This window comes from Pseudomonas fluorescens (genome assembly GCF_019212185.1).
Taxonomy (GTDB): Bacteria; Pseudomonadota; Gammaproteobacteria; order Pseudomonadales; family Pseudomonadaceae; genus Aquipseudomonas.
On sequence record NZ_CP078138.1, the window covers coordinates 5,665,416 to 5,720,928 of the forward strand.

Annotated in this window: 56 protein-coding genes (2 of these 56 only partly in view); 28 read left to right on the forward strand and 28 right to left on the reverse strand. The window is 61.0% G+C overall.

Features of this window, described 5'->3' with window-relative positions; all coding sequences use genetic code 11:
• A protein-coding gene (locus KW062_RS25475) for a methyltransferase (RefSeq protein WP_105754455.1) crosses the window boundary here: on the forward strand, window positions 1–604 show its 3' portion. It extends 521 nt beyond the left edge of the window; the window shows 604 of its 1,125 coding nt (coding positions 522–1,125); its start codon lies beyond the left edge, outside the window; its stop codon occupies window positions 602–604.
• Window positions 605–671: 67 nt separating this feature from the next.
• On the opposite strand, the gene KW062_RS25480 is transcribed toward KW062_RS25475, so the two are convergent.
• The 3 genes from KW062_RS25480 to KW062_RS25490 are packed head-to-tail and all read right to left on the reverse strand — an operon-like array spanning window position 672 to window position 3,349.
• Window positions 672–839 (reverse strand): DUF2474 domain-containing protein, encoded by a 168-nt coding sequence (locus KW062_RS25480; RefSeq protein ID WP_081786310.1) that lies wholly within the window; start codon window positions 837–839, stop codon window positions 672–674.
• Window positions 840–898: 59 nt separating this feature from the next.
• Window positions 899–1,906 carry a cytochrome d ubiquinol oxidase subunit II gene (cydB, locus tag KW062_RS25485; protein ID WP_027617821.1) on the reverse strand — a complete coding sequence of 336 codons (1,008 nt, stop codon included), beginning with the start codon at window positions 1,904–1,906 and terminating at the stop codon, window positions 899–901.
• A 3-nt stretch (window positions 1,907–1,909) separates the two neighbouring features.
• The gene (locus KW062_RS25490) at window positions 1,910–3,349 is read right to left on the reverse strand and encodes a cytochrome ubiquinol oxidase subunit I (RefSeq protein ID WP_027617820.1); all 1,440 of its coding nucleotides are present in this window, start codon (window positions 3,347–3,349) and stop codon (window positions 1,910–1,912) included.
• Window positions 3,350–3,690: 341 nt separating this feature from the next.
• Between KW062_RS25490 and KW062_RS25495 the strand changes: the two genes are divergently transcribed.
• Complete coding sequence (locus KW062_RS25495; RefSeq protein ID WP_027617819.1) at window positions 3,691–4,974, forward strand: MFS transporter; 1,284 nt, start codon at window positions 3,691–3,693, stop codon at window positions 4,972–4,974.
• Here KW062_RS25495 and KW062_RS25500 read toward each other — a convergent pair.
• Together KW062_RS25500 and KW062_RS25505 are read right to left on the reverse strand one after the other, a co-directional pair.
• A complete protein-coding gene (locus KW062_RS25500) occupies window positions 4,940–5,491 on the reverse strand; it encodes a DJ-1 family glyoxalase III (protein WP_105754454.1) in 552 nt (183 codons plus the stop codon). The genes KW062_RS25495 and KW062_RS25500 overlap by 35 nt on opposite strands.
• 78 nt (window positions 5,492–5,569) lie before the next feature.
• The gene (locus KW062_RS25505; RefSeq protein WP_256351151.1) at window positions 5,570–5,971 is read right to left on the reverse strand and encodes a DUF4879 domain-containing protein; all 402 of its coding nucleotides are present in this window, start codon (window positions 5,969–5,971) and stop codon (window positions 5,570–5,572) included.
• Between the two features lie 301 nt (window positions 5,972–6,272).
• On the opposite strand from KW062_RS25505, the gene KW062_RS25510 reads away from it, so the two are divergent.
• Complete coding sequence (locus KW062_RS25510) at window positions 6,273–7,568, forward strand: NCS2 family permease (RefSeq protein ID WP_027617816.1); 1,296 nt, start codon at window positions 6,273–6,275, stop codon at window positions 7,566–7,568.
• On the forward strand, window positions 7,565–8,644 hold the full coding sequence (gene trmA / locus KW062_RS25515; RefSeq protein WP_027617815.1) for a tRNA (uridine(54)-C5)-methyltransferase TrmA: 1,080 nt from the start codon (window positions 7,565–7,567) through the stop codon (window positions 8,642–8,644). Before KW062_RS25510 ends, trmA begins: the two co-directional genes overlap by 4 nt.
• Before the next feature lie 54 nt (window positions 8,645–8,698).
• On the opposite strand, the gene KW062_RS25520 is transcribed toward trmA, so the two are convergent.
• Together KW062_RS25520 and KW062_RS25525 are read right to left on the reverse strand one after the other, a co-directional pair.
• Window positions 8,699–9,142, reverse strand: a complete 444-nt coding sequence (locus KW062_RS25520) for a DUF2442 domain-containing protein (protein ID WP_027617814.1) — start codon at window positions 9,140–9,142, stop codon at window positions 8,699–8,701.
• Window positions 9,139–9,567: a DUF4160 domain-containing protein gene (locus KW062_RS25525; protein WP_105754452.1), complete on the reverse strand. Its 429-nt coding sequence runs from the start codon at window positions 9,565–9,567 to the stop codon at window positions 9,139–9,141. The genes KW062_RS25520 and KW062_RS25525 overlap by 4 nt, the downstream gene beginning before the upstream one ends.
• Before the next feature lie 295 nt (window positions 9,568–9,862).
• Here KW062_RS25525 and aroQ point away from each other — a divergent pair, with 295 nt between their 5' ends.
• Window positions 9,863–10,303 (forward strand): type II 3-dehydroquinate dehydratase, encoded by a 441-nt coding sequence (gene aroQ / locus KW062_RS25530; protein ID WP_027617812.1) that lies wholly within the window; start codon window positions 9,863–9,865, stop codon window positions 10,301–10,303.
• A gap of 5 nt (window positions 10,304–10,308) precedes the next feature.
• A complete protein-coding gene (locus tag KW062_RS25535; protein WP_027617811.1) occupies window positions 10,309–11,163 on the forward strand; it encodes a shikimate dehydrogenase in 855 nt (284 codons plus the stop codon).
• 35 nt (window positions 11,164–11,198) lie between these two features.
• Here KW062_RS25535 and KW062_RS25540 read toward each other — a convergent pair whose 3' ends face one another.
• Window positions 11,199–11,876 (reverse strand): TetR/AcrR family transcriptional regulator, encoded by a 678-nt coding sequence (locus KW062_RS25540; RefSeq protein ID WP_027617810.1) that lies wholly within the window; start codon window positions 11,874–11,876, stop codon window positions 11,199–11,201.
• 103 nt (window positions 11,877–11,979) lie between these two features.
• The gene (gene quiC, locus KW062_RS25545) at window positions 11,980–13,881 is read right to left on the reverse strand and encodes a 3-dehydroshikimate dehydratase QuiC (RefSeq protein WP_105754451.1); all 1,902 of its coding nucleotides are present in this window, start codon (window positions 13,879–13,881) and stop codon (window positions 11,980–11,982) included.
• A 504-nt stretch (window positions 13,882–14,385) separates the two neighbouring features.
• Between quiC and KW062_RS25550 the strand changes: the two genes are divergently transcribed.
• Window positions 14,386–15,723: an MFS transporter gene (locus KW062_RS25550; protein WP_027617808.1), complete on the forward strand. Its 1,338-nt coding sequence runs from the start codon at window positions 14,386–14,388 to the stop codon at window positions 15,721–15,723.
• Window positions 15,724–15,768: 45 nt separating this feature from the next.
• Here KW062_RS25550 and KW062_RS25555 read toward each other — a convergent pair whose 3' ends face one another.
• The gene (locus KW062_RS25555) at window positions 15,769–16,641 is read right to left on the reverse strand and encodes a DMT family transporter (RefSeq protein ID WP_033866067.1); all 873 of its coding nucleotides are present in this window, start codon (window positions 16,639–16,641) and stop codon (window positions 15,769–15,771) included.
• Window positions 16,642–16,784: 143 nt separating this feature from the next.
• A complete protein-coding gene (locus tag KW062_RS25560) occupies window positions 16,785–17,564 on the reverse strand; it encodes an IclR family transcriptional regulator (protein WP_027617806.1) in 780 nt (259 codons plus the stop codon).
• Between the two features lie 187 nt (window positions 17,565–17,751).
• On the opposite strand from KW062_RS25560, the gene ypfJ (KW062_RS25565) reads away from it, so the two are divergent.
• The 3 genes from ypfJ (KW062_RS25565) (at window position 17,752) to KW062_RS25575 (ending at window position 20,582) form a co-directional block, all read left to right on the forward strand.
• The gene (gene ypfJ, locus KW062_RS25565; protein WP_027617805.1) at window positions 17,752–18,603 is read left to right on the forward strand and encodes a KPN_02809 family neutral zinc metallopeptidase; all 852 of its coding nucleotides are present in this window, start codon (window positions 17,752–17,754) and stop codon (window positions 18,601–18,603) included.
• Between the two features lie 122 nt (window positions 18,604–18,725).
• The gene (ypfJ, locus tag KW062_RS25570; protein WP_105754449.1) at window positions 18,726–19,613 is read left to right on the forward strand and encodes a KPN_02809 family neutral zinc metallopeptidase; all 888 of its coding nucleotides are present in this window, start codon (window positions 18,726–18,728) and stop codon (window positions 19,611–19,613) included.
• Window positions 19,614–20,582 carry a hypothetical protein gene (locus KW062_RS25575; RefSeq protein WP_105754448.1) on the forward strand — a complete coding sequence of 323 codons (969 nt, stop codon included), beginning with the start codon at window positions 19,614–19,616 and terminating at the stop codon, window positions 20,580–20,582.
• Window positions 20,583–20,594: 12 nt separating this feature from the next.
• Here KW062_RS25575 and KW062_RS25580 read toward each other — a convergent pair whose 3' ends face one another.
• The 3 genes from KW062_RS25580 to KW062_RS25590 form a co-directional block, all read right to left on the reverse strand.
• Entirely contained in the window at window positions 20,595–21,188 is a 594-nt protein-coding gene (locus tag KW062_RS25580; protein ID WP_027617802.1) for an HAD family hydrolase, read from the reverse strand.
• Window positions 21,185–22,054: an acyl-CoA thioesterase II gene (gene tesB, locus KW062_RS25585; protein ID WP_027617801.1), complete on the reverse strand. Its 870-nt coding sequence runs from the start codon at window positions 22,052–22,054 to the stop codon at window positions 21,185–21,187. Before tesB ends, KW062_RS25580 begins: the two co-directional genes overlap by 4 nt.
• Window positions 22,055–22,158: 104 nt before the next feature.
• On the reverse strand, window positions 22,159–22,728 hold the full coding sequence (locus KW062_RS25590; RefSeq protein WP_027617800.1) for a GNAT family N-acetyltransferase: 570 nt from the start codon (window positions 22,726–22,728) through the stop codon (window positions 22,159–22,161).
• A 76-nt stretch (window positions 22,729–22,804) separates the two neighbouring features.
• Between KW062_RS25590 and KW062_RS25595 the strand changes: the two genes are divergently transcribed.
• Complete coding sequence (locus KW062_RS25595) at window positions 22,805–23,725, forward strand: histone deacetylase family protein (protein ID WP_105754447.1); 921 nt, start codon at window positions 22,805–22,807, stop codon at window positions 23,723–23,725.
• A 206-nt stretch (window positions 23,726–23,931) separates the two neighbouring features.
• A complete protein-coding gene (locus KW062_RS25600; RefSeq protein WP_105754446.1) occupies window positions 23,932–25,170 on the forward strand; it encodes a TIGR03862 family flavoprotein in 1,239 nt (412 codons plus the stop codon).
• A gap of 69 nt (window positions 25,171–25,239) precedes the next feature.
• Here KW062_RS25600 and KW062_RS25605 read toward each other — a convergent pair whose 3' ends face one another.
• Both KW062_RS25605 and yedA read right to left on the reverse strand, forming a co-directional pair.
• Window positions 25,240–26,568 carry a DEAD/DEAH box helicase gene (locus KW062_RS25605; protein ID WP_027617797.1) on the reverse strand — a complete coding sequence of 443 codons (1,329 nt, stop codon included), beginning with the start codon at window positions 26,566–26,568 and terminating at the stop codon, window positions 25,240–25,242.
• A 58-nt stretch (window positions 26,569–26,626) separates the two neighbouring features.
• Window positions 26,627–27,517, reverse strand: coding sequence for a drug/metabolite exporter YedA (gene yedA / locus KW062_RS25610; protein ID WP_027617796.1), 891 nt, complete (start codon window positions 27,515–27,517; stop codon window positions 26,627–26,629).
• 160 nt (window positions 27,518–27,677) lie between these two features.
• Between yedA and KW062_RS25615 the strand changes: the two genes are divergently transcribed.
• Entirely contained in the window at window positions 27,678–28,130 is a 453-nt protein-coding gene (locus KW062_RS25615) for an Lrp/AsnC family transcriptional regulator (protein ID WP_105754445.1), read from the forward strand.
• A 6-nt stretch (window positions 28,131–28,136) separates the two neighbouring features.
• Here the strand turns inward: KW062_RS25615 and KW062_RS25620 are convergent, their stop codons facing one another.
• The 3 genes from KW062_RS25620 to KW062_RS25630 all read right to left on the reverse strand — a co-directional run bounded on the left by KW062_RS25620 (window position 28,137) and on the right by KW062_RS25630 (window position 30,138).
• Window positions 28,137–28,748, reverse strand: a complete 612-nt coding sequence (locus KW062_RS25620) for a 3'-5' exonuclease (RefSeq protein ID WP_027617794.1) — start codon at window positions 28,746–28,748, stop codon at window positions 28,137–28,139.
• Window positions 28,749–28,770: 22 nt separating this feature from the next.
• Window positions 28,771–29,250, reverse strand: coding sequence for a LabA-like NYN domain-containing protein (locus KW062_RS25625; protein WP_027617793.1), 480 nt, complete (start codon window positions 29,248–29,250; stop codon window positions 28,771–28,773).
• A gap of 132 nt (window positions 29,251–29,382) precedes the next feature.
• Complete coding sequence (locus tag KW062_RS25630) at window positions 29,383–30,138, reverse strand: DUF2076 domain-containing protein (RefSeq protein ID WP_105754444.1); 756 nt, start codon at window positions 30,136–30,138, stop codon at window positions 29,383–29,385.
• A 177-nt stretch (window positions 30,139–30,315) separates the two neighbouring features.
• Here KW062_RS25630 and KW062_RS25635 point away from each other — a divergent pair, with 177 nt between their 5' ends.
• Both KW062_RS25635 and KW062_RS25640 read left to right on the forward strand, forming a co-directional pair.
• Window positions 30,316–30,987 carry a YciC family protein gene (locus tag KW062_RS25635; RefSeq protein ID WP_105754443.1) on the forward strand — a complete coding sequence of 224 codons (672 nt, stop codon included), beginning with the start codon at window positions 30,316–30,318 and terminating at the stop codon, window positions 30,985–30,987.
• Window positions 30,988–31,063: 76 nt separating this feature from the next.
• Window positions 31,064–32,143 (forward strand): endonuclease/exonuclease/phosphatase family protein, encoded by a 1,080-nt coding sequence (locus KW062_RS25640; RefSeq protein ID WP_105754442.1) that lies wholly within the window; start codon window positions 31,064–31,066, stop codon window positions 32,141–32,143.
• Between the two features lie 12 nt (window positions 32,144–32,155).
• Here KW062_RS25640 and hrpB read toward each other — a convergent pair whose 3' ends face one another.
• Window positions 32,156–34,690 carry an ATP-dependent helicase HrpB gene (gene hrpB, locus KW062_RS25645; RefSeq protein ID WP_105754441.1) on the reverse strand — a complete coding sequence of 845 codons (2,535 nt, stop codon included), beginning with the start codon at window positions 34,688–34,690 and terminating at the stop codon, window positions 32,156–32,158.
• Between the two features lie 109 nt (window positions 34,691–34,799).
• On the opposite strand from hrpB, the gene KW062_RS25650 reads away from it, so the two are divergent.
• Together KW062_RS25650 and KW062_RS25655 are read left to right on the forward strand one after the other, a co-directional pair.
• Window positions 34,800–35,219: a hypothetical protein gene (locus KW062_RS25650; RefSeq protein WP_027617788.1), complete on the forward strand. Its 420-nt coding sequence runs from the start codon at window positions 34,800–34,802 to the stop codon at window positions 35,217–35,219.
• 28 nt (window positions 35,220–35,247) lie between these two features.
• The gene (locus KW062_RS25655) at window positions 35,248–36,144 is read left to right on the forward strand and encodes a cation diffusion facilitator family transporter (protein ID WP_105754440.1); all 897 of its coding nucleotides are present in this window, start codon (window positions 35,248–35,250) and stop codon (window positions 36,142–36,144) included.
• On the opposite strand, the gene KW062_RS25660 is transcribed toward KW062_RS25655, so the two are convergent.
• On the reverse strand, window positions 36,138–37,214 hold the full coding sequence (locus KW062_RS25660) for a DUF6515 family protein (protein WP_105754439.1): 1,077 nt from the start codon (window positions 37,212–37,214) through the stop codon (window positions 36,138–36,140). The genes KW062_RS25655 and KW062_RS25660 overlap by 7 nt on opposite strands.
• A 415-nt stretch (window positions 37,215–37,629) precedes the next feature.
• Here KW062_RS25660 and KW062_RS25665 point away from each other — a divergent pair, with 415 nt between their 5' ends.
• Both KW062_RS25665 and KW062_RS25670 read left to right on the forward strand, forming a co-directional pair.
• Window positions 37,630–38,109: an Lrp/AsnC family transcriptional regulator gene (locus KW062_RS25665; protein ID WP_027617785.1), complete on the forward strand. Its 480-nt coding sequence runs from the start codon at window positions 37,630–37,632 to the stop codon at window positions 38,107–38,109.
• A gap of 110 nt (window positions 38,110–38,219) precedes the next feature.
• Window positions 38,220–38,429, forward strand: a complete 210-nt coding sequence (locus KW062_RS25670) for a DUF2788 domain-containing protein (protein ID WP_016773053.1) — start codon at window positions 38,220–38,222, stop codon at window positions 38,427–38,429.
• Here the strand turns inward: KW062_RS25670 and KW062_RS25675 are convergent.
• From KW062_RS25675 to KW062_RS25690, 4 genes are all read right to left on the reverse strand, one after another.
• On the reverse strand, window positions 38,424–39,065 hold the full coding sequence (locus tag KW062_RS25675; protein WP_105754438.1) for a pseudouridine synthase: 642 nt from the start codon (window positions 39,063–39,065) through the stop codon (window positions 38,424–38,426). The genes KW062_RS25670 and KW062_RS25675 overlap by 6 nt on opposite strands.
• A 71-nt stretch (window positions 39,066–39,136) precedes the next feature.
• Window positions 39,137–40,600 (reverse strand): AMP nucleosidase, encoded by a 1,464-nt coding sequence (gene amn / locus KW062_RS25680; protein WP_027617783.1) that lies wholly within the window; start codon window positions 40,598–40,600, stop codon window positions 39,137–39,139.
• A 106-nt stretch (window positions 40,601–40,706) separates the two neighbouring features.
• A complete protein-coding gene (locus KW062_RS25685) occupies window positions 40,707–42,356 on the reverse strand; it encodes an acyl-CoA dehydrogenase family protein (RefSeq protein WP_105754437.1) in 1,650 nt (549 codons plus the stop codon).
• A gap of 73 nt (window positions 42,357–42,429) precedes the next feature.
• Window positions 42,430–44,799 (reverse strand): hybrid sensor histidine kinase/response regulator, encoded by a 2,370-nt coding sequence (locus KW062_RS25690; RefSeq protein WP_105754436.1) that lies wholly within the window; start codon window positions 44,797–44,799, stop codon window positions 42,430–42,432.
• A gap of 323 nt (window positions 44,800–45,122) precedes the next feature.
• On the opposite strand from KW062_RS25690, the gene KW062_RS25695 reads away from it, so the two are divergent.
• From KW062_RS25695 to KW062_RS25710, 4 genes are all read left to right on the forward strand, one after another.
• The gene (locus KW062_RS25695) at window positions 45,123–45,920 is read left to right on the forward strand and encodes a hydroxymethylpyrimidine/phosphomethylpyrimidine kinase (RefSeq protein ID WP_027617780.1); all 798 of its coding nucleotides are present in this window, start codon (window positions 45,123–45,125) and stop codon (window positions 45,918–45,920) included.
• Window positions 45,921–45,938: 18 nt separating this feature from the next.
• The gene (gene thiE, locus KW062_RS25700) at window positions 45,939–46,562 is read left to right on the forward strand and encodes a thiamine phosphate synthase (RefSeq protein ID WP_105754435.1); all 624 of its coding nucleotides are present in this window, start codon (window positions 45,939–45,941) and stop codon (window positions 46,560–46,562) included.
• Window positions 46,563–46,579: 17 nt separating this feature from the next.
• Window positions 46,580–47,863: a glutamate-1-semialdehyde 2,1-aminomutase gene (hemL, locus tag KW062_RS25705; RefSeq protein ID WP_027617778.1), complete on the forward strand. Its 1,284-nt coding sequence runs from the start codon at window positions 46,580–46,582 to the stop codon at window positions 47,861–47,863.
• Between the two features lie 222 nt (window positions 47,864–48,085).
• A complete protein-coding gene (locus tag KW062_RS25710; RefSeq protein ID WP_105754434.1) occupies window positions 48,086–48,640 on the forward strand; it encodes a tetratricopeptide repeat protein in 555 nt (184 codons plus the stop codon).
• 26 nt (window positions 48,641–48,666) lie between these two features.
• On the opposite strand, the gene KW062_RS25715 is transcribed toward KW062_RS25710, so the two are convergent.
• Entirely contained in the window at window positions 48,667–48,996 is a 330-nt protein-coding gene (locus KW062_RS25715; RefSeq protein ID WP_027617776.1) for a DUF1820 family protein, read from the reverse strand.
• Between the two features lie 134 nt (window positions 48,997–49,130).
• On the opposite strand from KW062_RS25715, the gene miaB reads away from it, so the two are divergent.
• The 5 genes from miaB (at window position 49,131) to lnt (ending at window position 54,539) form a co-directional block, all read left to right on the forward strand.
• Window positions 49,131–50,459, forward strand: a complete 1,329-nt coding sequence (gene miaB, locus KW062_RS25720) for a tRNA (N6-isopentenyl adenosine(37)-C2)-methylthiotransferase MiaB (protein WP_177327224.1) — start codon at window positions 49,131–49,133, stop codon at window positions 50,457–50,459.
• A gap of 213 nt (window positions 50,460–50,672) precedes the next feature.
• Window positions 50,673–51,677 (forward strand): PhoH family protein, encoded by a 1,005-nt coding sequence (locus tag KW062_RS25725; protein WP_027617774.1) that lies wholly within the window; start codon window positions 50,673–50,675, stop codon window positions 51,675–51,677.
• Complete coding sequence (ybeY, locus tag KW062_RS25730; RefSeq protein ID WP_105754433.1) at window positions 51,670–52,155, forward strand: rRNA maturation RNase YbeY; 486 nt, start codon at window positions 51,670–51,672, stop codon at window positions 52,153–52,155. The genes KW062_RS25725 and ybeY overlap by 8 nt, the downstream gene beginning before the upstream one ends.
• A 5-nt stretch (window positions 52,156–52,160) precedes the next feature.
• Window positions 52,161–53,000: an HlyC/CorC family transporter gene (locus tag KW062_RS25735; protein WP_027617772.1), complete on the forward strand. Its 840-nt coding sequence runs from the start codon at window positions 52,161–52,163 to the stop codon at window positions 52,998–53,000.
• 15 nt (window positions 53,001–53,015) lie between these two features.
• Window positions 53,016–54,539 carry an apolipoprotein N-acyltransferase gene (gene lnt / locus KW062_RS25740; protein ID WP_105754432.1) on the forward strand — a complete coding sequence of 508 codons (1,524 nt, stop codon included), beginning with the start codon at window positions 53,016–53,018 and terminating at the stop codon, window positions 54,537–54,539.
• A 22-nt stretch (window positions 54,540–54,561) separates the two neighbouring features.
• Here lnt and KW062_RS25745 read toward each other — a convergent pair whose 3' ends face one another.
• A complete protein-coding gene (locus KW062_RS25745) occupies window positions 54,562–55,323 on the reverse strand; it encodes a YdcF family protein (protein WP_105754431.1) in 762 nt (253 codons plus the stop codon).
• 118 nt (window positions 55,324–55,441) lie between these two features.
• Window positions 55,442–55,513 carry the final stretch of a hypothetical protein gene (locus tag KW062_RS25750; protein WP_027617769.1) on the reverse strand. It continues 249 nt past the right edge of the window, so the window shows 72 of its 321 coding nt (coding positions 250–321); its start codon lies off the right edge, out of view; its stop codon occupies window positions 55,442–55,444.

Below are 55,513 nucleotides of genomic sequence, written 5' to 3' on the forward strand. Positions count from 1 at the left end.
GCTGTTGATCGCCTGCGCCGATGACAGGCCCGCCACCGCCTCGCCCTACCCGACCCGCTACCGCCTGGACGAGCCGGCCATTGAGTTGGTCAATCACGCCAACGTGTTCTGCCGTGAAGGCCTGGATATCGGCACCCGGGCGTTTCTTCCGCACCTGCCGAAGAACCTCGGCCAGGCCCGGGTCGCGGACCTGGGTTGCGGAAACGGTGTGCTGGCAATCGCCAGTGCCCTGAGCAACCCCGATGCGCACTACACCCTGGTGGACGAATCGTTCATGGCCGTGCAATCCGCCAGCGAGAACTGGCAAGCGGCACTGGGTGATCGCCCGATGACCGCGCGGGCAGGCGACGGCCTGGCCGGGCAGGAAGCGCAATCGCTGGACGTGGTGCTGTGCAATCCACCGTTCCACCAGCAGCAGGTGGTGGGAGACTTCCTCGCCTGGCGAATGTTCCAGCAGGCCCGCGAAGCCTTGGTGGTGGGTGGATCGCTGTACATCGTCGGTAACCGCCACCTGGGCTACCACAGCAAGCTGGCGCGCTTGTTCCGCGGTGTCGAACAGGTCGCGGCCACACCCAAGTTCGTGATCCTCAAAGCGCGCAAGTAGGGCAAAAAAACCCTCCAGCGGAGGGTTGAAAGCCATGCCGCAAGGCACGGGATGGGATGTTCAGTGCTCAGTGAGTGCTCAGGCCTGCCGCATTCATGAACAGGCGCATCAGGCTGGCGACGACAAACAGCGCCAGCACGCTGCCGATCCAGATCCCGGCCAGCCAGCCAAGTCGCTGCCACAGCGGTTTCTTTTCAGCGTCTTCGATTTCCTGCAGAGAATGTTTATCTGCCATTGCCGGATCCTCGGTGTGCTGGCGGTGCCGTCCCGCAGGACAGCACCGCCTTCAAGCATTTAGTGATAGCCGTCTTCGTGGGTCACCTTGCCGCGGAACACGTAGTAGCTCCAGAAGGTGTAGCCCAGGATGAACGGAATGATGAACAGCGTGCCCACCAGCATGAAGCCCTGGCTTTGCGGCGGCGCTGCGGCATCCCAGATCGAGATCGACGGCGGAATAATGTTCGGCCACAGGCTGATCCCCAGCCCGCTGTAACCCAGGAAGATCAGCACCAGGGTCAACAGAAACGGCGTGTAGTGAGCATTACGTGCCACCGCCCGGAGCAACCCGTAAAGGGTCACCAGCACCAGGATCGGCACCGGCAGGAACCAGAACAGGTTCGGCAGGGTGAACCAGCGCGCGGCAATCTCGGCATGGGCAAGCGGCGTCCACAGACTGACCACTCCTATCACCGCCAACAGGACGAATGCCAAGGGACGAGCCAGGTCGTGCATCTGCTCCTGCAATTTGCCTTCGGTCTTCATGATCAGCCAGGTGCAACCCAATAGCGCATAGGCCACCACCAACGCCACGCCGCAGAACAGGGTGAAGGGCGTCAGCCAGTCCAGCGAACCACCGACAAACTGCCGGTCGACCACCTTGAAGCCATCGATAAACGCCCCGAGCGCCACGCCCTGGAAGAAGGTCGCGGTCACCGAACCACCGATAAACGCCTTGTCCCAGATGTGCACCTTGTCGTCCTTGACCTTGAAGCGGAACTCGAACGCCACGCCGCGAAAAATCAGGCCGATGAGCATCAGGATCAGCGGCAGGTAGAGCGCCGACAACACCACCGAATAGGCCAGCGGGAAGGCGCCGAACAACGCCGCCCCGCCCAGCACCAGCCAGGTTTCATTGCCGTCCCAGACCGGGGCGACGGTGTTCATCATCACGTCACGATCGCCCTTGTCCTTGATGAACGGAAAGAGAATCCCGATCCCCAGGTCGAAGCCGTCCATGACCACGTACATCATGATGCCGAAGATGATGATCACGGCCCAGATCAGCGGAAGATCAATACCCATGACTCAATTCCCCTTGTTCAGGCTGTCGCCGTGATCACTTTCGGTGCCGTCATCGGCAGCGGAAAGCGGACGGGCTGGCGTACGTTGCTGGCCAGGGCCACCGTGGCTCGGCTCGGCACCTTCATTGAGCTTCGGACCTTTGCGCACCAGGCGCATCATGTAGCTCAAGCCCACACCAAACAGCGAGAAATACACCACGACAAACAACGCCAGGGTGATGCTCATCTGCACCACGCTGTGCCCCGAAGAGGCGTCAGCGGTGCGCATCACCCCGTAGATCACCCAGGGCTGTCGACCGATTTCAGTGGTGAACCAGCCGGCGAGAATGGCGATCAGGCCCGATGGCCCCATCCACAACGCCAGGTGCAGGAACGCGCGATTGGAATACAGGCGTTCGCGCTTGCGTAGCCACAGACTCCACAGGCCGGTGAAGATCATCAGCATGCCCAGGCCGACCATGATCCGGAACGACCAGAACACGATGGTGGAATTGGCCCGGTCTTCAGGCGGGAATTCCTTGAGCGCCGGAACCTGCTTGTCCAGCGAGTGCGTCAGGATCAGGCTGCCCAGATACGGAATCTCGACCGCGTACTTGGTCCGTTCTTCCTTCATGTCCGGCCAACCGAACAGGATCAACGGCGTCGGTTCATCACCCACGTTTTCCCAGTGACCTTCGATGGCGGCAATTTTCGCCGGTTGGTGCTTGAGCGTGTTGAGCCCATGGAAGTCACCGATAACCGCCTGGATCGGCGCGACGATCAGTGCCATCCACATGGCCATCGAGAGCATGGTGCGGATGGCCGGGTTGTCACGTCCGCGAAGCAGGTGCCAGGCAGCGGAGGAGCCGACGAAGAACGCGGTGGCGACGAAGGCGGCCGTCGCCATGTGCAGAAGGCGGTACGGGAATGACGGGTTGAAAATGATCGCCAACCAGTCCACCGGAATGACTTGGCCGTTGACGATTTCGTAACCCTGGGGGGTCTGCATCCAGCTATTGGAGGCAAGGATCCAAAAGGTCGAGATCAGCGTGCCAATGGCCACCATGACGGTGGAAAAGAAGTGCAGCTTGCGCCCCACCTTGTTCCAGCCAAACAGCATGACACCAAGAAAGCCGGCCTCGAGAAAGAACGCCGTGAGCACTTCATAGGTGAGCAAGGGCCCAGTGACCGATCCGGCGAAATCCGAGAATCGGCTCCAGTTGGTCCCGAACTGGTAGGCCATGACCAGTCCCGAGACCACGCCCATGCCGAAGTTGACGGCAAAGATCTTCGACCAGAAATGGTAGAGGTCACGGTAGGTGTTGTTGTTGGTTTTCAGCCACAGCCCTTCGAGTACTGCCAAGTAACTCGCCAGGCCGATGGTGATCGCCGGGAACAGGATGTGAAATGAGATGGTGAATGCGAACTGAATTCGGGCGAGATCAAGTGCCTCCAAACCGAACATAAGTCTTCCTCTGTCAGGTAATACGGCTACAGGCTCGTGGCCTGCACCCACCGCCCCCACGGGTATGGAGTGTGGCGAATTGGAATTCGTTCTTTTTTTTCTACCTTCAGCACAACGCAGGGAGTCTGGCCATCTGGCCTTCAGAGCAAATCCTGAAAAGGCTTTGATCTGGATCAAGTAACGATCAAAGAGTAGTCGCATTTTTGCTGACAGACTGTGTGGTCTTTTGCCGCGTGACAGGTTGCCTCAGGAGGTGGACACAAGGTTTCATGAGCCTGACGCAACTTCTGGTTACAACTTGATGATAATCTCGCTGTTTCAGCCGTCAGATTTGCCCGCCGATGCCCACTCCAGAGCCCTTGTTGTTACGTCACCAGCGCCCTTTCCTGGCGTTCTGGCTGGCGCGAATTTTCACCGCCAGCGGTTTTCAGATGCTCACTGTGGCTATTGGCTGGAACCTCTACCAACTCACCGGCAATGTGCTGGATCTGGGCTTGGTGGGGCTGGTGGAGTTCGCGCCACGGGTGCTGTTCATGCTGCATACGGGGCATGTGGCTGACCGCTATGACCGGCGCAAAGTCGCGGCTCTCTGTCAGTCGTTGCAGGCGTTGATCGCCCTCGCCCTGGCGATCGGCAGCGCCACTGATCAGGTGACTCGCGAGATGATTTTCATCCTTGCCTTCCTGCTCGGCGCGGCCCGCTCGTTCGAGATGCCCACCACCCAGGCGTTGCTGCCCAGTATCGTGCCCAGCGCGCTGTTTCCCCGAGCAGTCGCCGCCGCACAATCGGCGCAGCAGTCGGCCACCATCGTCGCCCCGGCACTGGGTGGCCTGCTCTATGCGTTCGGCAGTGTGTGGGTGTATGGCCCGACGGTGGTGCTGTACGTCATCGCCTGCTGCCTGATGCTCAATTTGCCAGCCCGGCAGACCCCACTCAACAAAGGCAAGGCCACGCTCGATTCATTGCTGGCGGGCGTGCGTTTTATCCGCAGCCGCCCGGACATTCTCGGGGCCATCTCGCTGGACCTGTTCGCGGTGTTGCTCGGCGGCGCCACGGCCTTGTTGCCGGTGTTTGCCAAGGACATTCTGCTGACCGGGCCCTGGGGCCTGGGCCTGCTGCGCTCGGCACCGGCGGTCGGCGCCTTACTGATGTCACTCTGGCTGGCGCGATTCGCCGTCGAACGCAAGGTCGGCCGGATAATGTTTACCGCCGTCGGTGTATTCGGCGTGGCAACCATTGCCTTCGGCCTGTCGACTTCATTCTGGTTTTCGCTGGCGGTGCTGGTGGTGCTCGGCGCGGCCGACATGATCAGCATGGTGATCCGCGCCTCGTTCGTGCAACTGGAGACCCCGGATGAAATGCGCGGGCGGGTCAGCGCCGTGAACGGCTTGTTCATCGGCGCCTCGAACCAGTTGGGTGAGTTCGAGTCCGGCCTCACCGCACACTGGTTCGGCACCGTACCAGCGGTGGTCATGGGTGGCGTAGGCACACTGGTGGTCACCGGGGCGTGGATCAAACTCTTCCCGACCCTGGCCCAACGCGATCGCATGCATACGCCGGTGCAGAGCCCGCAAGACACGCCAGCCGCTGTTACGCCAGTAACTCCCGCGCCACCGTCAGCCTGACGGCCTTGCCTTGTAGCTGCTCGACCAGTTGCAAGGCAAACGCCAGCGCCGCCCCCGAGCCCTGTGCCGTGATGCAATTACCGTCAACCACCACAGGCTGGTCGACAAAGGTGCAGCCAAGCAGTTGATGACTGACCGTTGGCAAACAGGTCATGCGCCGCTGGCGCAGTACACCAGAGGCTTGCAGGGCCAATGCGGGAGACTCGCCAATCGCGGCAAACAGGCGGCCAGCAGCGGACTGATCCTTGAGCAATTGCTGTAAGGGTTGATGGTTGGCCAGGTGTTGACTGCCGACGGCACCGCCGGGCAGGACAATCAGGTCGAAAGGCTGCGCCAGCACGTCCACCAGCATGCCATCGGCAGTCAGGCGCGTACCACGGGCACAGGTCAGCATCCGCCTGGCCTCGATGCTGGCAACTACCACTTCGACTTCAGCACGGCGCAAGACATCGATGAGGGTGACGCTTTGCAGGTCGTCGATACCCTCGGCAAGGGTAATCAGAGCTCTAGAGGTCATGGTCGGCTTCCACAGGTGTGTCCTTGAAGCTTAGCCAGATTTGAAAAGAGTGACCCGGCGGCGCGAGAGGGCGCAGCGCTACTTGATATACAGCTGAGTCGACAGGGTATTGCCCGGGCTGTTGATCGAGGTATTGCTGAACGTGAAAGTACCGCGCTGTTTGCCGGCCAAATCAAAGATATAGAGGAAACCGACGATCTTGCTCACGGCGCCCGAACACTCCGTCAGGTTGCCGTTGTCGTAGGCGCACACCCGTTCACGTACACCGTTGACCTCAATCCCGTCCAGAGCAACCTGCGGCGCGCGACCGTAGCCGACTTCCAGCACGTAGACCTTGATGTTCGGCCCCTCGTGGTCGCAAGTGGTTTGCGCCTGCCTGGGGCGGATGTCTTCCAACCCACAGGACGGCGACTGAACCTTGAGCACCTTGATCTCGGTCAGAGGCGGCGCGGAAGCTGCCGAGGCCACTTGTGCGCCCATGATCCATGCCAGCGCCGCCAACACGCCGAAAAATCTGCTTTTACCTCTGATTCCCATATGCCCCCCCACAAAACAAGCGCGCAGTATGCACCAGTGGCAGAACCGGCAAAAACACCGCTTGACCCGCCACTTGGTGAATGACGGCCTATCTCACACAGATGCAGGCAGCCATCACCGTTTTCGGCTGGTATGATGCGCGGCTTTTTCCGACCGACAGAAAAATCCAGGCGCCTGCAGCGGTCTGTGCTTTGCTGTTGAAGTCGATACATTCACGGCGCAAGACGCGCCACGGGGAGCAGACATGCTGGAAAGGCTGTTTCAACTCAAGGCACACAACACCAACGTGCGGACCGAGATTCTTGCGGGCGTCACGACCTTTTTGGCCATGGCCTACATTCTGTTCGTCAACCCGAGCATTCTCGGCGAGACCGGCATGGACAAAGGCGCAGTGTTTGTCGCGACCTGCCTTGCAGCTGCCATCGGCTCCGCAGTGATGGGCCTGATCGCCAACTACCCGATTGCGCTGGCACCGGGCATGGGCCTGAACGCCTTCTTCACCTACACCGTGGTCCTGCACATGGGCCATACCTGGCAAGTGGCGCTGGGTGCGGTGTTCATTTCGGCCGTGTGCTTCTTTCTGCTGTCGATCTTCCGCATTCGTGAATGGATCATCAACAGTATCCCGCTGCCGCTGCGCTCGGCCATCGCCGCCGGTATCGGCCTGTTCCTGGCGCTGATTGCCCTGCACAACGCCGGCATCGTCGTCAGCAACCCGGCGACCATGGTCGGCCTGGGCGACCTGAAACAACCGGCACCAATTCTCGCGACCCTCGGCTTTGCCCTGATCGTTGCCCTGGAAGCCCTTGCCGTGCGCGGTGCTGTTCTGATCGGCATCCTGGTAGTGACCATCGCCTCGATCGCCCTGGGCTTCACGCCATTTGGTGGTGTGGTGTCGATGCCGCCTTCCCTCGCCCCTACGTTCCTGCAACTGGACATCAAGGGCGCGCTGGACATCGGCCTTGTCAGCGTGATCTTCGCCTTCCTGTTCGTCGACCTGTTCGACAACTCCGGCACACTGATCGGCGTGGCCAAACGTGCTGGCTTGATGGGCAAGGACGGTCACATGCCGAAAATGGGCCGGGCGCTGATTGCCGACAGTACCGCCGCCATGGCCGGTTCCCTGCTGGGCACCTCGACCACTACCAGCTACATCGAATCGGCAGCGGGCGTCAGCGCCGGTGGTCGTACCGGCCTGACGGCGATCGTGGTCGCGTTCCTGTTCCTGCTGGCCTTGTTCTTCTCGCCACTGGCCGCCAGCGTCCCGGCGTTCGCCACCGCGCCGGCCCTGCTGTTCGTCGCCGTGCTGATGACTTCCGGCCTGGCGGAAATAGACTGGGATGACATCACCGTCGCCGCTCCTGTGGTCATCACCGCCCTGGCGATGCCGTTCACTTACTCAATCGCCAACGGCATTGCGTTCGGTTTCATCGCCTGGACGGCGATCAAGCTGATGTCCGGTCGTGGTCGTGAACTGAATCCGGCGCTGGTGATTCTTTCCATCCTGTTCGTGATCAAGTTGGGTTGGTTCAACGCATGACATTCGATTCCCAGGCTTACGCCGCTCAGCTCGAAGACAAGGTCGCGCGCCTGCGCGATCTGCTGAAACCGTTCGATGCACCTGAACCGACGGTATTCGACTCGCCGCTGGCCAACTTTCGCCTGCGCGCCGAATTCCGCCTGTGGCGTGAAGCCGGCGAGCGTCACTACGCGATGTTTTCCCAGGAAGACAAGCGCACGCCGATCCTGATCGAAGAGTTCCCGATCGCCAGCCTGCGCATCAATCAATTGATGCCGCAACTCAAGGCGGCCTGGCAGGTCAGCGCGCCCCTGAGCCACAAGCTGTTTCAGGTGGAGTTCCTGACCACCCTCGCCGGCGATGCGATGATTACCCTGTGTTATCACCGTCCACTGGACGAGCATTGGCACGCGGCAGCTACTCAGCTCGCCGCAGACTTGAACGTCAGCGTAATCGGTCGTTCGAAAGGCAAGCGCGAGGTGATCGGCCATGATTATGTGGTCGAGAAGCTCGAAGTCGGCGGTCGTACGTTCAGCTATCGCCAACCCGAAGGCGCGTTCACCCAGCCCAACGGTACGGTGAACCAGAAGATGCTCAACTGGGCATTTGACGCCCTGGGCGAACGCTCCGACGATTTGCTCGAACTGTATTGCGGCAACGGCAACTTCACCCTGCCCCTGGCGACCCGCGTGCGCAAAGTGCTGGCCACCGAGATCAGCAAGACCTCCGTGAATGCAGCCCTGAGCAACCTGAGCGAAAACGCTGTGGATAACGTCACTTTGGTGCGCTTGTCCGCCGAAGAGCTGACCGAAGCGCTTAATGAAGTGCGCCCGTTCCGACGCCTGCACGGCATTGACCTGAAGAGCTACGAGTTCGGCAGCGTGTTCGTCGACCCGCCACGCGCCGGCATGGACCCGGATACCTGCGAACTGACTCGGCGTTTCGACAACATCCTGTATATCTCGTGCAACCCGGAAACGCTGGCAGCCAACATTGCCCAGTTGCATGACACGCACCGCATCACCCGCTGCGCGATGTTCGACCAATTCCCGTGGACACACCACATGGAATCCGGAGTCATGCTGACTCGACGTTGATTGCCTGCTGCGTTAACAGAATAGCCGTCGTCACGACGGCTTTTTTGTCGGTGCTCAAGTGGGATTATCGACCTTGCGCGGCCGCCCACCCTTGCGCCCATTGGCGCGGGCAGCTTGAGCCTTGGCGAGACTGCTTTGCCGGCCATTGCGGCTGGCGATCACCGAGGCCGCCATATCCATCAGCGGTTTACTGGCTTGAATCATCCCGGCGATGGACAGGTGCAAGTCCTTGCCTTCATGACACAGTGCGGTACCGGCAAAACCTACTTGCAACGCCTGTAAGTCCGACTCAGCGAAATCATTAAACTCCGGGTAATGGTCCAGCGGCAGCACGACGGCACTGCCATCCTCGAAACCAATCGCCAGATGCCGCCCTTCGACGCTGACCCGCGTGGCATTCACGCCACTGCGATTCGCCCGACCCCGCTCAATGGCTTCATCCAGCACTGCCGCGGTCAACGGACGATCCACTGGATACTTTGCCTGTATCGTTTTCATAAGATTATCTCCACGCCTTGCGGTGCGCCTTCCAGATCCATCAAGGTTGAATTGCTCGATATCTCATACCGAGCCGAGGCAATCCGGTAGATCGGCCGATTGACCAGATTGAGCAGCACCACCTCATTGATTTTCCCATCCCACAATTGATTGCCCAGACAGGTCGTTTGCAGCTTGGACCACCAGATCCGCCGTGCGCGGCGCAAGTGGACGGACTGCCTGAGGGTTTGGCGCAGCCCTTCCAGAACCGCCAGGGGTGGTCGGCGCGACAGCGGGACGACATCCCAAAGGTCGACAGCGTTGTGCCAAAAGCTGAAAACGAACCGTGCACCCCGTGCGCCCGCATCGACATGCACATGCGGCGGGCAATGCTCGTCACGCAACAGGATCACCAGAGACAGTCCCTTGTAGCTGCATATTTTCATGCTAACCCATCCGTTAGGTTTTTTTACTCGGTTCCGACGACCGGCACCTCGGCGCCAGCCGGCAATGCCTGAATCAGGCTAGTCCCGGCCTGCCAACGGCAACATGCAATCTTCGGAAAAATCGGTAAGCAGTTCTTTCCCAGCGCACCGCCGTCCGATCATCGAACACTCTTTGCAGCCCTGATATGCAACTCGGTTGGCCGCCCATTGTAAAAAGTAACTATTCGGTACATTTTGTTTTCACAGGTTGCTTCTTACTCAACCTGCACCAAAAACAACAATGGAGAATGCCTCGATGGCTCCGATCATCCTGGTGCTGAACGGCCCCAACCTGAACCTGTTGGGCACCCGCGAGCCCGCCACTTATGGCCATGAAACCCTGGCTGACATCTCGGCACTCTGCGGCCAGGCTGGCGAGGAATTAGGACTGAAGGTCGAGTTTCGTCAGACCAACCATGAAGGCGAGTTGCTCGACTGGATTCATGGTGCACGTGGCCGCTGCTCAGGGATCGTCATCAACCCTGCCGCCTGGACCCACACCTCGGTGGCGATCCGCGATGCGTTGGTCGCCAGCGAATTGCCAGTGATTGAAGTTCATTTGTCCAATGTCCATGCCCGCGAACCCTTCCGCCATCACTCTTTCGTCTCAGCGATCGCCAGCGCCGTGCTCTGCGGCTTTGGCAGCCATGGTTATCGCCTGGCGCTCGCACACTTCAGTCAGCGCTTGCAGGGATGAACGACATGTCGCAGACCACAACAGTTCTCGCCGGCCTGATTGGAGCCGGCATCCAGGCCTCGCGCACCCCTGCGCTGCATGAGCATGAAGGGGACGCCCAAGGCATGCGCTATCTCTACCGATTGATCGACCTCGATCAGTTGCAGCTCGACAGTACCGCCCTCGGCGATTTGCTGACGGCGGCCGAGCGCATGAACTTCACCGGACTCAACATCACCTTTCCGTGCAAGCAAGCCATCTTGCCGCTGCTTGATGAACTCTCAGCTGAAGCGCAAGGTATCGGCGCGGTCAATACAGTCGTGCTCAAGGACGGCAAGCGGATCGGCCACAACACCGACTGCCTGGGTTTTGCCGAGGGCTTTCGCCGAGGTTTGAACGGCGTCGCACGCGAACGTGTGGTGCAGATGGGCGCCGGTGGCGCGGGAGCGGCGGTGGCCCACGCACTCCTGGGTGAGGGCGTACAAACGCTGATTATTTTTGATGTGGACAGCAGCCGTGCTCAGAGCCTGGCGGATAACCTCAACCAGCATTTTGGCAGCGGCCGGGCCTGCGCGGGCCATGATCTTCCCGGCGCCCTGGCACTGGCCGACGGACTGGTCAACACCACACCAATGGGCATGGCCAAGCTGCCGGGCACGCCGGTGCCCGCCGAGCTGCTGCGAAGCCAATTATGGGTGGCCGAGATTGTTTACTTTCCGCTGGAAACCGAACTGTTGCGTGTCGCCCGAAGCCTGGGATGTCGCACTCTGGATGGCAGCAGCATGGCGGTGTTCCAGGCCGTCAAAGCCTTCGAATTATTCAGCGGTGTGGCACCGGACGCCCAACGCATGCTTGAACATTTTCACGGCATAAGAAATTGAAATCCCACGCGGGGCGCTCGCCGCCCCGCCTCTGTTCAAGCCTGCAGGTAACGCAGTACCGATTCGCAGATCATCTCGCGATGCCGTCGCTTGATCGCCTCGTTGGGCAGATCGATCTGGAAAATCTCGCCAATGGTGTGACGGTTCGACACCCGATAAAAGCAGAACGAACTGATCAGCAAATGCACATCCAGCGCGATCAGCCCCTGCCGGAAAACACCTTCCTCGGCCCCCCGGCTCAGGATCACCCCGAGTGAATCGAGGATAGTGTTGTTCATCGCCTTGATCGGCTGGGACTGCTTGACGAACTCGGCGTTATGGATGTTTTCGATGCTGACGATCCGCACAAAATCCACATTGCGGTCGTGATGGTCGAAGGTGAACTCGACGAGACGCCGGATCGCCTCCTGCGGCGCCAACTCGGCAAGGTGCAAGCGACTTTCGGTGCTGCGAATATCACCGTAGAGCTTCTCCAGTACCTCGACGTACAGTTGCTCCTTACTGCCGAAGTAGTAATAGATCATACGTTTGGAGGTATGGATTCGCTCAGCAATGGCATCCACCCGCGCACCGGACAAACCCTGTTGAACAAACTCGACGATGGCTTCCTGAAGGATGTTCTCGCGGGTTTTCTCCGGGTTGTTCTTGCGACTCTTGCGCGGCTCGAGCGCGGAGGCGCCGGGCGCTAGGGTGAGGTCTGTGGTCATTCTGATTCCGGGCTCATGGCCATCACTGAACAGCTGGCAATTATGAGCCCGCGAGGGGCAACGAAGGAAGTATCAGCCACCGCTTCGCCCCCCTGAGCTTACCAATTTCCTACAACTTGGCCTGACGCACCCCACCGCTGCGCGACTTGGCCATTGCTGCCAGGCGCACCGCAACGTTCGCGGCACCATAACCGGCATAGCCATTCTTGCGCTGGATGATTTCGAAGAAAAAACGTCCTTCAAACGGCTCGGTATACACGTGGAACAGCTCCCCGCCCTGGGCATCGCGGTCATACAGCACGTTGAAATAGGCCAGTTCGCTGAGGAATTCATCGTCGAAATCAAAGCGCGCGGCGAGATCGTCGTAATAGTTGAGCGGAATATCCAGCAGTGGCACCCCGGCCTCCTTGGCGCGGCTGACCTCGGCAAAAATGTCATCGCAATCGAAGGCGATGTGGTGCACACCGGAGCCACGATAGCTCGACAAGGCATGGGAGATGGCAGTGTTGCGGTTCTCGGAAATGTTCAGCGGCAAGCGAATAGAGCTGCAGCGACTGCGCAGCGCACGGCTCTTCACCAGGCCATAAGGATCGGGGAGGACCACCTCATCATCGGCCTCGAAATCCAGCAGGCTTTTGTAGAACAACACCCAGCTGTCGAGGCTGTCGGCCGGCAGTGCCATGGCCATGTGATCGATACGCTTGAGCCCCCCACCCGCATGGGATACGGGCGGCAGCACGAAGTCGGTACCGTAGACGTCGGCGCGTTCATCCACCAGGTAGATCAGGCTGCCATCCGGAGCCCGCACGGCAGCCAACTCCAGTTCATTCGGGCCGACCAGGCCTCGATAGGGTTGTCCCTTGTAAGCCACCGCACGCGCCAGGGCGCTGACGCTGTCCTTGACCCTGACGGCCGTCGCGCACAACGACGGGCCGTGGGCCTCGAAGAAGTTGTGGGCGAAGGAATAGGGCTCGGAATTGAGGATCAGATTGATATCGCCCTGGCGTAGCAAACTGACGTTCTTCGAGCGATGCTGCCCGGCCTTGACGAACCCCAGGCGCTCCAGCCAAAGCGCGAGCTTCGCGCCCAGACTTTCATCGACGGCAAACTCCAGAAACTCGATGCCGTCGTAGGCACTGACAGCCGGCGTATCGAACAGAATTTCGGGTTGCGGTGCCGGGATGGCTTGCTGCGCCAGACGCTCGCGAGTTTTTTCCTCGAGGTACAACAGCGAACGCAGGCCATCGGCGGCATTGGCCCTGGGCGGCGCCGCACGAAAGCCATCATTGAAAATTTCCAGCGACAGCGGTCCGCTGTAGCCACTCTGGATAATCGGTGCAAGAAATCCCGGCAAATCGAATTCGCCTTGGCCGGGGAAGCAGCGGAAATGCCGGCTCCATTCCAGCACGTCCATGGCCAGGATCGGTGCGTCGGCCATCTGTACGAAGAAAATTTTGTCGCCCGGGATATCGGCAATCGCTCGCGGATCGCCCTTGAGCGACAGCGTATGGAAACTGTCGAGTAACACCCCCAGTGCAGGATGGTCGGCCTGGCGCACGATGTCCCACACCTGTTGGTAAGTATTCACGTGACGCCCCCACGCCAGCGCCTCGTAACCTATGCGCAGCCCCCTCGCGCCGGCGCGCTCGGCAAGCAGGCGCAGGTCATCGACGAGAATCTGCTGCTCGCCGGTGCTGTCGGCCGAAGCGTTGCTGCACACCAACACCAGGTCGGTGCCCAGCTCCTGCATCAGGTCGAACTTGCGTTCCGCGCGCTCCAGATTGCGTGGCAGACGCTCGCGGCGGCAGCCTTCAAAATCACGAAACGGCTGGAACAGGGTGATGGCGATGCCCAAGTCAGCGCACAGCTGCCTGATTTCCCGTGGGCTGCCATCGTAGTACAGCAAGTCATTCTCAAAGATTTCCACCCCGTCGAAACCAGCGGCAGCGATGGCTTCGAGCTTCTCCGGCAGGGTACCGCTCAAGGAAACGGTGGCAATGGAACGCTGCATGTCTGAACTCCCGGCGCTAGGCGGTTGTTATTGGAGGGATCGCGGGCTGGCGCGTTGGCATGGCGTAAATTATTGGCCCGGCGCATCATTACAGCAATTCAAAGTGTACCAACCAGTTAGTTTACTGTGCGATTATCGAACAAAATGGCCGTTAGCGAATTGACGATTTTTTGCTCACTGCGCACCATCGACAGCACATTGAGGCCGCGCCTTAACCATCGACCTCAATGACCAAAGACCCAGAACACACCATAAAAATGTCAAAAATCGGGTACACGCTCATGCTTTCATTCAACGCCTTACCCCGCACCGCCGCCCATCCGTATCAGCGCCCGGACACACCTGGCCGACTCGGCTTCATCGCCTGAATCCGGCCCACCACACCGGCGAATACTCTCGACCGATCCCTCTGGCAGCGTACCAACCTGCGCCTGCAGAAGATCGATCACGCGCCCTTGAAGCCCCGACAAGCCTGGCTTGTCAGTCATTGAACGGATGGCACACATGATTCCTTCACAAAGTTCGCGCATGGCTCCCAGCCTGAACGCCACACACGCCGGCATCGGCGACAAGATCCGCGGTGCCATGGCCGTGGGCAAAACCCGCTGGGGCATGCTCGCCCTGGTGTTTTTCGCCACCACCCTGAACTACATCGACCGTGCCGCACTGGGCGTCATGCAGCCAATCCTGGCCAAGGAGATGAGCTGGACGGCGATGGACTACGCCAACATCAACTTCTGGTTCCAGGTCGGCTATGCGATCGGCTTTGTCCTGCAGGGTCGGTTGATCGACCGGGTGGGCGTCAAACGCGTGTTCTTCTGCGCCGTGCTGCTCTGGAGCCTGGCCACAGGCGCCCATGGCCTGGCCACCTCGGCGGTGGGCTTCATGGTCTGCCGTTTCATTCTCGGCCTGACCGAAGCCGCCAACTACCCGGCCTGCGTGAAAACTACGCGGTTGTGGTTCCCTGCCGGCGAACGGGCCGTGGCCACCGGCATTTTCAACGCTGGGACCAACGTCGGTGCGATGTTCACCCCGATGCTCCTGCCGTTGATCCTGCATGTCTGGGGCTGGCAGGCGGCGTTCCTGTGCATGTCGGCGCTGGGCGGGATCTGGCTGCTGTTCTGGGGCCTGAAGTACTTCAACCCGGAAGACCATCCGCGTGTCAAACAAACGGAACTGGACTACATCCAGGATCAGGTCGAACCCGAACAAACCCGAGTCCCCTTCTCGCGCATCCTGCGCATGCGCGGTACCTGGGCCTTCGCCCTCGCCTACTCGATGACTGCTCCCGTGTTCTGGTTCTACCTGTACTGGCTGCCGCCATTCCTCAACCAGCAATACAACCTGGGCATCAACGTGACCCAGATGGGTATTCCGCTAATCATCATTTACCTGACCGCCGATTTCGGCAGCGTCGGCGGGGGCATCCTCTCGTCCTTCCTGATTGGCCGCGGCATCAACCCGATCAAGGCGCGCCTGATGTCGATGCTGCTGTTTGCCTGCTGCATCATCGGCGTGATCATTGCCGCCGGCTCAAGCAACCTCTGGGTAGCGGTATTCGCCATCTCCCTGGCCATTGGTGCACACCAGGCCTGGACTGCGAATATCTGGAGCCTGGTGATGGATTACACCCCCAAGCACATGATGAGCACGGTGTTCGGCTTCGGCGGCATGTGCGCAGCCATCGGCGGGATGTTCATGACCCAACTGGTCGGACACATCCTCACCGTCACCAACAATAATTACACCGTGCTGTTCACCATGATTCCGGCAATGTATTTCATCGCCCTGACCTGGATGTACTTCATGGCACCGCGCAAGATCCCTGACCTGCAAGACTGATCCGCCCTTCGCGCAGGCCTGTCCGGGCCTGCGCAACACGCTTGCTCATCGCCGGCGCTGCTGCCAGGCCGCTGCCAGACCGCTGAGACAGATGATCACGATGCCCACGATCGTCATCAGGCTCGGCGTATGGGCAAACAGCAACCAGCCCAAGAGTCCGGCAAATACAATCTGACAGTAGCCAAATGGTGCCAGCAATGCCGGTGCCGCGTGGCGAAAGGCCTGGGTCAGAAACAGGTGCGCAGTCATCCCGCAGGTCCCCAGCGCCAACATCATCAGCCCGTGGCCGAAGCTCGGCACTTGCCAGAACATCGGCACCAACGCACTCATGACCAGGGTATTGCACAGACCGGCGAAGAAGTTGCTGGTGGTTGGGCTGTCGATTTCGGCGAGCTTGCGCGTCAGCAGTTGATAAAAGCAAAAGCACAGCGCCGAGCAGAATGGCAACAGCACTGCCGGGGTGAACAGTTCACCGCCGGGATGAACAATGATCAGCACCCCGACAAAACCGCAGATCACTGCCAGCCACTGCCCTCGTGTGACGTGCTCGCCGAGCAGCGGCACCGAAAGCGCGGTGACCAGCACCGGAGCGAGGAAGTTAACCGCCGTCGCTTCCGCCAAGGGGATGTACAGCAAACCGGTGGTGAACAACAAACTGGTCCCCAGCAGACACAACGCCCGCAGTAACTGCAGCAATGGCCGGCGAGTACGCAGAACCCGCAATCCCGACTGCGGCAGAAATATCCCCGCCATCAACAGGGTGTGCACCAGATAGCGCGCCCACACCACCATGATCACCGGGTAAAACCCCGACAAGTACTTGGACAGGGCATCGTGGGTGGAAAACAAAAGGGTCGCGCCAATAACCAGCACAATGCCTTTGAAGGGTTGGTTGATACCGGACAGTGGCGTACTCACCCTGCACTCCTTTTGTAGGACTTTGATCGCGATCGAACAATCTAGAACTGAATTCCATTTTTTAACACAAGTGCATTGTAAAAACGTTCGATCAACGTACGAATCTTTCGTGCAAGTCTTCCACCCTCTTGATGGCCAGTGCACTAATGGCTGAACAACTCAGAGGCTTGAGTGGCAGCCGACAGCTCCTGAGTGAACTGCAGCAAAAGGCCAGCCAACTCATGCAAACGCTGCTCGGGCAACCGAGCGCTAGGGCCGGCAACGCTTAGCACCCCTACCACACGCCCATCCAGCGGGTGGCGCACCACTGCGGCGATCGCCGAGGTTCCCAGCGCCGAACTTTCCTGGACCCAGGCATAACCGTTCTCCCGGGTTAGCCTCAGGCGTTCGAGCAGTTCGATGTTGGAGCGTGGTGCATTCGGTCCCACCTCCGGTGGCTCGTCATTGACCTGACGCTCTACCAGGGCCAGGGCCTCGGCATCAGTCATGCTGGCCAGCCAGGCATGCCCGGAAGCGGTGTAGAACAACGGCGCCTCGCGTCCCATGTCCGGGTCGTAACGCAAGCCCGAGCGCGCGCCCTGAGACTTGGCAATCCAGGTCTGACGTTGCCCTTCGATCACACCCAGGCGCACCAGTTCACCGGTTTCCTGCGCCAGACGGTCGAGTACCGGCTGGACAATGTCCGCCCCGCTGCCGGAGAGGTAACGAAAGCCCATGGCGACCAGTTTGGTCGACAGGTGATAACGCAGGTTATCCGGGTTTTGCCGCACATAACCCAGCCGGATGAGCTCGGCGAGCAGTCGATGGGTAGCACTTTTGGGAATCTGCAGTTGCTCGGCCAACACCTGCATCGGCACACCTCGCGGATCGCGGGTGAGGCTTTCCAGCACGCTGAAGACACGTTCGATTTGACTGCCGGCCATGGTGAGCTTCCAAAAAAGGGATGATCGATTCTAAAAGACAAAGCCATCAATGCAAAATCTGGAACCGAATGAATCCCCCAGACTTGCGAAATCATGTGCGTTTACACATCTGATCTCTCCACGAATCGCCATAACTGTTATCCACGTAGCAGGCAATGAAGCCGCTCACACTGCAAGGAAGGTCAACATGCTATGGAAAAAAGCGCGTCCCAGTGACAACGTCAAGGACAGCCGAAAAGCCCCAGGCAATGGATTCAGCTCCACTCAGAAACTCAGCCTGTTGCTGAGTGCCGCTGCCGTTTCCGGCATCATCGCGCTGGAGAGTCTGATGCCTGTCGAAGAAAAAACCGACACCGACATAACCGCTCGGGAGGCCCCGGATCAGTTCAGGGAAGACCCGCAGGTGGCGTTTGTCCGCGCAGTCCTTGGAGACACTGAAGACACCTGGAGTCAGATGTTCGAAATGCTCGAGCAACCCTACCCGCAGCCCACCCTGACGTTGTTCGACAACGGCATCACGTCGGCGTGCGGCTATGCAACCGCAGCCATTGGCCCGTTCTACTGCCCACAAAGCCAATCGATTTACCTGGACCTGGATTTTTTCCGCAAGATGGCTGATCGCGTGGACGACTTCGGTGAGTTTGCCCAAGCCTATGTCATTGCTCATGAAATCGGGCATCACGTACAAACCCGACTGGGTCTGTCTCGACTTTTCGATGAGGCGCAAAGTGCAAACCGGCGTACCGCCGGGGCTGACGGCCTGGAAGTTCGCGCAGAACTGCAGGCCGACTGCCTGGCCGGCGTCTGGGCTCACCACGCACAACAACGCCTGGATTGGCTGGAGCCGGGCGACATACAGGCCGCGCTCAACGCTGCCGCAGCGTTCGGCGACGACTACCGTCGCGGGAACCAATCCTCCAGGGTAATGCCTGAATCCTTCACACACGGCACATCCGAGCAACGTGTGCGCTGGTTCAAACATGGCTTCGAGCACGCTCGCATCGAGCAATGCGACACCTTCTCGGCGGATCCCCTGTAGTCCGGCAGCCTTGGCTACCGGATGCCATACTCCCTATCGTTCGACAAAGTCGGACGATAGGGAGGGCGACCATCCCACAGACCAACAACGCTTTCCACCACGCGCAATTAGAGGATTCCCACATGTTATGGAAAAAAGGTCGCCGCAGTGACAACGTGGTGGATGCCCGTGGCGAGGGTGGAGGCGGTGGCGGAATGCGCTTCGGCGGCGGCAAGGGATTGAGCCTGACGGCCATCGTGCTGATTGTCGGGATCGGTTGGATCACCGGCCAGGACCCGATGCAGATACTTGGCCAACTGGCTGGCCAGATGGAGCAGCCTTCAGCTCCCGCCACCACTCAGGCGCGCAAGGCACCGCCGGCCAATGATGAGCAGGCGGAGTTCGTCGCGCGGGTCCTTGGGGACACTGAAGACACCTGGGGGCAGATCTTCCAGCAGGCCGGCCGCCAGTATGCAGCGCCCAAGCTGATGCTGTTCAGTGGCCGGGTCAACTCAGCGTGCGGTGGGGCCACGGCGGCCACCGGTCCGTTCTACTGCCCGGCCGATCAGCGGGTTTATCTGGACATGAGCTTCTTCCAGGAAATGTCCCAGCGTTTCGGCGCCGCCGGTGATTTCGCCCAGGCCTATGTCATCGCCCATGAAGTCGGTCATCACGTGCAAACCTTGCTCGGCGTTTCTGCGAAAATCCAGGCGGCTCGCCAGCAAGGCCAGCGCATGGAAGGCGACGGCGGTCTGCTGGTGCGCCAAGAGCTGCAGGCTGATTGCCTGGCAGGTGTGTGGGCCAACAACGCACAAAAGCGTTTGAATTGGCTGGAGCCGGGTGATATTGAAGAAGCCTTGAACGCTGCCAATGCCATCGGCGATGACCGTTTGCAGCAACAGGGCCAGGGTCGTGTAGTACCGGACTCTTTCACTCATGGTACCTCGGCACAGCGCGTACGCTGGTTCAAGACCGGCTTTGCCCAGGGTCAAATCAGTCAATGCGACACCTTTGCCTCGAAGAGTCTCTAAATGGACATACGCTGGCTCGCGGTCTGTACTCTGTTAATCAGCGGCTCTGCGGTGCACGCCGCCGAACAGGGAGTCAAAGACATCAGCCCCGGTCGCCTGGATCTGGGTGTCGGCGAATTGGCCGTCGGCGTCAGCCAGAATTCACCGCAAATCCAGCGGGTGTTGATCATCCTCCACGGACGCCTGCGCAACGCCGAGACCTACCGGCAGAGCGCCGAAAAGGCGGCTCGCGAAGCAGGACAAAGCGCCACAACCCTGGTGATCGCACCGCAGTTTCTCAATGAAGCCGACATTGCCCGCCACGATCTGCCGGACAAGGTGCTGCGCTGGCGCGGCAACGAATGGATGGCCGGTGACTTGTCTACCGGTCCCGAAGCCTTGAGTTCCTATGCAGTGCTCGATCGATTGCTGACCCGTTTGAGCAACCGCCTGGAATACCCGACGCTCAAGGAAGTCGTCATTGCCGGGCACTCGGGTGGCGCTCAAGTCGTGCAGCGCTTTGCCATGATGGGCGAAGACCAGCCGGCCTTGCGCCAGGCCGGGGTCAAGGTCCGTTATGTGATCGCCAACCCATCGTCCTACGCCTACTTCGACAAGCAGCGAGCGGTCGCGGTTGATCCGGCGAAATGTCCGACCTTCAATGACTGGAAATATGGCCTGAACCACCTCCCGAGCTACGCCAAGGGCCAGACAGCGAAGACCCTCGAGCAACGCTACATCGAACGCGACATTACCTATCTGCTGGGGGAACTGGACACCAATGCTGCCCAACCCGCCCTCGACAAGACCTGTGCAGCCCTCGCCCAGGGGCCTTCACGCCAGGAGCGCGGGCTCAACTACTTCAAGTACCTGACGCAGCGCCACCCGCACGACTTGAATCAGCATCTGGTAGAGGTTCCTGGCGTAGGCCATAACGGCGACAAGATGTTTACCTCACCCGAGGGCCTGGACGCGCTGTTTCGCTGGTAAACCGCTGCGGGTTCACCCCAACAACATCTGGCGCAGCGCCAGGCAATCAGCCGCATGCCAGTCCGCCAGCTCGGGCCATGGGTTATCCGGCAGGTTCACCAGCACCGTGTGAGTGCCCGCCGCCCGACCACAATCCAGATCGAAGCGATAGTCACCGACCATGACCATCTCTGCTGGCGCAACCTGCCAAGCCTCAGCCAGTTTCAGCAAGCCGCCGGGATGGGGCTTGGGGGGGGCATCGTCGCGCCCGAGCACGTCCTCGATTGCGAAACAGTCCGCCAGGCCAATGGCCTGAAGCGTCACATGCGCCAGCTCGCGGGCATTGCGGGTGAGAATCCCCAGGCGATAACCGCACCCTGCAAGCTCACGCACCAATTCCACCGCGCCGGGGGCAGGTTTGGAACCCAGTGCCAGGTCGCGTTCATGCTCCAGCAGCCAAGCGTGTTTGGCGGCCGCCTCCTCGGCGGGCAAGGCCGCGAGGTGGGTCAGGATGTCGTGCTCCGGGGGGATCGCCAGGGCCTGGCGGATCGCCGCAAAGTCATGCACGGCGACAGTCAGGGTTCCGTCCATGTCGAATACCCAATGACGAACCTGCGACAGACTCATGCCCAATCCTTGCGGTGGCGGATCAAGCCTTCCTGAGTGACCGAGGCCACCAGTTTGCCGGCGCGGTTGTACACGCTACCACGGGAGAACCCTCGCGAATTACCGGCCCATGGACTGTCCATGGCGTAGAGCAGCCAGTCATCGGCACGCAGATCGGCGTGGAACCACAGGGCGTGATCGAGGCTGGCGACCTGCATATCTTTCTGCCAGACCGATTTGCCGTGGGGCAACATCGAAGTGGTCAGCAAGCCGAAATCCGAGGCATAGGCCAGCAGGTATTTGTGCAAGGCCGGGATGTCTGCCAACGCACCGTCGGCGCGAAACCAGACGTACTTGATCGGATCCCCGGGTTGCGGATTGTAGGGATCCTTCTCGGTGACCGGGCGCACTTCGATCGGCTTCGGGCACAGCAACTTCTCGCGCATGTGCTCCGGGATCAGATGCGCCAACTGCTGGGTGATTTCCAGTTCGGTTGGCAGGTTCTCCGGACCGACCACAACCGGCATCTCGGTCTGGTGGAAGAAGCCTTCTTCGTCGTACTGGAACGAGGCGCTGCAGGTGAAGATCGGGTTGCCCTTCTGGATCGCGGTCACCCGGCGCGTGCTGAAGCTGCCGCCATCGCGTACCCGGTCAACCTGATAGACCACCGGCAAACCGGCGTCTCCCGGACGCAGGAAATAACCATGCATCGAATGCACATGCCGCGCCTCTTCAACGGTCTGACTGGCTGCAGACAGCGACTGGCCCAGCACCTGGCCGCCGAACAGCTGGCGAAACCCGAGGTCCTGACTGCGACCACGGAACAGGTTTTCTTCGATGGGTTCCAGGGTCAGCAAGTCGACCAGATCATCCAGCACATGACTCATTCAGACTCTCCTACAGAGCAATGCCGCGCAGTCCTGGCTGCTGCGGTCGATTCGGATGTTGGCCGGAGCCAACCAATACACGCATTGTAAACATCCGAGCTGGCTTAGCCATGCATGGTTTTCAACCATTGCTCGCGGGAAATGCGGTAAAGCAGGTGACGGCTCAGCGGATGATCGGGCGCCACCTTGGGATGATCGAAATCTCCCGCCGGATCGTGCTTCATGCCAATCGCCTGCATGACTTTCTCCGAAGGCAGGTTATCCACCGCTGTAAACGCCACCACCTGATCCAGAGACAAGCGATCAAAACCGCAACGCAGAGCGGTCCACGCCGCTTCACTGGCGTACCCGAGCCCCCAGTGTTCACGCGCCAGGCGCCAGCCGATTTCAATAGCAGGAGTGAACGTCGCCTCGAACCCGACTGCCCCCAAACCGGTAAAACCGATGAACGCGCCGCTGTCCTTGCGTTCCAGCGCCCACGCGCCGAAACCATGCTCGGCGAAATGTCCACGGATTCGCCCGATCAATTCGGCACTTTCCAGGCGACTCAAGGGCGCCGGAAAGTAGCGCATGACCTGCGGGTCAGCGCACATCGCGGCAAATGCCGGTAAATCCTCATCACGCCACTGCCGCAGTAGCAAGCGTGCACTTTCCAGTTGCAGTATTGGCTCCATTGCTCCACTCCGTTGCGCTGCCACCCAGTCTATATCGCTGGTAGGATCCTTCACTCATTCACCCCACGTTATCCACATGCCCCTGCCCCTGATCTACCACGAAGACTACAGCCCCGAGTTTCCCTCGGAGCATCGCTTCCCCATGGACAAATTCCGCCTGCTGCGCGATCACCTGGTGGACAGTGGCCTGACTCGGGACCAGGATCTGCTGCGCCCGCAGATCTGCCCGCCGGACGTTCTCGCCCTGGCCCACGATCGCGACTATATCGACCGCTATATGCAGGGCGAGTTGTCCCGTGAAGACCAGCGGCGCCTCGGTCTGCCCTGGAGCGAAGCCCTGGCGCGGCGCACAGTGCGTGCCGTCGGTGGTTCGCTACTCGCAGCCGAGCAGGCGCTGCAACATGGCCTGGCCTGCCACCTGGCGGGCGGCACCCACCACGCCCACTACGATCATCCGGCCGGCTTTTGCATCTTCAACGACCTGGCGGTGATCAGCCATTACCTGCTGGAAAGTGGCCGTGTCGGACGCGTGCTGATCTTCGACTGCGATGTGCATCAAGGCGATGGTACGGCCCGGATACTGGAACATACCCCGGACGCAGTGACGGTTTCCCTGCACTGCGAAAAGAATTTTCCCGCACGCAAGGCCAAGAGTGACTGGGACATCCCTTTGCCCATGGGCATGGGTGATGACGATTACCTGAAGGTGGTCGATGACGCGCTCAACTACCTGCTGCCGCTGTACCAACCTGACCTGGTGCTGTACGACGCAGGCGTCGATGTGCACAAGGATGACGCCCTGGGTTATCTGAAGCTGACAGACGCCGGTGTCGCTGCGCGTGACGAAAGCGTGATGCGCCATTGCCTCGGACGGGACATTCCGGTGGTCGGGGTAATTGGCGGCGGCTACAGCAAGGACCGTCAGGCCCTGGCGCGGCGCCACGGCATTCTGCATCACAGCGCGCAACGGGTCTGGCAGTCATCAGGCTGTCACTGAACCCTGGATGTTTTACCCACAATGGCTGTGGAGCGGCCTGTGGATAACCTGAGCGAAAGGACCTGCAGACCACAGGACACCTGGCCTACGGAGCACTGATTGTTTTTTGACCAGCTAAAATCTGCTGCGAGGCCCGGCCGCCTCTGCGAGCCGGGTCACGTACTGTTAGAATGCGCCGCTCATTCCACCGAACCGCAGCGCTCGCCATGACTCAGTCCACCGCCCCCTTCCCTCGCCACGTTGCCATTATCGGCGGCGGCCCTGCCGGCCTGATGGCCGCCGAGGTATTGAGCCAGAGTGGAGTCCAGGTTGATCTGTATGACGGCATGCCATCCGTGGGGCGCAAATTCCTGTTGGCCGGCGTTGGCGGCATGAACATCACCCACTCCGAGGCCTACCCGGCTTTTCTTTCGCGCTACGCCGAGCGGGCGCCGTACATGGCACCGCTGCTGCGCGAATTCGGCGCGCAAGCACTGTGCGAATGGATTCACGACTTGGGAATCGAAACCTTTGTCGGCAGTTCCGGACGAGTGTTTCCCACCGACATGAAAGCCGCCCCCCTGTTGCGTGCCTGGCTCAAGCGCTTGCGTGACAGCGGTGTAGTTATCCACACCCGCCACCGCTGGCTGGGCTGGAATGCCGATGGCAGCGTGCGCATCGCCAGCCCCGACGGTGAGAAAGCAGTGAAACCCGACGCCTTGCTGCTGGCCTTGGGCGGCGGCAGTTGGTCACGTCTGGGCTCGGACGGCGCCTGGACGTTGCCTCTGGAACAAAAAGGTATCGACCTGAGCCCCTTGGCACCGAGCAATTGCGGGTTTGACGTCGCCACCTGGAGCGAGCTGATGGTCAGCAAATTCGCCGGAGCGCCGCTGAAAAATATCGCCATCGGTTTGAATGACGACCTGCCACGCCTCGGCGAGTGCGTGATCACCGCGACCGGTATTGAAGGCAGCCTGATCTACGCGTTATCGGCCAGCATTCGCGACGCCATTCAACTGAACGGCTCGGCAACGGTACACATCGATCTGCTGCCCGGCCGCCCTGTGGATAAAATCCAGGCGGCGCTGAACAAGCCCCGCGGCTCACGCTCCATGGCCAAGCACCTGCAGAGCCAGTTGGGCCTGGACGGTGTCAAGGCTGCCTTGCTGCGCGAACTCACCGGCGCGGACACGTTCGCTGATCCGCTTGCCCTGGCCCAGGCCATCAAGGCCCTGCCACTGACACTGGTCAAGACCCGTCCACTGGACGAAGCCATCAGCAGCGCCGGCGGCGTGAAGTTCGAAGCGATGAACCAGAACCTGATGCTCAACGCCCTTCCAGGCGTGTTTTGCGCAGGTGAAATGCTCGACTGGGAGGCGCCGACGGGCGGCTACCTGCTGACTGCCTGCTTTGCCAGCGGACGAGCAGCAGGACTGGGAGTAAAGGACTGGCTCAGCGGTAAGTGATGAGCTGCAAGCTACAAGACTGAAGCGGTGCATACCGCTTGTGTCTTGCAGCTTGAAGCTGCCCACGTCCTACTTCTTCTTACGCGGCCCGGTATTGAACACCGGCACTTTGCGCACCGGTTTCACCGGCACATCGGCCACAGTCTCGCCACTGTCGACCCACTTGCCGAGGTTGCGTTTACCGCCGCCGGAAGCCTTGGGCTTCTTCGGTTTTTTCGGCTTCTTGATCACCTGACCACTGGCGTCGGTGTCCGGCACACGATGATCGGGCTCGAAGTCCTGCTCCTGATGCCGGGTCAGGGGCTGACGGGTCAGCATCTCAATGGCCGACAGCAGATTCACCTCATCGGCACACACCAGCGAAATCGCCTCGCCGGTAGCGCCGGCACGCCCGGTGCGGCCGATACGGTGGATGTAGTCCTCGGCCACGATCGGCAGGTCGAAGTTGACCACCAGCGGCAAGTCTTCGATATCCAGACCTCGCGCCGCAACGTCAGTGGCCACCAGAATCTGGATGTCACTGGCCTTGAAGCGGTCCAGCGCCCGCTGGCGAGTGGCCTGCGGTTTATCGCCGTGAATACCGTCGGCATTCACGCCAAGACCTTGCAACTTATCCACCAGCGCATCGACGCCGTTACGGGTCTTGGCGAACACCAGCACCTGTTTCCACTTGCCTTTGCGCATCAGGTGCACGAACAGTTCCGGCTTGCGCTTTTTGTCGACCGTGTACACCCATTGCTTGACGGTGTTGGCCGCCACATTACGCGGGCTGACCTCAATGCTCAGAGGGTCATTGAGCATCTGCCCGGCCAGCAGGCGGATCTGCTCGGAAAATGTCGCGGAGAACAACAGCGTCTGGCGCTTTTTCGGCAACGCCTTATAAATGTTCGCCAGCTCTTCGGAAAAGCCCAGGTCGAGCATGCGATCCGCTTCGTCCAGCACCAGGGTCTGCAGCTGGTTGAATTTCAGCGCGTTCTGGCGGAACAGGTCCAGCAGGCGACCCGGTGTCGCCACCAGCAAATCGACACCTTTGCGCAGTTTCATCATCTGCGGGTTGATGCTGACGCCGCCGTAGACCGCGTAAGTGCTCAGCGGCAGGTGCTCGGCGTACTGACGCACGCTTTCATGCACCTGCTCGGCCAGCTCGCGGGTCGGTACAAGGATCAGTGCCCGCACCGAGTTGCTGCTGACTTTCGGCCCTTCCATGGCCAGCAATTGCAGGAGCGGCACGGCAAAACCGGCGGTCTTGCCGGTACCGGTCTGGGCCGCAGCCATCAGGTCGCGACCGGCCAGTACGGCGGGAATGGCTTGCGCCTGCACCGGAGTCGGGGTCTGGTAACCGAGCGTCTCGAGGGCGCGCAGCAAGGGTTCGATCAGGCCAAGAGTGGCGAAAGTCATTGGGGTACCGTAGGAGAATGTCAGCGCATCTGTGCAATGCGCGGCAGTTTACCTTAAATCACTGCGGTTTCTGCTTACGCCACTGCGGCAAGCCGATCAACACCACGGCACCGATGATGACCGTCATCGCCAGCGCCTCTTCGAGGCCAATGGTTTCGCCGGCAAAGACAATCCCCAGCAGCACTGCCACCGCCGGGTTCACGTAGGCATAGCTGGTGGCAGCGGCAGGCCGCACATGCTTGAGCAGGTACATATAGGCGTTGAACGCGACGATGGAGCCGAATACCACCAGGTACATCAGCGCGATCCAGCCTTCAATGGGTGGCAGGGCTTGCAGGTGCTCACCGGACAACACACTGCCAATCATCAGCACCACGCCACCTATCAGCATCTCGGCCGCACTGGCCATCGCCCCTTGCGGCAGTGGCAGGTGCCTGCTCAACACGGAGCCGAATGCCCAGGCCGCAGCGGCGAAGATCAACAGGGCAGCCCCCAGCGGGCTGGATTGCAGGTTGGAGCCGAGGTTGAGCATGGCGATGCCGATCAGCCCCATGATAATGCCCGCCCATTCCAGGCGAGTGTTACGGGTGCCCCAGAAATAGCCGAACAACAGGGTGAACAGCGGCACGGTCGCGACCGCCAGCGCAGCCACACCGGAAGCCACACCGGCGTGCTCGGCCACGGTCACCGCGCCGTTGCCACAACTGAGCAGCAACACGCCGATGATCGCCGCCGCCTTCCACTGCTGCCAAGTCGGAGCCGGCACCCCGCGCCAGCGCAGAAATCCGTACAACAGCGCCCCGGCGAGGATAAAGCGCACCCCACCGAGCATCAGTGGCGGCCAGGATTCCACGCCGATGCGAATCACCAGGTAGGTCGACCCCCAGATCACGTACAGCGCAAAAAAGGCACCAATCAATGGTAACGGGAAACGGCGAAGACCAGGCATGGGAGGCTCTAAGGCAGGACAAGTGGAGCGTTATTCTAGAAACCCGACAGACGGAACATAAGTTACAAAACCTGTTTATGAGGCCGGTACACTTTTCAAAGCACGGAGTTAGTCGCTATAAACCGTGCTTTCGAAAGCCAGCTGTTTCTGGAGCCTGTTTATGGACAAGTACGACCGAATGCTGCTCAGCGCCTTGATGGAAAATGGCCGGGCGTCTTACGCCGAGCTGGCGAGAAAAGTGAACCTTTCGGCTCCGGCCGTCGCCGAGCGAGTCGCCAAGCTGGAGTCCAACGGGGTGATCACTGGCTACCAGGCGAATGTCGACCTGGCCAAGGTCGGTTTACCGATCCAGTGCCTGATCGAACTGCGCCTGACCCAGCATGGCAACCAGAAAGCCTACGACGAACTGCTCGAGATCCCCCAACTGACCGAGTGTTATCGGGTAACGGGGGATGCCTGCGTGATCATGCGCGGCGCGGTGGCGTCGATGATCGAACTTGAAGCCTTGATCAATCGCGTCGCCCGCTTCGGCTCCAGCAAGACGTCAATCGTGCTGTCGAGCGCCTTCGACAAACGTGTGCCGTTGGTACAACTGGAAAGCTCGGGCAGGTGAGGGACTTCAGACCCCGCGATGACGCTGGAGATGATCGTTGATTTTCGCCGCCGGGACTTTCTGCAGGCGGCACAAGAATTCATGGGACAGCTCACGCAACCCATGTTTTTCACGCAACTCGTGCGCCAGGTGCGCCGTCAGGTTGGCTGCCATTTCCGCGTCGGCCATCGCCCGGTGCGCCTGCCCGGTATGAGGCAATTGTGCGAAGGACGTGAGGGTGCCCAGCTTGTGGTTGGGCGCCGCCGGCATCAGGCGGCGGGCCAAAAGCAGCGAACAGGCGAAGTTCTGCAGACGGGTGCGCTTGATCCGCCCCAGCTCGAAGTCCCAGAACTTCTGGTCGAATGCCGCGTTGTGGGCCAACAGTGGCGTAGTGCCAACGAACTCGTTGACCTCGTTCATGACCTGCTCGGCGCTCGGCGCCGTGCGCAACATGGCATTGCTGATGCCGGTCAGTTGCTCGATGAAGGCCGGCACCCGCACCCCGGCATTCATCAGGCTCTGGTAACGGTCGACAATGCGTCCCTGTTCCAGCATGACCACAGCGATTTCGGTGGCTCGGCAGCTGCTGCTGGGGGAGATCCCGGTGGTTTCAAAGTCGATGACGGCTATGCGTTCCAAACCTGTTCCTTGCGTTCAATGTTCAATTTTTAAGCAGCAACGCGCCTTCGATCGGCACGTAGCGGCTGGCCGCGCGAATCAGCGAATTGGCGGTCAAGCCGGGCACACCGTAAGCCACCGCCTCGACCCGGTGCTTACTGATGATGCGCTCCAGCAACATGTCGAAATCGCCGTCACCGGAAGCCAGTACCACTTCATCGACGTGATCGGCAGCGTCCATGACGTCCAGGGTAATGCCGACGTCCCAGTCGCCCTTGGCCGAGCCATCGCTGCGCTGTATGTAAGGCTTGAGCTTCACGGTGAAACCGAGGTTACGCAGGATCTGCTGGAATTGTTGCTGCTTGCTGTCGCCCCGATCGATGGCGTAGGCATAGGCCTCGACAATCTGCCCACGCTGACTGATGTCAGCCCACAGGGCGGCATAGTTGAAATGACAACCGTAAGCCTGGCGCACGGTGTAATAGAGGTTCTGGACATCGGCGAACACTGCGATTTTCTTCACCGCACTTCCTCTTGGCGCACGCAGGCGGTTGCTCGGACTCAGGGTCCGAAAAGTCGCTCAGTATGCCAGTCATGAAGAAGATTCCGCGAATAAACAGTCCGGGGCGCCACAGCGCCCCGGACGAATGGCGGGTCAGACGAAGGAATCGTCGTCGCCAAACAGGGATGAGTTGTCGTCGCTGTAATCAGTGTCGGTCAATCCACCCTGATCGTTGCCGTAGCTGTCGTTGCCGGCCATGCGTTGCTCGTCGCCCCAACTGCTGTCGCTGACCTGGGCAGGCTCTTCCTTGATGACCTCGACAATCTCTTGCGGATTCTGATTGCTGTGAAACAGGCTGCTGATGCCTTGTGCCAGCATCACGCCACCGGCAACGCCCGCTGCGGTTTTCAATGCGCCACCGAGAAAGCCACTGCCGGCAGCCGGGGCCTGCGGCGTTGGTGCAGCATAATTCTGCGGCGCAGCAGCAAAGCCCGGCCGCGTGGACTGGGCGGCAGCGGCAGAGCCTCCGGGCTCACGCCAGCCATTGCCACTGAAGGCTGCCGGGGCTTGGGCTGCGGCTGGCGGCGCCTCACGGTTACCACCAAAAATGCTCGACAGGAAACCGCCGCCACTGGGTGCCGTCGCGGGTGCCTGGGTCTTGGCTCGTTGCAGTTCGTCCTGGGCTTGCTGCAGCTGTTGCGCGAGTTGCTTATTGTGTTCGTCGAGACGTTTGATGGCCGCCTCTTGCACCAGAATCGCCTGAGTCATGAAATAGCCTGCGGCGGGCTGCCGGTTCAGGTGCTCCTTGATCCGTGCCTCGGCCTGAGCGTCTCGCGGATCGGCCTGGGTTTCGGCCTGCTGCAGACGGGAAAACAGTCCATCGATCAGGGTTTGCTCTTCGCTGTTCATGACTACCTCTCGGATTGCCGGAAAATCGTCGACCTCTTCCCTTGTGGATGAGGTGCCCGGCAGTTATGGGGCCGACACAGCTTGTTTCAATGAGCTTTACCGAACGTTTACCTTTGTTCAGGAAGTGCGCGCATCGGTTACAGTGTCGCTACACCTTGCAACCTGCGAAAGCGACCGATGAATCCGTTAGATGTACTCCGCGACTCCCTGTATTTCTTCAAGCGCAACCTGAGCGGCATTGTGCCACTGTGCCTGCCGTTGGTGGTGATCGAGGCCATGCTGCAACAACTGGTCGACCACACTCAGGGGCCCGAGGCATTTCCGGGTTACAGCGTGATTGTCGGGTTGCTGGTGTATCCGTTGTATACCGCGGCACTGATCCTCTTTCTCGATGCCCGCAGCCGAGGCGAGTCACCACGCACCCGTGATCTGCTCGCGGCCTCGGCCAGCCTGTGGCCACGCTTCGCCCTGCTGACCGCGGTCAACACCCTGATGATTCTGGTGGGCCTGTCGCTCTACTTCCTGCCGGGCATCTGGCTGATGGTGATGCTGGCCTTTGCCGAGTACCTGCTGGTGCTGCGAAACATGCAGCCTCTAGCCGCCATCCGCGAAAGCATGCGCATGGCCCGGGGCAATTTCCTGCGCATTCTGGTGTGCATTCTCTGCGTGATGGCACCGCTCTGGTTGCTCAAGGGTGCGAGCGTGTCGGTGTATCCGGAGCCGAATCCGATCCTGTCGATGATCATCGAAAGTGGTCACAGCTTCCTGCAGTTGTTCACCAGCGTGGTGCTGTTCCGCTTGTTCATGCTGATCAGCGATGCCGCTGACAACAACCCTGGCAATGCCTGACAGCGCCACCCTTGGGCTGCGACCTCGCTCTCGGTTATGCTCGGCTCAATCTTTTGTAACGCCATAAGCCGAGCCCATGACCCGACTACTGCGCTACACCCTGCTGGGCCTGCTGATCGTCGCAGGCCTGTTGCTGACCCTGACCTACAGCCTGACCTGGCGCCCCGACGCCAAAGAAACCCTGGCGGTTCGCTGCACCGCCGACGCCCCGCCGCTGGTGTCAGGCCAGGCGCTGAAAGTCATGACCTGGAACGTGCAATATCTCGCCGGCAAACGCTATGTTTTCTGGAACGACTTGGCCCAGGGCAACGACGAAGCGCCGACACCGGAGGACATGGCCTTCAGTCTCGATGAAGTGGCACGGGTGATTCGTGACGAGCAACCGGATGTGGTGCTCCTGCAAGAACTGGATGACGGGGCCAAGGCCAGCGACTATCAGGACCAACTGAAATTACTTCGCGAGCGCGTCGCCGACATCTACCCCTGCAGCACCTCGGCCTTCGACTGGAAGGCTGACTTTGTCCCGGACCCTCATATTGTCGGCAGCGTCGGACGGCAACTGGCGACCCTCAGCCGCTACAAGATCGAAAGCGCAGAACGCCTGCAATTGCCGGAGCAACCGGGCAACCTCATCAGTCGCCAGTTCCAGCCGAAAAACGCCTTGCTGGTGAGTTATCTGGGGCAAAGCGACGGTGGGCAAGTCGCCGTGCTCAACACCCACCTGGATCGGGCTGTGCAGCCGGACGACACCCTGCAGCACCAGGTCGTGGCCGTGGCCAAGGTGCTGGATCAATACGAAGCGCGCGGCACGCCCTGGCTGATCGGCGGAGATTTCAACCTGCTGCCGCTGGGACAGTTCCAGCGTCTGCCTGCCGAACAACGCACGCCCTACTCCGCTGACAGCGCGCTGCACCTGCTGTGGGACAAATACCCGATGATTCCCACGAATAACGAAGCCAGCGGCATCAATCGCGAACGCTGGCTGACCCATTACCCCAACGACCCCGGCCTCAACGGCCCGGATCGCACCGTCGACTACCTGTTCTACAGCTCGCGAATCAAGCGTGTGGAAGCCGAAGTGCGGCAGGACGACACGCTGCGCATCTCCGATCACTTGCCGGTGATCGCGCGGTTTCTGTTGCCGGCAACCCCCTAGACGCCAATTCGATCAGGACTTGCGCGGCTTGGCTCGCGCCGTGGCTTCGGCCACCAGCGGGTCATCCGGCCAATAGTGCTTGGGGTAACGCCCCTTCAAGTCCTTCTTGACCTCGACGTAGGTACTGCGCCAGAAGTTCGCCAGGTCCTGGGTGACCTGCACGGGGCGCCGCGCGGGTGACAACAGATGCAGCTTGACCACCTGCCGGCCGCCGGCGATGCGCGGGGTTTCGGCCAAGCCGAACAATTCCTGCAGGCGCACCGCGAGAATCGGCGGCTGCTCGCTGTAATCCAGGCGAATCGACGACCCCGAAGGCACGCTCAAGGTCTGCGGCGCCTGCTCGTCGAGACGTTGCGGCATAGGCCACGGCAGCAAGTTATGAACGATGCTCGACAGGTCCAGGCTGGCAAAATGACTGAGCCGCGAAACCCGTCCCAGGTACGGCATCAACCAGTGCTCCAGGCCATTGAGCAAGGCTGTATCACTGACGTCTGGCCAGTCGCTGACACCCAGCTGGTCCAGGTCCAACTGGCGCAACAAGGCGACCCGTGACTGCCACTGGCGCAGCGCCGGCGTCCATGGCAACAACTCCAGGCCCTTGCGTCGCACCAGATTGACCAACGCCTGACTGCGTGCGCTTTCATCCAGCCCGGTCAAGGGCTCGCGGCTCAGCACCAACTCACCCACCTTGCGTTGACGTTCGGCACGCAGCACGCCTTCGCGCTCGTCCCAATCCAACTGATCGACGCAACGCACCTGCTCGGCCAGCACCGAGTCAAACAGTGCCGGATCGAAATCCGCCGCCAGGTAAATCCGCTCTTCGCGCTGGCCTTGACGACTGCCCAGGTCAGCGACCACCAGCCACGGCTGTTTCATCAAGCTGTCGGCTTCGGCGAACAACGCGGCGCGACCATTGGCCAACCGATACTCGGCGCCGCCAGCGCGCCGTTGCTGGGCCACCCGATCGGGATAGGCCAGCGCCAGCAAGGCACCGAGCCAGCGCGGATGGTCAGGATCGGCGACCGCTTGTTCAGCGGTTCCCCGCAGGTAGCCGCGGTATTGCCGTGCCAGTTGCCGCGCCCGCTGCACGCCGCCTTGTGCACCCCGAGCGGCACGCGCTTCGCCAGACAACAGCACCAACCGGCTGTGCAAATCCGCACCACCGCCGCGCAAAATATCCCGCTCGCCGAGCAGCGCTGCAACGTCGCACGCCATGTTCGCCAAACCCAGCGCCTGGCCGCGCAGCAACAAATGAGCGATGCGTGGATGCGCTGGCAACTCGGCCATGGCCTGGCCGTGACGGGTGAGTTTCCAGTCCTCGGGTGAGGCACCTTCGAGGGCTCCCAGGCGTTCGAGCAGATCCTGGGCTTGCGCATAGGCCGCGCTCGGCGGCACATCGAGCCAGACCAACTGCCCCGGCGTCACGCCCCACCGCCCCAGTTGCAGGGCCAGGCCGGCGAGATCCGCCGAAAGAATCTCCGCACTGGCATAGGCTGCCAGTTGCTCGTGCTGGTCCTGCGACCACAAGCGATAACACACTCCCGGCTCCAGGCGTCCGGCCCGACCGGCACGCTGGGTGGCACTGGCGCGGGAGATGCGCTGGGTGTCGAGGCGAGTCATGCCGCTACCCGGATCGAAGCGCGGGACTCGCGCCAGGCCGGCGTCGATCACCACTCGCACACCGTCGATGGTCAAACTGGTCTCGGCGATGTTGGTGGCCAGCACTACTTTGCGTTGTCCCGCCGGCGCCGGATCTATCGCTGCGCGTTGTGCCGCCAGATCCAGTTCACCGTGCAGCGGGCACAACAGCACATTGCTTCGCTCGCCCAGGGCGTCGACCAATTGCTGATGCACCCGACGGATTTCCGCCTGACCAGGGAGGAACACCAGCAGGCTGCCCGTTTCATCGTGCAAGGCTTCAAGCACTGTCTGCACCAGTCGTGGCTCGATGAATTCGCCGGGTTGGAACGGACGACCCCAGCGCATCGTCACCGGATACATGCGCCCTTCGCTGCGCAGGATCGGTGCGTCGTTGAGCAAGCCGGCCAAGCGCTCGCCTTCCAGGGTCGCCGACATCAACAGGATTTTCAGCGGCTGCTCATCGCGAAACAGTTCGCGGCCATTGAGACTCAGGGCCAGTGCCAGATCGGCGTCGAGGCTTCGCTCGTGGTATTCGTCGAAAATCAGCAGGCCCACGCCTTCCAGCGCCGGATCTTCCTGCAGGCGTCGGGTGAGAATGCCTTCGGTGACGACTTCAATGCGGGTATTGGGGCCGACCTTGCTGTCCAGGCGAATCCGGTAACCGACGGTCTGCCCGACCTTTTCCCCCAGCTCGCTGGCCAGGCGCTCGGCGGCGGCGCGCGCTGCCAGGCGGCGCGGTTCGAGCATGAGAATGGTCTGTCCGGCCAGCCAGGGCTCGTGCAACATCGCCAAGGGCACGCGGGTGGTCTTGCCGGCGCCGGGGGGTGCTTCGAGCACCGCCTCATGGCGTTGCGCCAAGGCTTCACGCAGTGCGGGTAAAACTTCATCAATCGGCAATGAGATCATGCTGGCTCCAAAACAGAGCGGCGAGTATAACGGCGAACTGCCTGACGTTAATCACGGTCCTATGGTTGACCGACGACGTTTCGTTCCAAGTATTCCCGGGAGATTTCTTATGCGTGTTCCGTTTCGCCTGATTGGCGGTGTACTGGTCGCGAGCCTGCTGACCCAACTGACTGCATGCGGATCGATCTTCTATCCTGATCGGCGCGGCCAGATCGAAGGCAAGATCGACCCGGCGATTGCCGTGCTGGATGCCGTGGGCCTGCTGTTCTATGTAATCCCCGGATTGATCGCCTTCGCTGTCGACTTCGCCACTGGCGCAATTTACTTCGAGCCGGGCAAGACCGCACAGATCGCCCCGGAAAAACTGCAGCAAGCCATCGGCGCCGACGGCCAGGTCGACAACGCCAAGCTGCAGACCATTCTGGAACACGAACTGGGCCGCAGCTTCCCCCTGGACGACCCACGCCTGATCCAGCACAAGGGCAGCGCCCAGCAACTGGCTTCCCTGGGTCTGCAACCCGCAGCCTGATCCCCGGCACCGAAGGAACGATGCACCCATGACCAACAGCCAGGAACACGCTCGCCTGTTACGCCTGGCCACCCGCGCTTCGGTGGCGGTGGCTTGTACGCTGGTGATCGCCAAGGCCATTGCCTGGTGGTTGAGCGGTTCGGTGAGCATGCTCGCCGGCCTGACCGACTCGGCGCTCGACGGCGTGACCTCGCTGCTCAATCTGCTGGCGGTGCATTACGCGCTGCGCCCGGCGGACGACGATCATCGCTACGGCCATGGCAAGGCCGAATCCCTGGCCGGCATGGCCCAGGCGCTGTTCATCGGTGGCAGCGCCGTGCTGATTGCGTTGCAGGCGTTTGAGCGGATCAAGCATCCGGAACCGGTCGGTGCGCCCTGGCTGAGCATCGGCGTGATCGTGTTCTCCCTGGCTCTGACCGTGGCCCTGCTGATTCTGCAGCACCGGGTGATTCGCGCCACCAGCTCCAACGCGGTCCGCGCCGACTCCCTGCACTACCGCTCCGACCTGCTGCTCAACGGCAGCATCCTGATTGCGTTGGTACTGGCCGGGTTCGGCTGGCATCAACTGGACGCCTGGTTCGGCCTGGGGATTGCTGCCTACATTCTGTGGAGTGCGATCCAGATCGCTCGAGAAAGCTTCACCGTCTTGATGGATGAAGAACTGCCGCCGGACGTCAGCCAACACATGCTGGAGCTGGCCTGCGGCGTGCCTGGAGTCCTCGGTGCGCATGACTTGCGCACACGGATTTCTGGCAATCAGTGGTTCGTACAGTTGCACTTGGAATTGCCGGGCGAACTGACCCTGTCAGTCGCCCACGCCATCAGCGACCAGGCCGCCGACGCCATTCACCGCGCCTACCCACGCGCCGAAGTGCTGGTGCACGCCGATCCACAGGAAGTGGTCAAGGCCGCGCGCGATCAGTAATTGACCTGATAACCTCGCGAGGCCAGGCAATTGCCCTGAGCCTGGCGATAGGCCTGCACCACCTCGGGCGCCGGCTGATACGTCATCGCCCGTGGGTCGAAGCCCGACTGTTCCACCGCCCAGCGATAGCACTCGTAACCGTCCTGGTCGATCTGTTGCTGCGACTGACCGTTGGTTGGGTAAGCCAGTACGTCGTAGCCATTGCTGGCCGCTGGCGGTTGCTGATCGGAGACGCCCATCGGTTGCGGTACCACCACGTACTCCCGAGTCGTGGATTCGTAGCTGTAATAGGCGCCAGCGGCGAGAAAAAACAGCGAACCGCCGACCCACATTTCACGCGCGTAGTCCGGCAAGTAGCTGACCCGAATTCCGTACGGTGGACGCACTACGACATAGTGCGGCCCTCGTGGGCGATACCAGTAACCGCCCGAGTAGAAATAGTCATCGCCGCGATACGGCACACGATAGTTGCGCTCGGGAAAACGATCGATCACATAGCCGGGTCGGTATTGCGGCCCGGGCCCCCAGCCATTGCCATGCCCGTCGGGCCGTCCGAGCCAGTGAGTGTCATAGGCTGGACGCGGGCCTTGGGTGTTCGACTGCCAGTGCGGGGCGTCGTTGTAGCGGCGCGGCACATCTTGGTAATAACCGCGCTGTGGCTCCTGGGTTTGGCGGACGGCGTCCGGCCGCGGCTGGATCGGCAGGTCAGTGGCCGGGGCTTGCGGAATGGGCAGCGAGTTGTAGCGCGCGTTGGGGTCCCAGGCAGGTTTGTCCTGGCGCTGGCCTCCCTGATGCCCCTGGCCATTGTGCTCGAACTGGCGGCTGTTATCGCCCCGGATAACCTCGTTGTTCTGCGGCCGAGGCTGGTTCTGCTGCTGAGGGTTCTGCGGATGCGGCTGATTGCCGTCCGGATGACCCTTGCCACCCTGCGGGTGCTGGCCACCACCATTGCCGTCCTGGCTGTTCTGCTGAAGGCGCTGCTCCTGGCCCTGGTTTTCCGCCAACGTCGACACGCTGACACTCACACACATCACACCAACACCCGCCAACTGCCAGAGGCGCGACTTCATGCTATTCCTCACAACGCTCAAGACCTGTACATAAGACTGGAAAAGCCCAGGCCGGTTCGGGGAAAGGTTATCAGTCACGCGACTTATTTCGCAGGCAAATAAAAAGGGGAGACCCGTCGGCCTCCCCTTGAAAACTTCGTCCGTGCTCGACGCTTTTGACGCCGGCTCACCTCACGCCGTCTTGTGGACAGTGTGTAGCCCGGGGGCCAACTCGACTCCTATTGGAGCGGTGGCCGCGGCTGGCCTGATTCGGCGGGCCGCTGTGGACTGTATGTCCGGGCAGTGATTCTGGTGATAATAATAGGCCTGGGGTGGCGACAGAGGATTGCGAAGATTGCTCAAATAAACATGACTTGCGCAATTTTTAACCCCTGATGGATAATCTGCCGCAATTGATATGACAAAGGCCTGTTTCATGAGCAAACTCGACCGATACGACCTGAGCATTTTGGCGGAATTGCAGCGCGACGCGCGCATCTCCAATCAGGAGCTGGCCGAGCGCATCGGCCTGTCACCCTCGCCTTGTTCGCGGCGGGTTAAACAACTTGAAGACGACGGTTTCATCTCGCGCCAGGTCGCCCTGCTGGACCGCAAGATGCTTGGCCTGAGCCTGACCGCCTACGTGCTGATCGGCATGGACCGCCACACCCCGGAGCGTTTCGAAAACTTCGAAGCGGCGATCCGTACTTTGCCCCAGGTCCTGGAATGCAGCCTGGTCACCGGGATGGATGCGGACTACCAGCTCAAGGTTGTCGTACCGGACATGGACCACTACCAGAAACTGTTGCTCGGCCACCTGACCCGCATCGATGGCGTGACCAGCGTGCGCTCAAGCTTCGTGCTGAATCAGGTGCTCAACAGCACCGAGCTGCCGCTGACTCACCTGCGTAGCTGACGCCTGCTCCGCCCTGACCTGCGGCACACCGCCGCAGGTCAATGTCTGCCCCCTGCCCCGTCGCGTATACTCCCCCGGCCTTTTTGCCACGCCCGCGCTGGAGATGTTCGATGGATCCTGCACTGTTCGAAGAGTGGATGATGACCGGCCTGGTCAGCATCCTGATCATTTTCATGGGTTTCATTGTCTGGGACCTGGCGAAGAAGTCCAAAGCCGGACGCTTCGGCTCGTTCATCCTGTTCTTCGTCCTGGGCCTGGGCGTGGCCGCCTTCATCATCAAGAGCGTGGTGATCGGCCTGATCGAATCCGGCGCTTTATAAGCGCGCCGGCACTTCCTTCCACTGGCCCTGATCGAGGCCGTCAATCGTCCAGTCACCGATGCGCACGCGCACCAGGCGCAAGGTCGGCAACCCGACCGCCGCCGTCATGCGCCGCACCTGCCGATTGCGCCCTTCACGAATCACCAGCTCCAGCCAATGGGTTGGCACACTTTTGCGAAAGCGCACCGGCGGATTGCGCGGCCACAGTTCAGGCTCATCCAACTGCCGCGCCTCGGCCGGCAGCGTCATGCCGTCATTCAGCTCGACACCATCACGCAGACGCTGCAACTGCTCAGCCGTCGGCTCGCCCTCCACCTGTACCCAATAGGTTTTGGCCAGCTTGTGTTTGGGGTCAGAGATCCGCGCCTGCAACTGCCCGTCGTTAGTCAGCAACAGCAAGCCTTCGCTGTCGCGATCCAGCCGTCCGGCGGGATAGACCCCGGGCACGTCGATGAAATCCTTGAGCGTCGAGCGGCCGTCGCCGTCACTGAACTGGGTCAGCACATCGAAGGGTTTGTTGAACAGGATCAGCTTCGGATCGACCGGCGGCGCCTTGGCGACACGACGCGCGGCGGCAGAAGGTTGTGCGGGTTTCGCACCAAGACGGCGGGAAACAGGACGAGGGGGACGGGACATGGCACACACGGCATTTAACGGTCAGGGCTGACAATGCTAGTGCCCCGACCGCCAAATGACCACGACAACCGTTAGCGGAACGGCGGCTCGTCGAAGCTGCGCAGTTTGCGCGAGTGCAACGAGTTGAGCTCGGTGCGCAGCAGATCCACAGCCGCGATACCGATCTTCAAGTGCTGGCTGACCGCGCGTTCATAGAAGGCGTTGGCCGAACCCGGCAGCTTGATTTCGCTGTGCAGAGGTTTGTCGGAGACGCACAGCAACGTGCCATAAGGCACCCGCAAACGGTAACCCTGGGCGGCGATGGTGCCGCTTTCCATGTCTACCGCCACGGCTCGCGACAGGTTGATCAGCGGCCGTTCCTGAGCCCAACGCAGCTCCCAATTACGGTCGTCGTAGGTCAGCACGGTGCCGGTGCGCAGGCGCTTCTTCAAGTCTTCGCCCTTCTCGCCGGTGACGTTGGCCGCCGCTTGTTGCAGCGCCAGTTGCACCTCGGCCAGGGCCGGGATCGGGATGTTCGGCGGCACCACCCGGTCGAGAATCCCGTCGCGGCGCATGTAGGCGTGGGCCAGTACATAGTCGCCGATGGTCTGCGACTGACGCAGGCCGCCGCAGTGACCGATCATCAGCCAGCAATGGGGACGCAGCACCGCCAGGTGGTCGGTGATGTTTTTTGCGTTGGACGGGCCGACGCCAATGTTGACCAAGGTCACACCGTGACCGTCGGATGCCAGCAGGTGATAGGCCGGCATCTGGTAGCGGTGCCAGACCACGCCGGCGGCAATCGCCGAGGCTTCGCCGTGATCCATGCTCTTTTCAATGATCACGTTGCCCGGCAAGACCATGCGCACAAAGCGCGGGTCATTACGCAGTTGTTCCAGGCCATGGACGATAAACTGGTCGACATAACGGTGATAGTTGGTCAACAGGATCCACGGCTGCACATGGCGCCAGTCGCTGCCGGTGTAGTGCACCAGGCGGCGCAGGGAAAAGTCCACACGCGCCGCATCGAACAACGCCAGTGGCAGCGGATCAGTGTTTTCCCAGTCGTACAGGCCATCGGCAATGCCGTCGGTGGCCGCCGACAGGTCGGTACTCGGGAACACCCGCGCGAGCACCGCCGCCGTCACGCCGGAGCCGGCCAGTTCATCGCCCTGCTCGACCACATACGGGTAGGGAATGTTCTGCTCGCTGACACCCACTTCCACGGTTACGGTGAAGTCGTGCATTAGCGGAACCAGTTGCTCCAGCAGGTACTTACGGAAAGCCGCCGGATGAGTGACGGTGACGCTGTAGGTGCCGGGCAGTTGCACCTTGGCATAAGCACGGGTGGTCTGTGGGACTTCACCCTGGCACAGGTAAGTCAGGCGCAGTTCAGGGTAGCGGAACATCGCACGCTGTTCGGCATCAGGTTCGATACGGTCTTTCAGATAACGCTTGAGCGCCTGGCTCAGCGCGGTGGTGGCCCGCTCATGTAGAGCGGCAAGCCGGTCCACAGCTTGTTCAGCGGTTTGAACGACAACAAAGGCTTCGGTCACGATCAGCTTCCTGTGTTCTGACTTGCAGGCCTTTATCTTGCCTGCAACAGGACGTCACGGAAACAGTGGCAACCGAGCAATGCTGCAATATCTTCGGTCACAGCAATCAAAACCCCTGCACAGCCGAGCGCGCAACAATGGCTTCGACATCCAGTCCACGGGGCAACGCCCCATAGACTCGGCCGGCGCTGCCCAACCGACTGGCAATAAACCCATCGCTGACACTGGCATTACCCGCCTCAAGCAACAATTTGGCCTGCAGGCCCAAGGCAATGTCTTCGGTCAGTTGCCGGGCGCGGTACTGGATATCGCTGGTGTCCTTGAACGCGGCGTGCAGTTGGTTGAGGTGGGCCGCCAGGCGCTTGTCGCCATGCCCGTCCCCCAACTCACTGAACAAGGCATCGAGCACACCCGGTTCTTTCGACAGGGCGCGCAATACATCCAGGCACTGCACGTTGCCCGAACCTTCCCAGGTCGAATTCACCGGGGCCTCGCGATAGAGGCGCGGCAGAATGCTGTCCTCGACATAACCGGCACCGCCCATGCACTCGGCGGCCTCATTGATCATGGCCGGCGCACGTTTGCAGATCCAGTACTTGCCCACCGCCGTCACCAGTCGCGCGAACTTGCCTTCCTGGCCGTCATCCAGATGGTCCAGCGCCCGCCCCATGCGCAGGCTCAGCGCCAGCGCGGCTTCGCTTTCAAGGGCCAGGTCGGCCAGTACGTTTTGCATCAAGGGCTGCTCGCTAAGCAGCTTGCCGCCGACCCGGCGATGGGCGCAGTGATGGCTGGCCTGGGTCAAGGCCTGGCGCATCAGCGCACTGGAGCCGACCATGCAATCGAAGCGGGTCATGGCCACCATTTCGATAATGGTCGGCACGCCACGCCCTTCCTCGCCGACCATCCACGCCAGGGCGCCACGGAATTCGACTTCACTCGAGGCATTGGAGCAATTGCCCAGCTTGTTCTTCAGACGCTGGATGTAGAACTGGTTGCGGCTGTCATCCGGACGGTGGCGTGGCAGCAGGAAACAAGTCAGCCCCTTGTCGGTTTGCGCCAGCGTCAGGAAGGCGTCGCACATCGGCGCCGAACAGAACCATTTGTGACCCACCAGCTCATAGGCCTGGCCCGGCCCTGCGGCGCCGATCGGGTAGGCCTTGGTGGTGTTCGCGCGCACGTCAGTGCCGCCCTGTTTCTCGGTCATCGCCATGCCAATGGTGACGCCCGCCTTGTGCGCCATGCCGACGTTACGCGGATCGTACTCAGTCGCCAGGACTTTCGGCAGCCACTGCCGGGCGATGTCCGATTGCAGGCGCAAGGCGGGCACGCTGGCGAAGGTCATAGTCAGCGGACAGCCGCTGCCAGCTTCGGCCTGGCTGTGCAGGTAGGTCATGGAGGCGCGAGCGACATGGGCGCCGGCTTGCGGATCGGTCCAGGGCAAGGAGCTCAGGCCATGTTCGATGGCGGTGCGCATCAGTTCATGGTAGGCCGGATGAAACTCCACCAGATCGACACGATGACCGTAGCGATCATGACTGGAAAACACCGGCTTGTTCTGATTAGCCAGGAACCCCGCCGCCATCAACGGCCCACCGGCCAAAGCGCCATAGGCATCGATTCGCGCCTCGGCCCAACCGGCCCCGTAGCGTCGCGACCACTCTTGCAGCGGCAGGTCGATGCGATAGAGGTTGGCGCCGTCCAGAGACGGTGGCTGGTTGGTGACTTCGTGGGTTTCGGCGAACTGATGCAGGTTCATGGCGGGCCTCCTTGGGTCAGCTGAGATCCCCAGTTAAGCACCACCCCGCCAGCCGACAAAGTGGCATATCGGCCTAAATGCCGGCGCTTTCACCTTGTTTCACGCACAGTACATGACGACAAAGTGCCGCCTGCAGCTCCTCGAACTTAACCGGCTTCGACAGGAAATCGGTCCACTCCACGTCGATATCAACGCCGCTCAATGCAGGGATCGCAGCCAGAACCGGCAAGCCGGCGTAACCCGGCAGCGCGCGCATTTGTCCGGCGAGGAAGGGTAATGGGCTGTCGAGCAGCACGGCGTCGAACGACTCCCGGCGCAGACACTCCAGCGCGGCAGGCCCGGTGTCGACACTGCGAACCCGGTATCCAAGCTTGAGCAGCATCCCGCGCACGACCAACTGATTGATACTGTTGTCATCCACCAACATCACCAGGCAATCCTGGGGTGCGCGCAGACTCACCGAATCGGCAGATTGCCGCGCACTGCCCGCAACGGGCGGCGCGCTCATTACATCGAATTCAACATCCAGCTGAAAGCGACTGCCCCGCCCCGGTTCGGAGCGATGGGTGAGGCGCCCGCCAATCAATTCGACCAGTTGTCGACAGATCGCCAACCCCACACCCAGCCCACCATATTCACGAGTCATCGAGCCATCGAGCTGGAAGAAACGCTGGTACATGGTGGCCTCGCCCAGATCGGTGAAGCCGATGCCGGTATCAATCACGGCGAAGGACAGCACCTGCCGCCCCTCTTCACCCGGCTTGCCACTGACGCGCAGCGCCAAGCCGCCAACATGGGTGAACTTGATCGAGTTATCCAACAGGCATTCCAGGCACTGCACCAGCTTGGCACTGTCGCCAAACAGCCGATCCGGCAGGCCCTGCGCCACTTCCACCTTGAAATCCAGGGTCTTGGCTGCGGCATTGGCGGCGAACTGCTGCTGCAAGGTGTCGACCACCGAGCGCAGGCTGAACGGCTCGGGATAGACCTTGAGGCGACCCGCCTGCAGTTCGGTCAGGGTCAGGATACCGTTGACCATGCGCATCATGTCCCGCGCGGAGCCGGCTGCGGTCTGCTGATATTGCTCCAGCTCCGGGTCCAGCTCGACGGTCTGCATCAGTTCCAACGAGCCGATCACCCCATTCATCGGCGTGCGTAACTCATGGGTCAGGGTCGCGAGGAATTCATCCTTGAGCTGGTTACTGTGGGCCAGTTGCTGGTTCAACACCTCCAGCTTCTGGCCAGCATCGAGCAGGGTCTGCGCCTGTTGCTCACGCATGGTGTTAATCCGGTCAGCGAGGGCCAGCGACAACAGCGCAACCTCAATGGCCGAGCCGATCTGGCTGGCGTACATGGTCAGGAACACGTTCGGCAGGTAGCCCAGCACCATCAACGTATTGACGATGCCGCCGAGCAAAAACGCCGACCAGGCAATGATGAAATAGCGTGCCACCCGCAGGCCACGCCACCAGGCGAAAATCCCCGCCGCGAAAATCACCACGGTGAAAATCAGCGCCAACGCGGTAGCCAGACGCAGGGCCAGCGCATAGCTGGTCATCAAGGACAGGCCAACGACGACCGCACTGAAGGTCACGAGGGTCAGTAACAGGCGATCAAGCCAACGACTGTGATTGGAGGTTTGCAGGAAACTACGGGCGAACTGGCTGCCAAAAAGCGCCGCGCAGCCGATGAAAAACGGCGTCGCGGCATTGGCCCACCAAGGGTTGTTTGGCCAGAAATACTCCACTGCGGCGCCATTGACCGACAACTGGTAAAGACCAAAGGAGGCGATATAGAAGATGTAATAGAGGTAACTGGTGTCCCGCACGCTCAAGTAGATAAACAGGTTGTAGACCAGCATTCCGAGCAGTACACCGTAGATCAGGCCAAGCACGTAGAGGCGCACGGGCTGGTCTTCCAGGTAAGCGGTACTCGACCACAGCGACAACGGCGCCTGGATCGAGCCCTGGCTTTGCAGGCGCAAATAAACGGTTTTCTGATCGTTCGGAGCGAAAGGCAGGTCGAACAAGTAATTGTTCTGGCGAATTTCCCGACTGGCGAAGGGCAAGGCATCGCCGGTGCGCCGCTGCAATTGGTAATGACCGGCGGCGTCAGGCAGGTACAGGTCGATACGATCCAGCGGTGGGTAGGCCAGCTCCAGCAGCCAGGTGCGCCGGACTTCGGGATTGGTCGGGCGATAGTGCAGGTCGACCTTCAACCAGAACGCCGAACGCGAATACCCGGCGTTCAAGGTGGCTTTGTTGTGAGGTTTGAATTGTCCGGCCGCTGCGTAGCCCAGTACGTCATCGATACTCGCTGTGCCGGCGACGTCTTCGTACACCTGCATGATGCGACCCAATGGCAGGGTTTGGGTCAGTTCATCAAAATCCGCTGCGGTCGCCAGAAGGGGCAAGCTCAGCAGCAACATCAGCAAATAGCGCATAAAGCCCCAGCATGGCCTGTCCGGTGCGTCAGGAAGCCCCCCATTTCCTTTTGAGCAGACGTCGACCCGGTAAACCTGTTATTGGTTTGGATCCACTCTAGCATAGCCGTTGGTGGCGTTTGAACACCATTGAAATTTTTAGTTTGAAGGCTCTAGGACGGGCATTTCAGACCTATACAACGCCACAAAGCTGTAGAAGCAGTCAGATTATGACAACCATCCAACACCCCCGAAGACAGTCGAAGATCGGTCTTGTATACAAAACCACTGCCAACGCTGGACGACGCACCGATAAAACAGGTTTGGTGGTAAGCTCGCGCACCATGAATATCTACAGCTCTCGCCCCGTTGTCCTCTGTCTCTCCGGCCACGACCCAAGTGGTGGCGCCGGCTTGCAGGCAGATATCGAAGCCCTGCTCGCTCAGGGTTGTCATGCGGCCCCGGCCGTCACCGCCCTGACTGTGCAAGACACCGTCAATGTCAGTGACTTCCGCGTCCTCGATCGTGAGTGGGTCCTGGCGCAAGCCAACGCCGTGCTCAACGATTCGCAGGTCGCGGCGGTCAAGCTGGGCATGCTCGGTTCTCTGGAAATGGTCGACACCGTGGTCGAGCTGCTCCAGGCGCACCCGCACCTGCCGATGGTCTGCGACCCGGTGCTGCGCGCCGGTGGTGGCGGACGCCTGGGCAAGGACGAGGTCGGCTACGCCATGCGCGAGCGCCTTCTGCCATTGGCGATCATCGCCACCCCTAACCTTCCTGAAGCGCGCATCCTCGCCGAACTGCCCGAAGGCACGGCTGACCAATGCGCAGAAAAACTGCTGCCGTTCGTCAAACACCTGCTGATCACGGGTGGTCACGGTGACGAACACGAAGTCCATAATCGCCTTTACAGCCGCGACGGTCATCACGAAACCTTTACCTGCCAGCGCCTGCCGGGCAGCTACCACGGTTCCGGATGCACCCTGGCCAGCGCCCTCGCCGGTCGCCTGGCCCAGGGTGAACATTTGGCCAGCGCCGTGCGGTCGGCACTCGACTACACCTGGCGAACCCTGCGGGACGCCGAGCAGTTGGGTCGGGGCCAGTTCGTGCCACGCCGTCTGCCGCTGGATTTTTGCTCGTAACACCATGAGGCTTGCCCGATGAAACTACGTGGTCTGTACGCCATTACCGACAGTCAGTTACTGGCCGGCAAGTTCCTGCCTTATGTGGAGGCGGCGCTGGAAGGCGGCGTCACCCTGCTGCAGTACCGTGACAAAAGCGATGACGCATCCAAGCGCCTGCGCGAGGCCGAGGCACTGCACGACCTGTGCGTACGCTACAAGACCCAACTGATCATCAACGATGACGCCGAACTGGCGGCGCGCCTCGGCGTCGGCGTCCATTTGGGTCAAACCGACGGCCCATTGACCCCGGCCCGCTCACTGCTGGGACGCCAGGCCATCATCGGTTCGACCTGCCACGCGCAGCTCGAATTGGCCGAACAGGCGGCAAAAGAAGGCGCCAGCTACGTCGCCTTTGGCCGTTTCTTCAACTCTACGACCAAGCCCGGCGCGCCAACCTGCAGCCTCGAGTTGCTTAAGCAGGCCCGCAGCGTCCTGCACCTGCCGATCTGCGCGATCGGCGGCATCACCCTGGACAACGCCCCCCCGCTGGTGGCCCATGGGGTCGACCTGCTGGCGGTGGTCCACGGCCTGTTCGGTGCCGAGAACATCGGTGAAGTCACCCGTCGCGCCCGCGCCTTCAATAAATTGTTCACTTCCTGATTTCCGAGAGCCCAATCATGTCGCGTTCCGAAACCCTGTTTGCCAACGCCCAGAAGCACATTCCCGGAGGCGTCAACTCGCCCGTTCGTGCGTTCAAGAGCGTGGGCGGCACACCGCTGTTCTTCAAGCATGCCGAAGGCGCCTACGTTACTGACGAAGACGACAAGCGCTATGTCGATTACGTCGGCTCCTGGGGCCCGATGATTCTCGGCCACAGCCACCCGGATGTGCTGGATGCCGTGCGCAAACAACTGGAACACGGCCTGTCCTACGGTGCGCCGACCGCGATGGAAACCGAGATGGCCGATCTGGTCTGCTCAATCGTACCGTCCATGGAAATGGTGCGCATGGTCAGCTCCGGCACCGAGGCCACCATGAGCGCCATTCGCCTGGCCCGTGGCTTCACCGGTCGCGACAGCATCATCAAGTTCGAAGGCTGCTACCACGGTCACTCCGACAGCCTGCTGGTCAAGGCCGGCTCGGGCCTGTTGACCCAGGGCGTACCGAGCTCTGCCGGTGTACCTGCAGATTTCGCCAAACACACCCTGACCCTGCCGTTCAACGACATCGCCGCCGTGGAAAAAATGCTCGGTGAAGTGGGCGCTGACGTTGCCTGCATCATCGTTGAGCCGGTCGCCGGCAACATGAACTGCGTGCCGCCAGCCCCGGGCTTCCTCGAAGGCTTGCGCAGCCTGTGCGACAAGCACGGCGTGGTGCTGATTTTCGACGAAGTGATGACCGGTTTCCGCGTCGCCCTCGGTGGCGCCCAGGCGCACTACGGCGTAACGCCGGACCTGAGCACCTTCGGCAAGATCATCGGCGGCGGCATGCCGGTGGGCTGCTTCGGTGGCAAGCGCGAAATCATGTCGCACATCGCGCCGCTGGGCCCGGTCTACCAGGCGGGCACGCTGTCGGGCAACCCGCTGGCCATGGCCGCCGGCCTGACCACCCTGCGCCTGATCAGCCGCCCAGGCTTCCACGCCGAACTCAGCGACTACACCAGCCGCCTGCTCGACGGCCTGCAACAACGTGCCGATGCCGCCGGCATCCCGTTCGTCACCACCCAGGCGGGCGGCATGTTCGGCCTGTATTTCAGCGGCGCCGACGACATCGTGACCTTCGATGACGTAATGGCCAGCGATGCCAATCTGTTCAAGCGCTTCTTTCACCTGATGCTTGAAGGGGGTGTGTACCTGGCACCGAGCGCCTTCGAAGCAGGCTTCACCTCGATCGCCCACGGCGAAGCCGAGTTGCAACTGACCCTGGACGCTGCCGAGCGCGCCTTCGCCGCATTGAAGTAAGCAAGACCGCTGACGTCGACCATTGTCGGCGTCAGCCTTCGCTTACATTGCGCACTTTTAGCCGCACCGACTACCCAAGAGCCCACAAAAGCGCTAGATATAGTTCCCGCGCAGCAGAAAAACGAGTAAAGACTTTGTAAGGAAGGTCCTGCTTATTTCATAATGCGCGCTTATTGGATCCCTCGCTGGGTCCGCGCGCCCTTCAGAGGTAAGTCGATTCCCATGAACCGCACCGGCCGCACCCTTGCACTGGGCTGCCTGTTGCTCCTTCAGCCGCTGCTGGCGCACGCGCAAGCAGGCGGTAACTCGTTGTTGGTGCCGGCAATGGGCCGTTGCAGCCTCGATACCCAGCCTGAGGACTTGCAGGAGGCGCTCACCGCCTGCCAGAAAGCCTCGGACGAAGGGGATGCAGAAGCACAATACGAGTTGGGCGAATTCTACTACGACGGTAAAAACACCCCGCGCGACCTCAATCAAGCCCTGAGCTATTTCGAAAAAGCCTCTCTGCAAGGCCATGCCCAGGCGCAATTCAAACTCGGCACCATGTTTTTCCACGGCGAAGGCGTTCAGGCCAATAACGTCCAGGCCTACATCGTGCTGAAAATGGCTGCGGTCAACGGCGCAGAGGATGCACTGGACACCGCCGACGAAGTCGCCGAGCACATGCAGCGCGATGAGCTGGAAGTGGCCACTCAGGTGCTGGGGCAAATTTTCCGCAAATACCTGATGGAACTGCAAAGTGCGGATGGGCGAACGCCGTTCTCACCACTGCCCTGAGTTCGCCCCTATCGCGGTATTGAACCTTACTTCTCGGGCATCGGCATCGGGAACGGCATCACATTGCCAACCCCACCACGGGCCTCGCTGATTTTCGGCGTACCCAGCCGCTCGACCTCATCAATGCGCACAATCGAATGCATGGGCACAAAACTGCGCACCACGCCCTCGAACTGCGCCTTGAGCTTTTCTTCGCTCGGATCGACCACTACCTGCGTCCGCTCGCCAAAGACGAACTCTTCTACTTCCAGGAAACCCCACAGATCACTCTGATAGATCTGCTTGGCGTACATCTCGAACACCTGGCCCTGGTTGAGGAAAATCACCTTGTAGATTGGAGCTTCGCGTTTGGTCATGGCGGGCGGGTAACACGTCGAGGGATAAAAAGAGGGCGCAAACTATAGCATAGCCGTTGGACGCACGACGGTAGGAACCTGGGGACTTGTTCCCTATAATGCGCGGTTCTTTGAATCACGTGATGATCCCGTCCATGGCCAAGAAGCTTTACATCGAAACCCACGGTTGCCAGATGAACGAGTACGACAGCTCGCGCATGGTTGATCTGCTGGGTGAACACCAGGCCCTGGAAGTCACGGCACGCGCCGAAGATGCCGACGTGATTTTGCTCAACACCTGCTCGATCCGCGAGCGTGCCCAGGACCGGGTGTACTCCCAGCTGGGTCGCTGGCGCGAACTGAAACTGGCCAACCCGGACATGGTGATCGCTGTCGGCGGCTGCGTGGCCAGCCAGGAAGGTGCGGCCATTCGCGATCGCGCGCCTTATGTCGACGTAGTGTTCGGCCCGCAAACCCTGCATCGCCTGCCGGAAATGATCGACGCCGCGCGCATCAGCAAGTTGCCGCAGGTCGACGTCTCGTTCCCGGAAATCGAGAAGTTCGACCACCTGCCCGAACCGCGCATCGACGGCCCCAGCGCCTATGTGTCGGTGATGGAAGGTTGCAGCAAGTACTGCACTTTCTGCGTGGTGCCCTACACCCGAGGCGAAGAAGTCAGCCGGCCCTTCGATGATGTGATCGCCGAGATCATTCACCTGGCGGAAAACGGCGTGCGCGAAGTGACCCTGCTCGGGCAAAACGTCAACGGCTATCGCGGCACTACCCACGACGGGCGCCTGGCGGACCTCGCCGAGCTGATCCGGGTGGTGGCCGCAGTCGAGGGCATCGAGCGCATCCGCTATACCACTTCGCACCCGCTGGAGTTTTCCGACAGCCTGATCCAGGCCCACGCCGAAGTGCCGGAGCTGGTCAAACACCTGCACTTGCCGGTGCAGTCGGGTTCGGACCGGATTCTCTCGGCGATGAAGCGCAATCACACCGCGCTCGAATACAAATCCAAACTGCGCAAGCTGCGGGCCGCCGTGCCAGGAATCTGCATCAGTTCGGACTTTATCGTCGGTTTCCCCGGCGAGACCGAAAAAGACTTCCAGCAGACGATGAAACTGATCGAGGACGTCGGCTTCGACTTCTCCTACTCGTTCGTCTATAGCCAGCGTCCGGGCACCCCGGCCGCCGACCTCGCCGACGACACACCGGAAGAGTTGAAAAAGGAGCGCCTCAACGCGCTGCAACATCGCCTCAATCAGCAAGGCTTCGAAATCAGCCGACAAATGGTCGGTTCGATCCAGCGGATTCTGGTCACCGATTACTCAAAAAAAGACCCGGGCGAGCTGCAAGGCCGAACCGAGAATAATCGAATCGTCAACTTCCGCTGCGATACTCCGACCCTGATCGGCCAGTTTGCCGACGTGCACATCGACGCGGCGCAACCGCACTCGCTGCGCGGTTCGCTGGTCTTGTAACAGCGGATACCCCCTGTAGGAGCGAGCCTGCTCGCGATGGTCGTCAACGATGACGCGCGCATCCTGAATGAACGCGGAGCATTGAAGGTCATCGCGAGCAGGCTCGCTCCAGAAAGGCTGATTGGCCTTACATAATTTAAGAGCTTTCGCACCCAGCCCACTGGCGTTATCCTTGATTTCACCTTCATTGCCCAAGGGCGGCTGAATACAACCTTGAACGCACCCATAGAACCCCATCGTTTTATTCTCGAGCCCTTTGAGGCTCAGCGCTTCGCCAATCTGTGCGGGCAATTCGACGAGCACCTGCGCTTGATCGAACAGCGCCTGGCGATCGTGATCCGCAATCGCGGCAATCAGTTCGAACTGATCGGCGAGAGCAAACACACCACCTCCGCGGAAAACCTGCTGCGCCGTCTCTACCGGGAAACCAAGGGTAGCGAGCTGTCGCCGGACATGGTTCACCTGTTCCTGCAGGAATCGGCCGTGGAAGAGCTGGACAACCATGCCCCCGCCGAACCTGCCGTGGCCCTGCGCACCAAGAAAGGCATGATTCGCCCGCGCGGCTTGAATCAGCAGCGCTACGTGAAGGAAATTCTCGCCAACGACATCAACTTCGGCATTGGTCCGGCCGGTACCGGCAAAACCTATCTGGCCGTCGCCTGTGCGGTTGACGCTCTGGAGCGCGAGCAGATCCGCCGCATCCTGCTGGTGCGCCCGGCGGTCGAGGCTGGCGAGAAACTTGGCTTCCTGCCCGGCGACCTGTCGCAGAAGATCGACCCGTACCTGCGTCCGTTATACGACGCGCTGTACGAAATGCTCGGTTTCGAATACGTCGCCAAGTTGATCGAACGCCAGGTCATCGAGGTTGCGCCGCTGGCCTATATGCGCGGCCGCACCCTGAACAACAGCTTCATCATTCTCGACGAAAGCCAGAACACCACTGTCGAGCAGATGAAAATGTTCCTGACCCGGATCGGCTTCGGTTCGACCGCTGTCATCACTGGCGACATCACCCAGATTGACCTGCCGAAGGGCACCAAATCCGGGCTGATCCATGTCACCGAAGTGCTCAAGGACATCCCCGGCATCAGCTTCAGCCACTTCATGCCCAAAGACGTGGTCCGTCACCCACTGGTGCAGCGCATTGTCGAAGCCTATGAACGGTTCGAGAATCACGCCAGCGACGCATCACCCAAGGACAATCGCCGCGATGCTTGAGCTTGACCTGCAACTGGCCACCGATGCCGCGGCTCCAGGCGAAGCCCAGTTCCGCCAATGGTGTGAGCTGGCGCTGCGCCAGCGCACAGCCGACTCGGAAATGACCATTCGCCTGGTCGACGAAGCCGAAGGCCGTGAGCTCAATCACACCTGGCGGCAAAAGGATTACGCCACCAACGTCCTGTCGTTTCCCGCCGACGTGCCCGACGAGTTTCTCGATATTCCGCTGCTCGGCGACCTGGTGATCTGCGTCGCCGTGGTCGAGCGCGAAGCCGCCGAGCAAGGCAAGGCGCTTGAGGCACACTGGGCCCATCTGGTGATTCACGGCTGCTTGCATCTGCTGGGTTACGACCATATAGATGACGACGAAGCCGAAGAAATGGAAGCACTGGAACGAACGTTGCTTGCCGAACTGGGTCATCCGGACCCTTATGCGGATGACGAAACCGACATCATGACAACAAAGGATTCAGAGTAATCGCTATGAGCGAAGATCGATCGAGCAACGGGCAGAAGTCCTGGCTGGGTAAACTGACCCAGGCTTTTGCCCACGAGCCGAAGAACCGCCAGGAGCTGCTTGAGCTGCTGCGCGATGCACACCAGAACAAACTGTTGGACAGCGAAGCGCTGGCCATCGTCGAAGGCGCCATCCAGGTGGCTGACCTGCAAGTGCGCGACATCATGGTGCCGCGCTCGCAGATGGTCAGCATCAAGGCGACCCAGACACCCCGCGAGTTCCTCCCCGCGGTGGTCGACTCGGCCCACTCGCGCTACCCGGTGATCGGCGAAAGCCACGATGACGTGATGGGTGTGCTGCTGGCCAAGGACTTGCTGCCGTTGATCCTCAAGGAGAACGGCGACAACTTCAACATCAAGGACCTGCTGCGCCCGGCCACCTTTGTGCCCGAGTCCAAGCGCCTGAACGTGCTGCTGCGCGAGTTCCGCGCCAACCATAACCACATGGCCATCGTCATCGACGAATACGGCGGCGTGGCGGGCCTGGTGACCATCGAAGACGTACTGGAGCAGATCGTCGGCGATATCGAAGACGAACACGACGTCGAGGAAGACAGCTACATCAAGCCGCTGCCCAGCGGTGACTTCCTGATCAAGGCCCTGACTCCGATCGAAAACTTCAACGAATTCTTCGACAGCGAATTCTCCGATGACGAATTCGACACCGTCGGCGGCCTGGTGATGAGCGCTTTCGGGCACCTGCCAAAACGCAACGAGATCACCGAAATCGGCGCCTATCGCTTCCGCATCCTGAATGCCGACAGCCGCCGTATCCACCTGCTGCGACTGACCCCCATCGCCCGGTAACCCCTAAGGATTGAAATGCGCTGGATAACCCGCCCCGGCTGGCCCGGTAACCTGCTGGCCGTGGCGGCCGGTGCACTCACCACCCTGGCACTGGCGCCGTTCGATATCTGGCCGCTGGCGTTACTGGCGGCCGGCTTTTTCTATGCTGGACTGCGCCAACTGACGCCGCGCCAGGCATTGGGCCGGGGCTGGTGTTTCGGGTTTGGCCTGTTCGGCGCGGGCACCAGCTGGATCTACTACAGCATCCACCACTTCGGCGGCGCTTCAGTGCTGCTGGCGGGGTTCCTGATGCTGCTGTTCACCGCCGCGATTGCCTGGTTCTTCGCCCTCCCAGCCTGGGTCTGGGCGCGCTGGCTGCGACGTAATGAGGCGCCGCTGGCCGACGCCTTGGCCTTCGCCGCCTTGTGGGTAGGCCAGGAAGCCTTTCGTGGCTGGTTCCTCACGGGGTTCCCCTGGCTCTATTCCGGCTACAGCCAACTCGATGGCCCGCTGACCGGCCTCGCTCCGCTGGGCGGAATTTGGCTGATTTCCTTCTGCATCGCCTTGAGCGCCGCCCTGCTGTACAACCTGCCGCGCCTGATCAGGGCACCGCGCAAGAGCTTCCTGGTGGTTGGCCTGTTACTGCTGGCCGCACCCTGGGCCGTCGGCCTGGCACTCAAGGGCCACGCCTGGACCAGCCCCTCGGGCGAGCCGCTGAGCGTCGCGGCCATTCAGGGCAACATCGAACAGAGCATGAAGTGGGACCCGGCGCAGCTCAACTCGCAACTGGCGCTGTACCGCGACATGAGCCTGAGTTCCAAGCGTGTCGACCTGCTGATCTGGCCGGAAACTGCGGTGCCGGTACTCAAGGAGTCTGCCGAAGGCTACCTGACCATGATGGGCAAGTTCGCCGCCGAGCGTGATTCGGCGTTGATCACCGGGGTACCGATTCGCCAGGTGGTGCATCAGGAGCGACGTTTCTACAACGGTATCACCGTGGTCGGCGAAGGCGATGGCACCTACCTCAAGCAAAAGCTGGTGCCGTTCGGCGAGTACGTGCCGCTGCAGGACATCTTGCGTGGGCTGATTGCGTTCTTCGACCTACCCATGTCCGACTTCGCCCGCGGCCCGACCGACCAGCCGATGCTCCAAGCCAAGGGCTACCAGATTGCACCGTTCATCTGCTACGAAGTGGTCTACCCGGAATTCGCCGCTGGCCTCTCGGCCCGCAGCGATCTGCTGCTGACCATCAGCAACGACACCTGGTTCGGCACCTCGATTGGTCCGCTGCAACACCTGCAGATGGCGCAGATGCGCGCATTGGAAGCCGGTCGCTGGATGATTCGGGCGACCAACAATGGCGTGACCGGGCTGATCGATCCATTCGGCAAGATCACTGTGCAGATCCCGCAGTTCGAGCGCGGCATCCTCTACGGCGACGTCGTGCCCATGCACAACCTGACGCCGTACCTGCAATGGCGCTCCTGGCCGCTGATCATCCTCTGCGTGCTGCTGTTTGGCTGGGCGCTGATTGCCAGCCGAATGGCCAAGACGGTCTAGGACTGCACTCTCGGCACTGGGGTTATCGATAAAACATCGAGTACCCCAGTTGCCCGACCGCCTCATTGAGCAACTGCCCCGAGCGCCAGATCGACTTGAACGTCGGCATCCAACCGCCCAAGGGCTCGGCGTTGTCGGTGCCGAGAAATCCCATGGGCGCCGGTACCACCTGCAGACCCGCCGCCTCGAAGCTCCACACGGCGCGTGGCATGTGCCAGGCATGGGTGACCACCACTACCCTTTTCAGACCCAGCGGCAGCAGCAATTCGGCACTGAACCGGGCATTTTCCCAGGTGGTGCGACTACGCCCCTCCTGCCAACGCACCGTGACCCCGAAATCCTCCAGCATTGAGTCAGCCATCAACTTGGCTTCCGTCGGCGGCGTGCCGTAATGCAGGCCGCCGCTGGTCAGCACCGGCAACCCCGAAGCCTTGGCCAGGCGTGCCGCATAGCGTTCGCGATCCAGAGCCACGCCGGTGGGCTGGTCGGTCCCCCAAGCCTGGTCGCCACGCTCGCGGCCCGCGCCCAGCACGACAATCACATCCGCACGCTCGGCCAGGCTCGCCCATTCGCTGCGCGCCAGCGGTGGCTCGCGCTCCAGCGCCTTGGCGCCCCACTGTACGACTACCGGCAGACTCATCAGCCAGAAACCGCCTGCTCCCAGTACAAAACAACAGGCAGCCAGGCGCGGCCTCGAGCGGCGCAACCACCAGGCAAGCACCAGCAGCAGCAACAGTAGGCCGGGCGGCAAGAGCAATTGTTTGACGAAATAACGAAAAGGCATCGAGCATCTCCAAAGATGCCCGAAGCCTAAGTGGGTTGAAGCAAGGCGACAACTGACGTGACTGGCGTTTCCATCAAAAAGCCGTCACCAGTGACTGCACACGTACGTGCCTGATCACTTACTTGACTCGCCGGGACCGGACCTTTACCGCGTCCCCGCCAGGGACCTTATCCTTCAACCAGATGACTTT

Excerpts from the sequence above, each read along its gene's own strand:
- KW062_RS25735 (WP_027617772.1), top strand. The coding sequence starts at position 52,161 with ATGAGCGAAGATCGATCGAGCAACGGGCAGAAGTCCTGGCTGGGTAAA.
- KW062_RS25635 (WP_105754443.1), top strand. The coding sequence starts at position 30,316 with ATGAATCCGTTAGATGTACTCCGCGACTCCCTGTATTTCTTCAAGCGC.
- lnt (WP_105754432.1), top strand. The coding sequence starts at position 53,016 with ATGCGCTGGATAACCCGCCCCGGCTGGCCCGGTAACCTGCTGGCCGTG.
- KW062_RS25655 (WP_105754440.1), top strand. The coding sequence starts at position 35,248 with ATGACCAACAGCCAGGAACACGCTCGCCTGTTACGCCTGGCCACCCGC.
- KW062_RS25600 (WP_105754446.1), top strand. The coding sequence starts at position 23,932 with ATGACTCAGTCCACCGCCCCCTTCCCTCGCCACGTTGCCATTATCGGC.
- KW062_RS25665 (WP_027617785.1), top strand. The coding sequence starts at position 37,630 with ATGAGCAAACTCGACCGATACGACCTGAGCATTTTGGCGGAATTGCAG.
- ypfJ (WP_027617805.1), top strand. The coding sequence starts at position 17,752 with ATGCTATGGAAAAAAGCGCGTCCCAGTGACAACGTCAAGGACAGCCGA.
- quiC (WP_105754451.1), bottom strand. The coding sequence starts at position 13,881 with ATGCAGCGTTCCATTGCCACCGTTTCCTTGAGCGGTACCCTGCCGGAG.
- KW062_RS25630 (WP_105754444.1), bottom strand. The coding sequence starts at position 30,138 with ATGAACAGCGAAGAGCAAACCCTGATCGATGGACTGTTTTCCCGTCTG.
- miaB (WP_177327224.1), top strand. The coding sequence starts at position 49,131 with ATGGCCAAGAAGCTTTACATCGAAACCCACGGTTGCCAGATGAACGAG.
- ypfJ (WP_105754449.1), top strand. The coding sequence starts at position 18,726 with ATGTTATGGAAAAAAGGTCGCCGCAGTGACAACGTGGTGGATGCCCGT.
- KW062_RS25595 (WP_105754447.1), top strand. The coding sequence starts at position 22,805 with ATGCCCCTGCCCCTGATCTACCACGAAGACTACAGCCCCGAGTTTCCC.
- yedA (WP_027617796.1), bottom strand. The coding sequence starts at position 27,517 with ATGCCTGGTCTTCGCCGTTTCCCGTTACCATTGATTGGTGCCTTTTTT.
- KW062_RS25715 (WP_027617776.1), bottom strand. The coding sequence starts at position 48,996 with ATGACCAAACGCGAAGCTCCAATCTACAAGGTGATTTTCCTCAACCAG.
- KW062_RS25615 (WP_105754445.1), top strand. The coding sequence starts at position 27,678 with ATGGACAAGTACGACCGAATGCTGCTCAGCGCCTTGATGGAAAATGGC.
- KW062_RS25550 (WP_027617808.1), top strand. The coding sequence starts at position 14,386 with ATGATTCCTTCACAAAGTTCGCGCATGGCTCCCAGCCTGAACGCCACA.
- KW062_RS25650 (WP_027617788.1), top strand. The coding sequence starts at position 34,800 with ATGCGTGTTCCGTTTCGCCTGATTGGCGGTGTACTGGTCGCGAGCCTG.
- KW062_RS25575 (WP_105754448.1), top strand. The coding sequence starts at position 19,614 with ATGGACATACGCTGGCTCGCGGTCTGTACTCTGTTAATCAGCGGCTCT.
- hemL (WP_027617778.1), top strand. The coding sequence starts at position 46,580 with ATGTCGCGTTCCGAAACCCTGTTTGCCAACGCCCAGAAGCACATTCCC.
- KW062_RS25520 (WP_027617814.1), bottom strand. The coding sequence starts at position 9,142 with ATGAAAACGATACAGGCAAAGTATCCAGTGGATCGTCCGTTGACCGCG.
- KW062_RS25685 (WP_105754437.1), bottom strand. The coding sequence starts at position 42,356 with ATGAACCTGCATCAGTTCGCCGAAACCCACGAAGTCACCAACCAGCCA.
- KW062_RS25695 (WP_027617780.1), top strand. The coding sequence starts at position 45,123 with ATGAATATCTACAGCTCTCGCCCCGTTGTCCTCTGTCTCTCCGGCCAC.
- KW062_RS25500 (WP_105754454.1), bottom strand. The coding sequence starts at position 5,491 with ATGACCTCTAGAGCTCTGATTACCCTTGCCGAGGGTATCGACGACCTG.
- hrpB (WP_105754441.1), bottom strand. The coding sequence starts at position 34,690 with ATGATCTCATTGCCGATTGATGAAGTTTTACCCGCACTGCGTGAAGCC.
- KW062_RS25605 (WP_027617797.1), bottom strand. The coding sequence starts at position 26,568 with ATGACTTTCGCCACTCTTGGCCTGATCGAACCCTTGCTGCGCGCCCTC.
- KW062_RS25535 (WP_027617811.1), top strand. The coding sequence starts at position 10,309 with ATGTCGCAGACCACAACAGTTCTCGCCGGCCTGATTGGAGCCGGCATC.
- KW062_RS25580 (WP_027617802.1), bottom strand. The coding sequence starts at position 21,188 with ATGAGTCTGTCGCAGGTTCGTCATTGGGTATTCGACATGGACGGAACC.
- KW062_RS25525 (WP_105754452.1), bottom strand. The coding sequence starts at position 9,567 with ATGAAAATATGCAGCTACAAGGGACTGTCTCTGGTGATCCTGTTGCGT.
- KW062_RS25675 (WP_105754438.1), bottom strand. The coding sequence starts at position 39,065 with ATGTCCCGTCCCCCTCGTCCTGTTTCCCGCCGTCTTGGTGCGAAACCC.
- KW062_RS25745 (WP_105754431.1), bottom strand. The coding sequence starts at position 55,323 with ATGCCTTTTCGTTATTTCGTCAAACAATTGCTCTTGCCGCCCGGCCTA.
- KW062_RS25495 (WP_027617819.1), top strand. The coding sequence starts at position 3,691 with ATGCCCACTCCAGAGCCCTTGTTGTTACGTCACCAGCGCCCTTTCCTG.
- KW062_RS25670 (WP_016773053.1), top strand. The coding sequence starts at position 38,220 with ATGGATCCTGCACTGTTCGAAGAGTGGATGATGACCGGCCTGGTCAGC.
- KW062_RS25490 (WP_027617820.1), bottom strand. The coding sequence starts at position 3,349 with ATGTTCGGTTTGGAGGCACTTGATCTCGCCCGAATTCAGTTCGCATTC.
- ybeY (WP_105754433.1), top strand. The coding sequence starts at position 51,670 with ATGCTTGAGCTTGACCTGCAACTGGCCACCGATGCCGCGGCTCCAGGC.
- aroQ (WP_027617812.1), top strand. The coding sequence starts at position 9,863 with ATGGCTCCGATCATCCTGGTGCTGAACGGCCCCAACCTGAACCTGTTG.
- KW062_RS25710 (WP_105754434.1), top strand. The coding sequence starts at position 48,086 with ATGAACCGCACCGGCCGCACCCTTGCACTGGGCTGCCTGTTGCTCCTT.
- cydB (WP_027617821.1), bottom strand. The coding sequence starts at position 1,906 with ATGGGTATTGATCTTCCGCTGATCTGGGCCGTGATCATCATCTTCGGC.
- tesB (WP_027617801.1), bottom strand. The coding sequence starts at position 22,054 with ATGAGTCATGTGCTGGATGATCTGGTCGACTTGCTGACCCTGGAACCC.
- KW062_RS25505 (WP_256351151.1), bottom strand. The coding sequence starts at position 5,971 with ATGGGCGCACAAGTGGCCTCGGCAGCTTCCGCGCCGCCTCTGACCGAG.
- KW062_RS25510 (WP_027617816.1), top strand. The coding sequence starts at position 6,273 with ATGCTGGAAAGGCTGTTTCAACTCAAGGCACACAACACCAACGTGCGG.
- KW062_RS25690 (WP_105754436.1), bottom strand. The coding sequence starts at position 44,799 with ATGCGCTATTTGCTGATGTTGCTGCTGAGCTTGCCCCTTCTGGCGACC.
- KW062_RS25590 (WP_027617800.1), bottom strand. The coding sequence starts at position 22,728 with ATGGAGCCAATACTGCAACTGGAAAGTGCACGCTTGCTACTGCGGCAG.
- thiE (WP_105754435.1), top strand. The coding sequence starts at position 45,939 with ATGAAACTACGTGGTCTGTACGCCATTACCGACAGTCAGTTACTGGCC.
- trmA (WP_027617815.1), top strand. The coding sequence starts at position 7,565 with ATGACATTCGATTCCCAGGCTTACGCCGCTCAGCTCGAAGACAAGGTC.
- KW062_RS25660 (WP_105754439.1), bottom strand. The coding sequence starts at position 37,214 with ATGAAGTCGCGCCTCTGGCAGTTGGCGGGTGTTGGTGTGATGTGTGTG.
- KW062_RS25480 (WP_081786310.1), bottom strand. The coding sequence starts at position 839 with ATGGCAGATAAACATTCTCTGCAGGAAATCGAAGACGCTGAAAAGAAA.
- KW062_RS25640 (WP_105754442.1), top strand. The coding sequence starts at position 31,064 with ATGACCCGACTACTGCGCTACACCCTGCTGGGCCTGCTGATCGTCGCA.
- KW062_RS25560 (WP_027617806.1), bottom strand. The coding sequence starts at position 17,564 with ATGGCCGGCAGTCAAATCGAACGTGTCTTCAGCGTGCTGGAAAGCCTC.